General features: G+C 64.1%; 55 protein-coding genes (2 of these 55 only partly in view). 19 read left to right on the forward strand and 36 right to left on the reverse strand.

The genetic code is table 11. The features are described from left to right. The 3 genes in view from JFU57_RS10920 to cbiE are tightly spaced (at most 54 nt apart) and all read right to left on the reverse strand, a layout consistent with a single transcriptional unit that may run on beyond the window. Positions 1-577: the 5' portion of a cobalt-precorrin-6A reductase gene (locus tag JFU57_RS10920; protein WP_201129245.1), read on the reverse strand. 152 nt of this gene lie to the left of the window's left edge; only the first 577 of its 729 coding nucleotides appear in the window; the start codon lies at positions 575-577; the stop codon falls past the left edge of the window. After that, complete coding sequence (locus JFU57_RS10925) at positions 574-1,671, reverse strand: cobalt-precorrin-5B (C(1))-methyltransferase (RefSeq protein WP_078469617.1); 1,098 nt, start codon at positions 1,669-1,671, stop codon at positions 574-576. Before JFU57_RS10925 ends, JFU57_RS10920 begins: the two co-directional genes overlap by 4 nt. Positions 1,672-1,725: 54 nt before the next feature. After that, complete coding sequence (gene cbiE, locus JFU57_RS10930) at positions 1,726-2,931, reverse strand: precorrin-6y C5,15-methyltransferase (decarboxylating) subunit CbiE (protein WP_201129246.1); 1,206 nt, start codon at positions 2,929-2,931, stop codon at positions 1,726-1,728. 146 nt (positions 2,932-3,077) lie between these two features. Between cbiE and cobG the strand changes: the two genes are divergently transcribed. From cobG to cobJ, 4 genes are read left to right on the forward strand one after another with little or no spacing between them, the layout of a single operon-like run. Continuing rightward, on the forward strand, positions 3,078-4,379 hold the full coding sequence (gene cobG, locus JFU57_RS10935; RefSeq protein ID WP_201129248.1) for a precorrin-3B synthase: 1,302 nt from the start codon (positions 3,078-3,080) through the stop codon (positions 4,377-4,379). Then, positions 4,372-4,998 carry a precorrin-8X methylmutase gene (locus JFU57_RS10940; RefSeq protein WP_078469620.1) on the forward strand — a complete coding sequence of 209 codons (627 nt, stop codon included), beginning with the start codon at positions 4,372-4,374 and terminating at the stop codon, positions 4,996-4,998. Before cobG ends, JFU57_RS10940 begins: the two co-directional genes overlap by 8 nt. After that, positions 4,998-5,729, forward strand: coding sequence for a precorrin-2 C(20)-methyltransferase (locus JFU57_RS10945; protein ID WP_020299137.1), 732 nt, complete (start codon positions 4,998-5,000; stop codon positions 5,727-5,729). The genes JFU57_RS10940 and JFU57_RS10945 overlap by 1 nt, the downstream gene beginning before the upstream one ends. Continuing rightward, entirely contained in the window at positions 5,729-7,429 is a 1,701-nt protein-coding gene (gene cobJ / locus JFU57_RS10950) for a precorrin-3B C(17)-methyltransferase (protein WP_201129251.1), read from the forward strand. Before JFU57_RS10945 ends, cobJ begins: the two co-directional genes overlap by 1 nt. 335 nt (positions 7,430-7,764) lie before the next feature. On the opposite strand, the gene JFU57_RS10955 is transcribed toward cobJ, so the two are convergent. The 20 genes from JFU57_RS10955 to JFU57_RS11050 all read right to left on the reverse strand — a co-directional run bounded on the left by JFU57_RS10955 (position 7,765) and on the right by JFU57_RS11050 (position 30,488). Further along, positions 7,765-8,208, reverse strand: a complete 444-nt coding sequence (locus JFU57_RS10955; protein WP_201129253.1) for an SMI1/KNR4 family protein — start codon at positions 8,206-8,208, stop codon at positions 7,765-7,767. Further along, positions 8,205-8,750: a CPCC family cysteine-rich protein gene (locus JFU57_RS10960; protein WP_201129254.1), complete on the reverse strand. Its 546-nt coding sequence runs from the start codon at positions 8,748-8,750 to the stop codon at positions 8,205-8,207. Before JFU57_RS10960 ends, JFU57_RS10955 begins: the two co-directional genes overlap by 4 nt. A gap of 25 nt (positions 8,751-8,775) precedes the next feature. Then, complete coding sequence (locus JFU57_RS10965) at positions 8,776-9,747, reverse strand: tetratricopeptide repeat protein (RefSeq protein WP_342032565.1); 972 nt, start codon at positions 9,745-9,747, stop codon at positions 8,776-8,778. Positions 9,748-9,805: 58 nt separating this feature from the next. Then, positions 9,806-10,264, reverse strand: coding sequence for a hypothetical protein (locus tag JFU57_RS10970; RefSeq protein WP_201129256.1), 459 nt, complete (start codon positions 10,262-10,264; stop codon positions 9,806-9,808). A gap of 38 nt (positions 10,265-10,302) precedes the next feature. After that, positions 10,303-10,971: a hypothetical protein gene (locus tag JFU57_RS10975; RefSeq protein WP_201129257.1), complete on the reverse strand. Its 669-nt coding sequence runs from the start codon at positions 10,969-10,971 to the stop codon at positions 10,303-10,305. A gap of 3 nt (positions 10,972-10,974) precedes the next feature. After that, positions 10,975-11,871: a hypothetical protein gene (locus JFU57_RS10980; protein WP_201129258.1), complete on the reverse strand. Its 897-nt coding sequence runs from the start codon at positions 11,869-11,871 to the stop codon at positions 10,975-10,977. Between the two features lie 33 nt (positions 11,872-11,904). Beyond that, positions 11,905-12,501 (reverse strand): MarC family protein, encoded by a 597-nt coding sequence (locus tag JFU57_RS10985; RefSeq protein WP_020299145.1) that lies wholly within the window; start codon positions 12,499-12,501, stop codon positions 11,905-11,907. A gap of 63 nt (positions 12,502-12,564) precedes the next feature. After that, positions 12,565-15,354, reverse strand: coding sequence for a response regulator (locus JFU57_RS10990; RefSeq protein WP_201129259.1), 2,790 nt, complete (start codon positions 15,352-15,354; stop codon positions 12,565-12,567). 98 nt (positions 15,355-15,452) lie between these two features. Further along, the gene (gene purD / locus JFU57_RS10995) at positions 15,453-16,748 is read right to left on the reverse strand and encodes a phosphoribosylamine--glycine ligase (RefSeq protein WP_078469629.1); all 1,296 of its coding nucleotides are present in this window, start codon (positions 16,746-16,748) and stop codon (positions 15,453-15,455) included. Positions 16,749-16,937: 189 nt separating this feature from the next. Next, positions 16,938-18,545: a bifunctional phosphoribosylaminoimidazolecarboxamide formyltransferase/IMP cyclohydrolase gene (purH, locus tag JFU57_RS11000; RefSeq protein WP_201129260.1), complete on the reverse strand. Its 1,608-nt coding sequence runs from the start codon at positions 18,543-18,545 to the stop codon at positions 16,938-16,940. 81 nt (positions 18,546-18,626) lie between these two features. Beyond that, positions 18,627-18,947: a DNA-binding transcriptional regulator Fis gene (gene fis, locus JFU57_RS11005; RefSeq protein WP_003186237.1), complete on the reverse strand. Its 321-nt coding sequence runs from the start codon at positions 18,945-18,947 to the stop codon at positions 18,627-18,629. Then, positions 18,944-19,957 carry a tRNA dihydrouridine synthase DusB gene (gene dusB, locus JFU57_RS11010; RefSeq protein ID WP_020299149.1) on the reverse strand — a complete coding sequence of 338 codons (1,014 nt, stop codon included), beginning with the start codon at positions 19,955-19,957 and terminating at the stop codon, positions 18,944-18,946. The genes fis and dusB overlap by 4 nt, the downstream gene beginning before the upstream one ends. 194 nt (positions 19,958-20,151) lie before the next feature. Next, positions 20,152-21,393 (reverse strand): DUF3426 domain-containing protein, encoded by a 1,242-nt coding sequence (locus tag JFU57_RS11015; RefSeq protein ID WP_201129262.1) that lies wholly within the window; start codon positions 21,391-21,393, stop codon positions 20,152-20,154. A gap of 30 nt (positions 21,394-21,423) precedes the next feature. Next, the gene (prmA, locus tag JFU57_RS11020) at positions 21,424-22,302 is read right to left on the reverse strand and encodes a 50S ribosomal protein L11 methyltransferase (protein ID WP_078469632.1); all 879 of its coding nucleotides are present in this window, start codon (positions 22,300-22,302) and stop codon (positions 21,424-21,426) included. A 201-nt stretch (positions 22,303-22,503) separates the two neighbouring features. Then, a complete protein-coding gene (gene accC / locus JFU57_RS11025) occupies positions 22,504-23,865 on the reverse strand; it encodes an acetyl-CoA carboxylase biotin carboxylase subunit (protein ID WP_020299152.1) in 1,362 nt (453 codons plus the stop codon). Positions 23,866-23,882: 17 nt separating this feature from the next. Continuing rightward, positions 23,883-24,338: an acetyl-CoA carboxylase biotin carboxyl carrier protein gene (accB, locus tag JFU57_RS11030; protein ID WP_201129264.1), complete on the reverse strand. Its 456-nt coding sequence runs from the start codon at positions 24,336-24,338 to the stop codon at positions 23,883-23,885. A 24-nt stretch (positions 24,339-24,362) separates the two neighbouring features. Beyond that, positions 24,363-24,818: a type II 3-dehydroquinate dehydratase gene (aroQ, locus tag JFU57_RS11035; RefSeq protein WP_020299154.1), complete on the reverse strand. Its 456-nt coding sequence runs from the start codon at positions 24,816-24,818 to the stop codon at positions 24,363-24,365. Between the two features lie 144 nt (positions 24,819-24,962). Continuing rightward, positions 24,963-26,702 carry a protein-disulfide reductase DsbD gene (locus JFU57_RS11040; protein ID WP_201132097.1) on the reverse strand — a complete coding sequence of 580 codons (1,740 nt, stop codon included), beginning with the start codon at positions 26,700-26,702 and terminating at the stop codon, positions 24,963-24,965. Between the two features lie 106 nt (positions 26,703-26,808). Continuing rightward, positions 26,809-28,770, reverse strand: coding sequence for a methyl-accepting chemotaxis protein (locus JFU57_RS11045; RefSeq protein ID WP_078469634.1), 1,962 nt, complete (start codon positions 28,768-28,770; stop codon positions 26,809-26,811). Between the two features lie 53 nt (positions 28,771-28,823). Beyond that, positions 28,824-30,488: a response regulator gene (locus JFU57_RS11050; protein WP_078469635.1), complete on the reverse strand. Its 1,665-nt coding sequence runs from the start codon at positions 30,486-30,488 to the stop codon at positions 28,824-28,826. 281 nt (positions 30,489-30,769) lie between these two features. Here JFU57_RS11050 and JFU57_RS11055 point away from each other — a divergent pair, with 281 nt between their 5' ends. The 5 genes from JFU57_RS11055 (at position 30,770) to JFU57_RS11075 (ending at position 36,116) form a co-directional block, all read left to right on the forward strand. After that, on the forward strand, positions 30,770-31,837 hold the full coding sequence (locus tag JFU57_RS11055) for a DUF2333 family protein (RefSeq protein WP_020299158.1): 1,068 nt from the start codon (positions 30,770-30,772) through the stop codon (positions 31,835-31,837). A 3-nt stretch (positions 31,838-31,840) separates the two neighbouring features. Next, positions 31,841-32,377 (forward strand): NUDIX hydrolase, encoded by a 537-nt coding sequence (locus JFU57_RS11060; RefSeq protein ID WP_020299159.1) that lies wholly within the window; start codon positions 31,841-31,843, stop codon positions 32,375-32,377. Positions 32,378-32,574: 197 nt separating this feature from the next. Further along, positions 32,575-32,946 (forward strand): translation initiation factor Sui1, encoded by a 372-nt coding sequence (locus JFU57_RS11065; protein ID WP_020299160.1) that lies wholly within the window; start codon positions 32,575-32,577, stop codon positions 32,944-32,946. A gap of 223 nt (positions 32,947-33,169) precedes the next feature. Further along, positions 33,170-35,083, forward strand: a complete 1,914-nt coding sequence (gene speA, locus JFU57_RS11070; RefSeq protein WP_020299161.1) for an arginine decarboxylase — start codon at positions 33,170-33,172, stop codon at positions 35,081-35,083. Between the two features lie 157 nt (positions 35,084-35,240). Further along, positions 35,241-36,116, forward strand: a complete 876-nt coding sequence (locus tag JFU57_RS11075) for an alpha/beta hydrolase (RefSeq protein ID WP_201129266.1) — start codon at positions 35,241-35,243, stop codon at positions 36,114-36,116. Here JFU57_RS11075 and JFU57_RS11080 read toward each other — a convergent pair. Further along, a complete protein-coding gene (locus JFU57_RS11080) occupies positions 36,110-37,456 on the reverse strand; it encodes an MATE family efflux transporter (protein ID WP_201129268.1) in 1,347 nt (448 codons plus the stop codon). The genes JFU57_RS11075 and JFU57_RS11080 overlap by 7 nt on opposite strands. Before the next feature lie 95 nt (positions 37,457-37,551). Beyond that, positions 37,552-37,845, reverse strand: a complete 294-nt coding sequence (locus JFU57_RS11085) for a hypothetical protein (RefSeq protein WP_020299164.1) — start codon at positions 37,843-37,845, stop codon at positions 37,552-37,554. A gap of 204 nt (positions 37,846-38,049) precedes the next feature. On the opposite strand from JFU57_RS11085, the gene JFU57_RS11090 reads away from it, so the two are divergent. From JFU57_RS11090 to JFU57_RS11110, 5 genes are all read left to right on the forward strand, one after another. Then, positions 38,050-38,352 carry a MazG-like family protein gene (locus tag JFU57_RS11090; RefSeq protein ID WP_078469638.1) on the forward strand — a complete coding sequence of 101 codons (303 nt, stop codon included), beginning with the start codon at positions 38,050-38,052 and terminating at the stop codon, positions 38,350-38,352. Continuing rightward, positions 38,352-39,101, forward strand: coding sequence for a methyltransferase (locus JFU57_RS11095; RefSeq protein WP_078469639.1), 750 nt, complete (start codon positions 38,352-38,354; stop codon positions 39,099-39,101). The genes JFU57_RS11090 and JFU57_RS11095 overlap by 1 nt, the downstream gene beginning before the upstream one ends. Before the next feature lie 11 nt (positions 39,102-39,112). Then, positions 39,113-39,721 (forward strand): DUF4136 domain-containing protein, encoded by a 609-nt coding sequence (locus JFU57_RS11100; RefSeq protein ID WP_078469640.1) that lies wholly within the window; start codon positions 39,113-39,115, stop codon positions 39,719-39,721. A 41-nt stretch (positions 39,722-39,762) separates the two neighbouring features. Continuing rightward, entirely contained in the window at positions 39,763-40,320 is a 558-nt protein-coding gene (locus JFU57_RS11105) for a DUF4136 domain-containing protein (protein ID WP_201129269.1), read from the forward strand. Between the two features lie 97 nt (positions 40,321-40,417). Beyond that, positions 40,418-42,448: a pilus assembly protein TadG-related protein gene (locus JFU57_RS11110; protein WP_078469642.1), complete on the forward strand. Its 2,031-nt coding sequence runs from the start codon at positions 40,418-40,420 to the stop codon at positions 42,446-42,448. Here JFU57_RS11110 and JFU57_RS11115 read toward each other — a convergent pair. Both JFU57_RS11115 and JFU57_RS11120 read right to left on the reverse strand, forming a co-directional pair. Then, positions 42,433-45,189 (reverse strand): ATP-binding protein, encoded by a 2,757-nt coding sequence (locus JFU57_RS11115; RefSeq protein ID WP_201129270.1) that lies wholly within the window; start codon positions 45,187-45,189, stop codon positions 42,433-42,435. The genes JFU57_RS11110 and JFU57_RS11115 overlap by 16 nt on opposite strands. Continuing rightward, on the reverse strand, positions 45,186-45,623 hold the full coding sequence (locus JFU57_RS11120; protein WP_078469644.1) for a TadE/TadG family type IV pilus assembly protein: 438 nt from the start codon (positions 45,621-45,623) through the stop codon (positions 45,186-45,188). Before JFU57_RS11120 ends, JFU57_RS11115 begins: the two co-directional genes overlap by 4 nt. A 76-nt stretch (positions 45,624-45,699) precedes the next feature. Between JFU57_RS11120 and JFU57_RS11125 the strand changes: the two genes are divergently transcribed. After that, on the forward strand, positions 45,700-46,170 hold the full coding sequence (locus JFU57_RS11125; protein ID WP_020299172.1) for a prepilin peptidase: 471 nt from the start codon (positions 45,700-45,702) through the stop codon (positions 46,168-46,170). A 113-nt stretch (positions 46,171-46,283) separates the two neighbouring features. After that, the gene (locus JFU57_RS11130) at positions 46,284-47,084 is read left to right on the forward strand and encodes a response regulator transcription factor (RefSeq protein ID WP_207202177.1); all 801 of its coding nucleotides are present in this window, start codon (positions 46,284-46,286) and stop codon (positions 47,082-47,084) included. Positions 47,085-47,139: 55 nt separating this feature from the next. Here the strand turns inward: JFU57_RS11130 and JFU57_RS11135 are convergent, their stop codons facing one another. From JFU57_RS11135 to cpaB, 8 genes are read right to left on the reverse strand one after another with little or no spacing between them, the layout of a single operon-like run. Continuing rightward, complete coding sequence (locus JFU57_RS11135) at positions 47,140-47,406, reverse strand: DUF3613 domain-containing protein (RefSeq protein WP_020299174.1); 267 nt, start codon at positions 47,404-47,406, stop codon at positions 47,140-47,142. 18 nt (positions 47,407-47,424) lie between these two features. Then, complete coding sequence (locus JFU57_RS11140) at positions 47,425-48,144, reverse strand: tetratricopeptide repeat protein (protein ID WP_201129272.1); 720 nt, start codon at positions 48,142-48,144, stop codon at positions 47,425-47,427. 10 nt (positions 48,145-48,154) lie between these two features. Then, on the reverse strand, positions 48,155-49,039 hold the full coding sequence (locus JFU57_RS11145; RefSeq protein WP_201129273.1) for a type II secretion system F family protein: 885 nt from the start codon (positions 49,037-49,039) through the stop codon (positions 48,155-48,157). 1 nt (position 49,040) lies between these two features. Further along, positions 49,041-49,922, reverse strand: coding sequence for a type II secretion system F family protein (locus JFU57_RS11150; RefSeq protein ID WP_078469648.1), 882 nt, complete (start codon positions 49,920-49,922; stop codon positions 49,041-49,043). Between the two features lie 14 nt (positions 49,923-49,936). Then, entirely contained in the window at positions 49,937-51,211 is a 1,275-nt protein-coding gene (locus JFU57_RS11155; RefSeq protein ID WP_201129274.1) for a CpaF family protein, read from the reverse strand. Beyond that, positions 51,208-52,398 (reverse strand): pilus assembly protein, encoded by a 1,191-nt coding sequence (locus tag JFU57_RS11160; RefSeq protein ID WP_078469650.1) that lies wholly within the window; start codon positions 52,396-52,398, stop codon positions 51,208-51,210. The genes JFU57_RS11155 and JFU57_RS11160 overlap by 4 nt, the downstream gene beginning before the upstream one ends. Continuing rightward, positions 52,395-53,639 carry a type II and III secretion system protein family protein gene (locus JFU57_RS11165; protein WP_078469651.1) on the reverse strand — a complete coding sequence of 415 codons (1,245 nt, stop codon included), beginning with the start codon at positions 53,637-53,639 and terminating at the stop codon, positions 52,395-52,397. Before JFU57_RS11165 ends, JFU57_RS11160 begins: the two co-directional genes overlap by 4 nt. A gap of 18 nt (positions 53,640-53,657) precedes the next feature. After that, entirely contained in the window at positions 53,658-54,596 is a 939-nt protein-coding gene (gene cpaB / locus JFU57_RS11170; protein WP_201129276.1) for a Flp pilus assembly protein CpaB, read from the reverse strand. 336 nt (positions 54,597-54,932) lie between these two features. Between cpaB and JFU57_RS11175 the strand changes: the two genes are divergently transcribed. From JFU57_RS11175 to JFU57_RS11185, 3 genes are all read left to right on the forward strand, one after another. After that, complete coding sequence (locus JFU57_RS11175; RefSeq protein ID WP_078469653.1) at positions 54,933-55,139, forward strand: Flp family type IVb pilin; 207 nt, start codon at positions 54,933-54,935, stop codon at positions 55,137-55,139. 79 nt (positions 55,140-55,218) lie between these two features. After that, entirely contained in the window at positions 55,219-55,428 is a 210-nt protein-coding gene (locus JFU57_RS11180; RefSeq protein WP_078469698.1) for a Flp family type IVb pilin, read from the forward strand. A 56-nt stretch (positions 55,429-55,484) separates the two neighbouring features. Next, positions 55,485-55,901: a response regulator gene (locus tag JFU57_RS11185; protein WP_043230252.1), complete on the forward strand. Its 417-nt coding sequence runs from the start codon at positions 55,485-55,487 to the stop codon at positions 55,899-55,901. A 182-nt stretch (positions 55,902-56,083) separates the two neighbouring features. On the opposite strand, the gene JFU57_RS11190 is transcribed toward JFU57_RS11185, so the two are convergent. Then, positions 56,084-56,124 carry the end of a ShlB/FhaC/HecB family hemolysin secretion/activation protein gene (locus tag JFU57_RS11190; RefSeq protein WP_078469654.1) on the reverse strand. It continues 1,627 nt past the right edge of the window, so the window shows 41 of its 1,668 coding nt (coding positions 1,628-1,668); the start codon falls outside the window, past its right edge — the gene reads right to left on this strand; it ends in the stop codon at positions 56,084-56,086.

Here is a 56,124-nt window from a genome sequence, read left to right on the forward strand (position 1 = left end):
CGCTGTTTTTGCTGATCAGCACATCGATTCGGCGTTGCTCGAACAGCTCGCGCTCGGCGTCCAGGTGGAACGGTCCACGGGCGCCTATGACCTCGCAGCGCGAGTTGCCGGGGTAGATGTCGAGGGCGCGCAGGGTCCAGAACTGCCCTTCGGGGATCTCATCCAGATGCTGCAAGGGTTCGCGGCCCAGGGTAAACAGCGGGCGCTGGAAAGGGCGCAGGGCCTCGACCAACTCGTCCCAGTCAGTGACTTCCCGCCAGTCGTCTGCAGGCTGCGGTTGCCAGGCCGGACGGCGCAGGGCCCAGCATGGAATGGCGCTGTGGCGCGCGGCCTGGACCGCGTTGTGGCTGATTTGCGCGGCGTAGGGGTGAGTGGCGTCCAGCAGCAGGTCGATGCCTTGTTCCTGGATAAACCGTGCCAGCCCTTCGGCGCCACCGTAGCCGCCGACCCGCACCTGGCAGTCGAGGTCGGTGGGCACCCGGCCGACCCCGGCCAGGCTGTAGATGTGCGCCGGGCCCAGGGTGCGGGCGATGGCCAGGGCTTCGGTCACGCCGCCCAACAGCAAAATACGTTTCATTGGAAGGCTCCGGCCCGGCCGACAATGCCGCCCTGGCGATCAATGGCAAACACCTCGACCTGCACCTGGGTCGGCACCACGCTGCGGGCAAACGCCAGGGCGTGCTGGCACACCGCGTCACCCAGGGCGATACCGGCGGCGCTGGCCAGGGCCAAGGCCTGCTGGCTGGTGTTGGCCTCGATGATGGCCTGTTGCAAGGCCCCGTCGGCGCCAATGGCCGCCGCCCAGGCCGCCAGTTGCGGCAGGTCGATGCTTGAATGGCGGCTGTGCAGGTCCATGTGCCCGGCGGCCAGTTTGCTGATCTTGCCGAAGCCGCCGCACAGGCTGAGTTTATCCACAGGCACTTTGCGCAGGTGCTTGAGCACCGCGCCGACAAAATCGCCCATCTCGATCAGGGCGATTTCCGGCAGGTCGTAGACCCGGCGCATAGTGTCTTCACTGGCGTTGCCGGTGCAGGCGGCGATGTGCTGGTAGCCGTTATGGGTGGCGACATCGATGCCCTGGTGGATCGAGGCGATATAGGCCGCGCAGGAGAACGGCCGCACGATGCCGCTGGTGCCGAGGATCGACAGCCCCCCGAGAATGCCCAGGCGTGGGTTCATGGTCTTCAGGGCCAGGGCCTCGCCGCCCTCGACATTCACCGTGACCTCGAAGCCGCCGCCGTAGCGTTGTTCCAGCGCCAACTGGCTCAGGTGATCGCTGATCATCTTGCGCGGCACCGGGTTGATCGCCGGTTCGCCGACCCCCAGCACCAGCCCCGGGCGAGTCACGGTGCCCACGCCGTTGCCGGCGATAAAGCGGATCCCCGGCTCCGGGGCCAGGCGCACCCGGGAGTAGAGCAGGGCTCCGTGGGTCACGTCGGGGTCGTCGCCGGCGTCCTTGATGGTGCCGGCCTCGGCGCCGTCGGCATTGAGGCGGCAGAACTCCAGGCGCATCTGCACCTGCTTGCCCTTGGGCAGGGTGATCTGCACCGCATCGGCGTCCACGCCACTGAGCAGCAGACGCGCAGCCGCGAGGCTGGTGGCCGTGGCGCAGCTGCCGGTGGTCAGGCCACTGCGCAGGGGCGCGGGCTGTTCGGCGGTTTCGTCACGCATCGAGCGCTCCCGGCTGTGGCCGGACGCAGGCTGTTGCGCGTGGGGAATGCTGGCTCATAGCGGTTTGCCGAGGTCGAGCAGGGTGATCGGCAGTGCCTGGCGCCAGGTGTCGAAGTCGCCCAGGGGTTGGGCCTGGGCGATGTGGATGCGGGTCAACTCGCCGCCATGGCGTTCGCGCCAGGCCATCAGGGTCATTTCGCTTTGCAGGGTCACGGCATTGGCGATCAGCCGGCCGCCGGGCTTGAGCTGCTCCCAGCAGGTTTGCAGCACACCCTCGCGGGTAACGCCACCGCCGATGAAAATCGCATCCGGGCGCTCCAGCCCGGCCAGGACCTGGGGCGCGCTGCCGCGAATCAGTTGCAGGCCGGGCACGCCCAGGGCGTCACGGTTGTGTTCGATCAGTTGCTGGCGCCCGGCATCGGCCTCGATGGCCAGGGCCCGGCAGCTGGGGTGGGCGCGCATCCACTCGATACCGATCGAGCCGCTGCCGGCGCCCACGTCCCACAGCAGTTCGCCGGGCACCGGTGCCAGGCGGGCGAGGGTAATGGCGCGGACATCGCGTTTGGTCAGTTGCCCGTCATGGGCAAAGGCGTCGTCGGGCAGCCCGGCCAAGCGTGACAGGCGCGGCGTGCCGGGTTCGGCGAGGCATTCGATGGCCAGCAGATTGAGGTCGGCGTGGGGCGTATCGTTCCACTGGTTGGCGATGCCGTCGATCCGCCGTTCGGCCTCGCCTCCCAGGTGCTCGAAGACGCTGACGCGGCTGGGGCCAAAGCCCCGTTCGCGCAATAAGCGAGCAACCGCCGCCGGGCTCTGGCCGTCGTTGCTCAACACCAGCAGGCGCACGCCGCTGAACAGCTGGGCACTGAGGGTGGCCACCGGGCGTGCCACCACCGACAGGGTCACCAGCTCTTGCAACGGCCAGCCCAGGCGGGCAGCGGCCAGGGAGTAGGAAGAGGGCGCGGGCAGCACCTGCATTTCGCCCTCGGCCACCTGGCGCGCCAGGCTGGCGCCGACGCCGAACAGCATCGGGTCGCCGCTGGCCAGCACGCACACTGCGTCGCCGCGCCGGCCGAGCACCGGCTCCAGGGAAAACGGGCTGGGCCACAGCTGGCGTTCGCCACGGATGCACACCGGCAATAAATCCAGTTGCCGCTGGCCGCCCACAATCCGCGAAGCACCCATCAGGGCCCGACGGGCGTTTTTGCCCAGTCCCTTGAAGCCGTCTTCACCGATTCCCACTACCGTCAGCCAGGGCGACATCTATATTCCTCAAAAGCAAAGCGCTTGAAACTGGAAGATCCGACGGGCAGGCTTTTCATGCCTTCGGACAAAGCAGGCATAATACCGCGCCTTCGCCCGCTAAGCGCCTTTCCCACCAGCCGGTTGCCCCTTTGAATCAACGCCCGATGTCCACTGCCTTACGCCCCTCGGCCTGCCCGGGGTTGCTGCGTATTGTCCCGGCGCTGGATGGCGGGATCTGCCGCATCAAGCTGGCCGGCGGCGCCATCAGCGCGGCCCAGGCCGTGGCCGTGGCCCAGGCGGCCGAGCGCTATGCCGGCGGGGTGATCGAGGCCACCAACCGCGCCAACCTGCAAATCCGCGGCATTGGCGAGCAACAGTCGGCGCTGATCGCCGAACTGCTGGCCGCCGGCCTCGGTCCCAGCACCGCCGCCGGCGACGATGTACGCAACCTGATGCTCAGCCCGACGGCCGGTATCGACCCGCAGATGCTGATCGACACCCGTCCGCTGGCCGCGCAGATACTCGGCACCTTGCAAAACCACCCGCGCTTCCACCAACTGTCGGCCAAGTTCGCCGTGCAGCTGGACGGCGGCGAAGCCCTGGCCATGCTCGACCATCACCACGACCTGTGGCTCTCGGCGTTCGCCGGGGTCGATGGCCCGTGCCTGGCGTTCGGCCTGGCCGGCTGCCCGGTGGACCCGCCCCTGGGCGCGGTGGCGCTGGAGTATGGGCACCGATTGCTGGCGGCGGTGCTGGAGCTGTTTCTTGACCTGGCGCGTCCGGAGCAGACGCGCATGCGCCATCTGCTGGCCGACTATTCGGCGGCCGAGTTACTGGCGCGCCTGGACCTGCCGCTGCTCGAAATCGAGGCCTGGGCTCGCCCGACGACCCCAACCGGTTTGCACATCGGCAGTCACCCCCAGGTCGGCGGCGGACGGGTGTATGTCGGCGCGGTGACCCCACTGGGCCGGCTCGACCCCACTATGTTGCGGGGCGCCGCCCGACTGGCCAGTGAATGGGGGGATGGCAATCTGCGTTTCAGCCCCTGGCAGAGCCTGTTGCTGCCCAATGTCCGGGCCGAAGATGGGCCCGAGGTCTGTCGGCGCCTGGAGCAACTGGGGCTGCTGTGTTCGGCGGACCGAGCCCTGGCACACCTGGTGGCCTGCACCGGTTCCAGCGGCTGTGGCAAGGGCCTGTCCGATACCAAGGGCGACGCCCTGCAACTGGCCGCACTGCTGCAACGCCATGCCCGGACCCTGGAGGTGCACCTGTCCGGTTGCCCTCGTTCCTGCGCCTGCGCCCATGTTGCGCCGGCCACTTTGCTGGCCGTCGGCCCCGGCCGCTACGACCTCTATTTACGCGATGCAGGGCAGCCGGGTTTCGGCGCCCTGCACGCACGCAACCTTTCTATTGAAGCGGCAGGCGCATTGCTCGACGCCCGCCCACGGAGCAACCTTGATGCTTGATTACATCCGCGACGGTCAGGAGATCTATCGCAACTCCTTCGCCATTATTCGCGCGGAGGCTCGGCTCGACCGAATTCCGGCCGACCTGGAAAAACTCGCGGTGCGGGTGATCCACGCCTGCGGCATGGTCGACGCCATCGACGGCCTGGAGTTTTCCGAGGGCGCCGGCAAGGCCGGGCGTGATGCCCTGGCCGCTGGCGCGCCGATTCTGTGTGATGCGCGGATGGTTTCCGAGGGCGTGACCCGTGCTCGGCTGCCGGCCAACAATCAGGTGATCTGCACCCTGCGCGACGACAGCGTGCCGGAGCTGGCCCGCGAGCTGGGCAACACCCGTTCGGCGGCAGCCCTGGAGCTGTGGCGCCCGCACCTGGAGGGCAGTGTGGTGGTGATCGGCAATGCCCCCACCGCTTTGTTCTACCTGTTGGAAATGCTCGACGCCGGGGCCCCGAAACCGGCGCTGATCCTCGGCTTCCCGGTGGGTTTTGTCGGCGCTGCCGAGTCCAAGGCGATGCTCGCTGCCGACAGCCGGGGCGTGCCCTTTGTCATCATGCAGGGCCGCCTGGGCGGTAGCGCCATGGCCGCCGCAGCGGTCAATGCCCTGGCCACGGAGGTCGAATAATGCAGCAACCTGGACGTTTGATCGGCCTTGGCGTGGGCCCCGGTGACCCGGAACTGATTACCGTCAAAGCCCTGCGCCTGCTGCGTGAAGCGCCGGTGGTGGCGTATTTCGTGGCCAAGGGCAAAAAGGGCAACGCCTTCGGCATCATCGAAGCCCACCTGCAATCGGCCCAGACCCTGATGCCCCTGGTGTACCCGGTGACCACCGAAGTGCTGGAGGCGCCGCTGTCCTACGAGCAGGTGATCAGCGATTTCTACGACAGCGCCGCCCAGGACCTGGCCCTGCACCTGGATGCCGGGCGCGACGTGGCGGTGATCTGCGAGGGCGACCCGTTCTTCTACGGCTCCTACATGTACCTGCACGACCGTCTGGCCGAGCGCTACCAGGCCGAAGTGGTGCCGGGCGTGTGCTCGATGCTGGGTGGGGCCTCGGTACTGGGGGCGCCGCTGGTGTACCGCAACCAGAGCCTGTCGGTGCTTTCCGGCGTGCTGCCCCATGACGAGCTCAAGCGGCGCCTGGCCGATGCCGATGCGGCGGTGGTGATGAAACTGGGACGCAACTTCCCCAAGGTGCGCCAGGTCCTGGAAGAACTGGGTCTGGCGGAGCGTGCGCTGTACGTCGAGCGCGCGACCATGGCCAACCAGAAAATCGTGCCCCTGGATGAGGTGGTGCCGATGTCGTCGCCGTACTTCTCGCTGATCATCGTTCCCGGCGAAAGGTGGCAAGGTTGATGGCCCGTTCAACACCGGCCATCGTCATCCTCGGCCAGGGCAGCCTCGCGACCGCCCGCAGAATCCAGCAGCTGTACCCGGACGCGCTGATCCACGGCCTGGCCGAACGGGTGGAAGGTGCGGACCGTCCGTACCAGGATTTCGGCGCGACCCTGCGTCAGTTGTATCAACAGGACACGCCGATCATTGCCCTGTGTGCGGCCGGTATCGTGATCCGCACCCTGGCCCCGCTGCTGCTGGAAAAAGGCGCCGAGCCGCCGGTGCTGGCCGTCGCCGAAGACGGCAGCGCCGTGGTGCCGCTGCTCGGTGGCCTGGGCGGGGTCAATGTGCTGGCGCGGGAAATCGCCGCCGGACTGGGCGTGGCAGCGGCCATCACTACCAGCGGCGAACTGCGTTTTGGCACCTGCCTGCTGAACCCGCCCAGCGGCTATGCCCTGGGGGACCTGGAGCTGGGCAAACGCTTTGTTTCCGACCTGCTGGGCGGTGAAAGCGTGCGCATCGAAGGTGCCGCGCCGTGGCTCGCCGAGGCCCGGTTGCCCGAAGATCAGCAAGCGCGCCTGAGCATTCATGTGGGCTCGGCCGAGCGCGAGCCGGCGGCCAATGAACTGCTGATCTACCCGCGCTGTGTGCTGGTGGCGTGCAGCAGCCAGGGGCATGAAGACCTGGCGCTGCAGATTCGCCAGGCGCTGCACCAGGCCCGAATCGCCGTGCAGTCCGTGGCCTGCCTGCTGGCCGCGGACAGCGACATGGCCTGCCCGTCCTTGCGCGAGGCGGCCCTTGAACTGGGCGTGCCCCTGCGTTTTGCCCCAGCGGCAGAGAGTGTCAGTGCGCTGGCACAAAATGCGGTGCCGCAACTGTTGCCGCCGCTGGCCGTTGGCGCTGGGATTGCCATCGCCGTCGCCAACCAGCCGCTGGACCCCGAGCAGATCGGCCGTCCTCGCGGGCGGCTGGCGGTGATCGGCCTGGGCCCGGGTGCGGCCGAGTTGATGGTGCCGGCGGTGAAGGCCGAACTGGCGCGAGCCAATGACATTCTCGGCTACGAAACCTATGTGCGCATGGCCGGGCCGTTCCGTGCCGATCAGGTCATGCACTGCACCGACAACCGCGAAGAAATGCAGCGCGCCCGCCACGCTTTCGAACTGGCAGCCCAGGGCCGCTCAGTGGTGGTGGTGTCGTCCGGCGACCCGGGTGTGTTTGCCATGGCGGCGGCGGTGCTGGAGGCGCTGCACGAGTCTGCGGACCCGGCCTGGCACAACGTCGAGCTTGAAATGCTGCCGGGGGTTTCAGCCTCCCTGGCTACCGCCGCCCAGGCGGGAGCGCCGTTGGGGCATGACTTCTGCGTGCTGTCGCTGTCGGACAACCTCAAGCCGTGGGCGATCATTGAGAAACGCCTGGACCTGGCGTGCGAGGCCGATCTGGCATTGGCCTTCTACAACCCGATCTCCCGTTCGCGACCCTGGCAATTGGGGCGAGCGCTGGAGATCGTGCGCGAGCACCGGACCCCGCAAACGCCGGTGGTGCTGGGGCGCGATATTGGCCGGCCGGGCCAGACTCTGCGCGTCATCACCCTGGGCGAATTGACGCCGGAGCAGGTGGATATGCGGACCATGGTGTTGGTGGGATCGTCGACGACCTGCACCTTCCCCAAGGCAGGGGGCGGCGAGTGGGTCTATACGCCGCGTTGGTATAAAAGCAGCTGAAAGCTACACGCTAAAAGCGGCTACAGGTGCCCCCCCGTGGCGAGGGAGCTTGCTCCCGCTCGGCTGCGCAGCAGCCGTAAACCCTGCCGGCCGGTTCTGCCTGAATGCAGGCGGTGCCTGTTTTGGGGCCGCTTCGCGCTGGAGCGCCAGCCCGGCCCAGCGGGAGCAAGCTCCCTCGCCACAGAGAGGTGCCCGGCCAACGTCTTGATTGCCCAGTGTCCGGGGTAGGGGCGATCAGGATTTGATTCACGTCGTCAGCGTGGCCCATTTGCATTGGCGTATCGCAAGCTGACGGACCCTGAGTAGAACCGGCCGCTCATTCCAGGGCGGCGGTTTTAGTCTTCCTCTGCTTCGGCCGTCAGCAGCCAGGTGATGAATTCAAAAAAACCGCTCCATCTGGCCGGGATACGGCCGGCGGTGAAGTCTTCCCAGTGGGCCAGGTCGAAGTCCCAGACGCCGCCGCTGTCTTTGTCCAGCAGGTAGCCGCCTTCGCCTTGCAGCGAGGTGAAGGCGATGAAGTTCTGCGGCAGCTCCCACACCTCGTGAATGAACTCGGTGCCCATGAGGATTTGTTCGGTGGGCTCGGCGATGTCGGAAATCATTTCGTAGCTGGCCAGGCTTTCGAAGTCGCCGGGGTGGCAGGCCAGGTAGATCTGGGCGAATTCGCTGTCGAGGGCGATGCCCAGTCGGTTCAGCGCCTGGGTCGCCCTGGCGATATCGGTGCGGGGGCGGTGGTCGGGTTGGGCTTCGATCAGGGCAGCCAGTTGCGCAGGGATCATGGGTGGGCCTCAAGGGTTCGCGGCCATTTGTCCAGGGCCAGCTCTCCCTGGTGGCGGGCGAAGTGGTCCCGGGCCTGGGCCAGGGTCATGTGGTTCGGCCCGCTGTACACATCCGGTGCCTGGCTGCCGTCATCTTCCCAATGGCACAGGTCGCAGATTTCATACTCGGCCCGTGCGCCCAGGGTCAGGTAACCGCAGCAGGGGCAGGCCAGCAATGGCTCGACGGGCCCCTCGACCCGATGCTCTGCGCCCCCGGCTTCTGCCAGGCAGCGGCTCAGGTAGCCGTTGGTGACGCCGTGGTATTGCGCGCGCAGGGCGAGCAGCAGTAATGGGTCGTAGCACCGGTCTTGCGCATCTGCGGGTGGCTCGGAGTGGTCGAACATCAGCTGGCGCAGTGTGGGCGGCAGCCCGGCAAACTCGGGATGCTCGTCAGCCAGGCCCCACCAGTCCAGCAGCAGCTCGGCGCGGGCGCACGGGTCGAGGGTCAGCAGGCGCTGCCGGCTCAGGCGGTCGATGGCGACGGGGCGGGTCAGGGTGGACATGGCGGCGGGTGCTCCGGGCCGGGGTTCAGTAGCCATAGATCGGGTCGCAGTAGGACAGTGGCGGGTGGGTTTTTTCCCAGCCCTTGGCAAATGCCAGGCCTTGCTCGATTTGCGCCGGGGTCATCTTCGCAGCGATTTCATCCAGGGTCAGCTTGGCTTCCCGGGGCGAGTTGCCACCGCCTTCCAGGTGGGCCACCAGGTACGTCAGGCCGTAGGCCTTGACCAGGTCATGGGGATGGCCGAAGCGGTTGGGCTGGTCGGACAATTCGCTGGCATAGGTGGCCACCGAGTCGATGTGTCCACCCTCGGCGGCCTGTTCGAGCCAGTGGCCGATTTCCCGGGTGTCGCCGTTGTTGTCGTACAGCAGGCTGGCATACAGGAACATGCCCTTGGGGTTGCCGCCCTCGGCCGAGGCCTTGTACCACTTGCGGGCAGCCATTTCGCCCAGGGCGGGAATCAGGTACCAGCCACCGCCATCCTTGTAGATCCCCGCCAGCCACTCCTGCGCGCGGCTGTCCCCGGCCTCGGCGGCCATTTGCAGCCAGCCCAGGTCATGGCGCGTGATAAACAGCACGGTCATGGCCTCGGTATCGCCCTGTTGTGCGCGGGCATAGGCCTGCTCGGTGGCAACCTTGCGCCATTGCATGTCGTTTTCGCCATCGCAGTCGCCCAGGTATTTGCAAAAGTCATCGGCGTTACCCAGGCGCAGCATGGCGTACAGATGGCCTTGGCGCGCCGCCGCTTCATACCATTTGCGGGCGTCTGGCGTGCTGTAGCGGTTGCTCAGGCGCAGGGCCTCGCCCAGGTAGTACTGGGCTTGTGCATCACCGGCTTCGGCGGCGGTTTGGAGCAGCGGCTGCGAGTCGTACCAGTCACTTTGCTTGTACAGGGCAATGCCCTTGTCGCGGGCGTTTTGCTGCGCGGGAGTCAGTTGGGCCAGGGCCGGCCCGGACAGGGCGAGGGTCAGCAGGAGGGTGCTTGTCAGAAACTTGATCAAACGCGGTTCTTCCATGGGACGGTGTGTTTATTGCCTGGAGCGTGAGCCGGCCGCGCTTTCAGTCGTTGGGCCAGGCCAGGGTCAATTGGTCGGGGCGGTCGACAGGGATCCGGGCGATGACGCCGCAGGTGGAGTGGGCATGCACCGACCCCTCGCGGATTTCAATCCGGCTGAAGGGGTTGGTGTCACGCAAGACCAGCAACCAGATCAGCCGACCCGATTCCTTGTCCTGCAACGCCACAAAACCATCGCCACCATAGGCGGCGCATTCACCGCCCCTGGCCTGAAACGGCTGCGGGCCGTCGGCTGCGGTGCCCAGGGTCGCCAGGCAATCGCAGGTTTCCTGGGCACGGTAATCCAGGGCCGGCAGCCACACCTTGTTGGTCAGGTGCGGGTGTTGATCAGGCAGGTCGAACAGGCAGTAAAAGCCATTGCCCAGGGTCAGGCTGTTTTCCCGAGGGTAGGCTTCATCCCGCCACTGTTCCTGGATAAAAGCCATGTCGGCGCTGTAAGGCATTGAGGTTCCTTGATCCATCAGGAGAGGCATGGGCTGCTCTATAGGCTCGGCACCAGCAAGAAGCCGGAGTAGTAGGCGCAGTGCCCGGGGTAGCCGGGGCGTGCATCGCAGGGCTTGAGGCAACCCTGGGCGCCGCCGGGGAAGCGCGCCGCCACCGACATGGCAAAGCCGTAGGTCGGGGTGGTCACCGCAAAGCTGTTATCGCACGCGGCCTTGGTGGTGTAGGTGAAGGTCATGGCCTCGCGCCGGCCGTTGTGGGCAAAGGCCACCTCGAAGCTGTTGAGGCTTTTCCAGCCGGACAGTGGCAGCACCACAAAGCGATAACGGGTGCTGTCCAGGCGCTGGCCCATGACCCGCAGCGAACGGGTCGAGGAATCGGTCTTGGGCGACGGGTAGGGCAAGGCCAGCAGCGCCCGAGGGTCGCCGAGCACACCCAACTCGAAGCCGATGCCCTTCTGGTAGAACGGAATTTCGATGTTCGGGTAACCCTCGATCTTCACGTAGCGGCTGGGCGCGTAAGGCCCCGAGGTGTCGGGCTTGTAGTCCGGCGCCTGGGCAAAGGTCACCTCAAGCTCCAGCACCGCGTCGGCGGCCTTGGCGTCTTCGCTGCGAATATCGCTGGGCTGCTCGCTGCTGTGGCTGACGCAGCCGGCCAGCAGTACGCAGCAGGTGAGGTGCAGCAGGCGTTGCAATAGGCAAGTCGGCATCACTCAGTGCTCCGTCTTGAGAGGGCTGGAGGTCAGGCCCAGGCCCTTGAGTTGCCAGGTCCCTTGTACCTGCTGCCAGCTGAATTGCCGGCCCACCCACTCCACTTCGAGGGCGCGTTGCAGGCGCCTCTGGTCGATGCGCCGGCCTTCGTCCAGGGCTTTGCGGGCGCGGGCGCTGGCTTCTTCGTACAGCGGCCAGAGTTGGCTCAGGTTCAGCTCCTTGCTGATCGGCAGTTGGGCGTAGACGCCTTTCTCCGTCGAGCTGAGCAGCAAGCCCTCCTTGGCCAGGAACGCCGCGCTGCGGTTATCCGGCGCCACCGAGACCAGCATCCCGTAGTGGGAAAACCCCCAGCCCGGCAGGCGCTCGTCAAACCACAGGACCTGTCCGGTCGAGGGCACAAAGGCCCGTGCGCCCTCGGGAAACAGCAACAGGTCGCTGCGCCCGGCTTGGGCCTGGCCCCAGTCGGGTTCGTCGCGGCTTTTCACCGGGCTGAGGATGCGCGCCAGGGGCGTGTCGTTCTGCACCGCGATCACCACCGTGCCGACGCCCATCCATTCAATGGTGGTCGCCAGCAGCACCGGCTGGCCATTCTGGATCGCGCCGGTGGGGCGCACATCGGTGATCTGCCAGGCGTTCAGCGGCCGATAGGGCCGGCCCTTGTAGGTGATTTCCAGGGTGCTGATGGACGACTTGCCGCGAAACACCTGGAAGTCGCCAAACTGCTCGCTGTAGCCGCTGAGGTAATCGAGCTTGGTCTTGGCGGCGGGTTGTGCCGGGTCGGCGGCGAAGCCCGGCGCCGCCATCAGCATCAGCAGGCAGGCCGCCAGCAGCGATCGTGGCCGCGTCACAAAGGGCTGGCGCGTCGAGGTGGAGTCCTTGCTGCGAGGTCTCTGAAGCATGTGCATTCCATTGCCTGTGATTGCATGAGGGCGCTATGGCACCAGGTAGCCGCGAACCCCGGTGAAGATGATCTGCGCCGCCAGGGCGCACACGAACAGCCCCATCAGCCGGCTGACGATCTGCAAGCCTTGCTCACCGAGAATGCGTTCGATGCGGTTTGACAGGTAGAGCACCACGCCGACGGTAAAGCTGGCCAGGGCGATGCTGAGGATGGCGGTGAGTTTGTCGTCCCAGTGCGGCTGGCTGACCCCCATCACCAGCAGCGCACCGATGGTGCCGGGGCCTACGGTCAGGGGGATGGTCAGCGGGACGATGGTCACGTCCTGTTGCACGTTGTCGGTCTGCACCGCGGACTTGCCCTGGGCCATGCCCAGCGCCGAGATGAACAGCACGCTGCCGGCGCCGATGCGAAAGGCGTCGACGGTAATCCCGAACACACTGAAGATCACGCGTCCGAACAGGTACAGCAGCACGCTGGAGACTAGGGTCGCCAGGGCCACCTTCCAGGCCAGGCGCCGCCGCTCCTTGCTGGAGTAACCACGGGTCAGGCTGATAAAGCAGGACAGGACGAAGAAGGGGCTATAGAGCACCAGCATCTTCAGGTAAACGCTGAACAGCACGTGGAGCATGGTGGAAGCTCGCAGCGAAGGAGGGCGAGCGCGAGTTTAACAGGCGCCGCGCAGTCTGTCGGCTCAGCTGGCAGGCTCGGCGCTGCGATTGTGCTGGTCGCGCTGGGCGACCCAGTGCTCGATCAGTTCGCGCAATTGCGAGAGCTCCACCGGCTTGGCCATGTGCCCATCCATGCCGGCCTGGCGCGCGCGTTCCTTGTGTTCGGCAAGGATGTGCGCCGTGAGGGCCACCACCGGGGTGCGTACCCGTTGGTTGCCGACTTCCCAGGCACGCAGTTGCTGGGTGGCCGAGAAACCGTCGAGGACCGGCATCTCGCAATCCATCAACACCAGGTCGTAGCGCTGGGCTTTCATCGCCTGCAGGGCTTCTTCGCCATTGCTGGCGGTGTCCGGCTGCAGGTTGAGCTTGCCCAGCATGCCGCGGATGACCTTGGTCGAGATGCTGTTGTCTTCGGCCACCAGGATGCGGAAGTCGCTGGGCACGGTGATGGGCGTCGCGGCTGGCGCCGTGGTGTTGCCCGGCAGGTAGTGCGGGGTAACCAGGCCTTTGTTGCGCTGGGTCAGCTCGTCGGCCAGGGTGGTCTTGAGGGTGTAGCCGGCCACCGGTTTGGCGAGGATGCGCTTGATCCCGGCATTGCGTGCGATGACCTTGCTTGGCGCGTTGCTGATGCCGGTGAGCATGATCAGCAGGATGTCGTGGTTCAGGCTCGGGTCTTCCTTGATCTTGGCCGCCAATTGCATGCCGGTCATGCCTGGCATGTTCTGGTCGAGCAGGACCACATCGAAGTAATCGCGCAGGTGGGCCTTGGTTCGCAGCAGGGCCAGGGCTTCCTTGCCCGACGGCACGGCACTGACGTTCAGGCCCCAGGCGCTGCATTGCTGCACCAGGACTTTGCGGCAGGTGTCGTTGTCGTCCACCACCAGCACCCGCGCGCCTTGCAGCGGGCCGTCGAGGTCCGAGGTCGGGTGTTCCAGGCGTTCCGGGTCCAGGGGCAGGGTCAGCCACAGGGTGCTGCCCTGGTTGGCGCTGCTCTTGATGCCGAATTCGCCGTGCATCAGCAGCACCAGTTGCCGCGCGATCACCAGCCCCAGGTTGCCCCCCAGGCGGGTCGCGGCGAGGAAGTTCTTGCTGTGCAGTTCCGAGTGCAGCAGGGCGTCGCGCTCTTCGGCGTCCATCGGCTGGCCGCTGTCCTGCACGGCGATGCGCAGGCGCGGCTTGCTGCTGCGCTCATCGAGGGCGACCACGATCAGCACTTCGCCTTCGTCGGTTTTCTTCAGGGCGTTTTCCAGCAGGCTGAGCAGGGCCTGGCGCAGGCGGGTCGGGTCACCGCTGATCACCCGTGGCACTTGCGGCTGGATAAAACTGATCAGCTCGACATTCTGCTGTTCGGCCTTGGCGCGGAAGATGCTCAGGCAGTCTTCGATCAGCGCATTGAGGTCGAACTGCACGTCGTCCAGCTCGATCTGCCCGGACTCCAGCTTGGTGATGTCGAGGATCTCGTTGATCAGGGTCAGCAGCTCGTTGCCGGCGCTGTGGATGGTCTGCACGTAGTCGCGCTGCTTGACCGACAACGGCGTGCCCAGCAGCAGCTCGGTCATGCCCAGCACACCGTTCATGGGGGTGCGGATTTCATGGCTGATCTTGGCCAGGAACTCGGCCTTGGCGTTGACCTCGGCATTGCTCGCGGCCAGGTCGCGGCTGACGCTGAAGCGGTTCTCGGTGATGCTGCGCTGGCGCTCGCCGAGGGCGACGCTCATCAACAGGCCGCTGATGCAGATCACGCTGAGCAGGGTGATGATCAAACCCTGTGGCGCCACCAGGGTCAGGCCGAGCAGGGCCGGGAGAATCACCAGGGTGCCGAGGTTGAAGATCACCATGGCCGCGACGAACAGCCGCGCCGGGCGGTAGCCCTTGTGCCAGTGGTAACCGCCCACCAGCAACATGCTCAGGCCGGCCAGCGCCACCAGGGCGTAGGTGATGATGTTCAGCGGCAGGGTGTTGACGAACAACAGCAGCAGCCCGCAGAGGATAATCAGCAGAATGTCGCCCAGCAGCAGCTTGTTCAGCGGGTGCGGGCCCAGTGGGGCGAAGTAGCGGTAGGCGAACATCAGCCCGCAGGGGGCGGTCAGCAGCAGCGCCAGGTAAGCCCCCGGGGTTTGCAGCGCCTGCCAGTTCGGCAACCAGGGGCCGGCCAGGTTCAGCAGCATCAGCAGGCTCAGGGACAGCAGTACCTCACAGGCGGCGAGCCACAGGCTGCTGCGGGAGCGGGTGTAGGCATAACGGGTGAGGTTATGCAGGATCAGCATCGCCATGCAGCCGAACAGGACGCCGTAGATCAGGGTCTGGCTCTGGTTGGCCGCGGCCATGACTGCCGTTTGCAGGGTGATGTAGGGGCGCAATTGATGGTCGGAAACCAGGCGCAGGTAGACGTCGAGGGTTTTCTCGTTCTGCGGCAACGGCAACATGAAGTCGTTGCTGGGCAGGGTTTTTTCGGTCTGGGGCTGATGGGTGCCGGTGTTCACTTGCTCGATCAGGCGGTCGCCGTCGAACACATACAGATTCAGCTGCGACAGGTCGGGAGCGAAGATGCGCAGCAGTTGTTCGTGCTGATCGGGATGCAGTTTGAAGCGTACCCAGAGCGCGCCGTCGGGTTCGGCAGCGGTCAGCTTGTCGAGTTCGATCGGGCTGAATTGCGTGGCGTAGCGTTGGGAGCGGATGTCACTGAGCTGCAAGCTGGCCTGTTCATCGAGCAATACCGCCCAGCCACTGCCTTGAGCGGCCAGGGCCGTGTTCAAGCAGAGCAGGGTCAGCAGTGTAGCGATGAAGCCTGTGGCAATCCTGAGCCAGCGCACGGCGAAATCCCTTCGTAGGTTGATGCCAGGTTGTAACTATGCGCGGGGGCACGCCGCTACGGCAAGGGCAGGGACCCTTGCCGAGCGATAGGGCCGCCTTATTGCTGTTCTTCGCCACGCTCGCGGGCAATGGCACGGTAGCCGATGTCCTTGCGGTAGAAGCAGCCTGGCCAGTCGATCTTGGCGGCCAGTTTGTACGCTTGTTGCTGGGCGGCGTCGACACTGTTGCCCAGGGCCGTGGCGCACAGCACGCGACCGCCGGCGGTCACCACCTGGCCGTCCTTGAGCGCAGTACCGGCGTGGAACACTTTGCCTTCCAGGCTGGCGGCGGCGTCCAGGCCGGTGATGGCTGCGCCTTTGGCGTAGTCACCCGGGTAGCCACCGGCCGCGAGCACGATGCCCACGCTCGGACGTGGATCCCATTGAGCTTCGACCTTGTCCAGGGCCTGGGCCAGGGCGGCTTCCACCAGCAACACCAGGCTCGACTGCAGACGCAGCATCACCGGTTGGGTTTCCGGGTCGCCGAAGCGGCAGTTGAACTCGATGACTTTCGGATTGCCGGCCTTGTCGATCATCAAGCCGGCGTACAGGAAGCCGGTGTAGACGTTGCCTTCGTCGGCCATGCCGCGCACGGTCGGCCAGATCACCAGGTCCATCACCCGCTGGTGCACTTGGGCCGTGACCACTGGCGCCGGGGAGTAGGCACCCATGCCGCCGGTGTTCGGCCCGGTGTCGGCGTCGCCGACGCGCTTGTGGTCCTGGCTGGTGGCCATGGGCAGCACGTTCTTGCCGTCGACCATGACGATGAAGCTGGCTTCCTCGCCGTCGAGGAATTCTTCGATCACCACCCGCGAACCGGCTTCGCCGAAGGCATTGCCGGCCAGCATGTCGCGTACCGCGTCTTCGGCTTCGCCCAGGGTCATGGCGACGATCACGCCTTTACCGGCGGCCAGGCCGTCGGCCTTGATCACGATCGGTGCGCCTTTTTCACGCAGATAAGCCAGGGCCGGCTCGATCTCGGTGAAGTTCTGGTAGTCGGCAGTCGGGATCTTGTGGCGGGCCAGGAAGTCCTTGGTGAAGGCTTTCGAACCTTCGAGCTGCGCGGCACCGGCGGTCGGGCCGAAGCAATCCAGGCCACGGCTGCGGAACAGGTCGACCACACCGGCCACCAGCGGCACTTCCGGGCCGACGATGGTCAGGGACACATTCTTCTCAGCGAAATCGGCCAACTGCTCCAGGGCCAGCACGTCGATGGCGACGTTCTCGCACTTGGCTTCAATGGCGGTGCCGGCGTTGCCCGGTGCCACGAATACTTTCTGGACGCGTGGGTCCTGAGCGACTTTCCAGGCCAGGGCGTGTTCACGACCGCCGCTACCGATGATCAGTACATTCATTTCAAAAACCTCGGATGACGCTAATTCTGTTTTAGAACCTAAAGCGCTTCACGCCGTAGGAGGCTGCAATGACACCGCTAGATGCAAGGCGGAGCCCACCTCGATGAGCGGAGTTGCCTGTTGGCAACGAGCATCATCGGGGTGGGCTCCAACGCAGCAGATGCCGGTGTCAGTGCGACCGTTGTCGTATCAGTGACGGAAGTGGCGCATGCCGGTGAATACCATGGCAATGCCGGCTTCGTCGGCTGCGGCAATCACTTCGCTGTCGCGCATCGAACCGCCTGGCTGGATCACGGCGGTGATGCCGACCTTGGCTGCGTTGTCCAGGCCGTCGCGGAACGGGAAGAACGCGTCGGAAGCCATCACCGAACCCGCGACCTGCAAACCGGCGTGCTCAGCCTTGATCGCGGCGATGCGCGCCGAGTTCACGCGGCTCATCTGGCCGGCGCCGACACCGATGGTCTGGCGGTTCTTGGCGTAGACGATGGCGTTGGATTTAACGTACTTGGCCACTTTCCAGGCGAAGATCAGGTCGTTGATTTCCTGTTCGGTCGGGGCGCGCTTGGTCACCACCTTCAGGTCCTGGCTGCCGATCATGCCGATGTCGCGGCTCTGTACCAGCAGGCCGCCATTGACGCGCTTGTAGTCCCAGGCAGCGGCACGTTCAGCCGACCATTCGCCGCAGGCCAGCAGGCGCACGTTGGCTTTGGCAGCGACGATGGCGCGGGCTTCTTCGCTGACGCTCGGGGCGATGATCACTTCGACGAACTGACGCTCGACGATGGCCTTGGCGGTCTCGGCGTCCAACTCACGGTTGAAGGCAATGATGCCGCCGAAGGCCGATTCGGTATCGGTGGCGTAGGCCAGTTCGTAGGCCTGGCGAATGCCGCCTTCGGCGTCCGGGCTCACGGCCACGCCGCACGGGTTGGCGTGCTTGACGATGACGCAGGCCGGCTTGACGAAGCTCTTCACGCATTCCAGCGCGGCGTCGGTGTCGGCCACGTTGTTGTACGACAGCTCTTTGCCTTGCAGCTGGGTGGCGGTGGCGATGCCGACTTCGGCAGGCTTGGCTTCCACGTAGAACGCCGCGCTCTGGTGCGGGTTCTCGCCGTAGCGCATTTCCTGGGCCTTGACGAACTGGCTGTTGAAGGTCCGCGGGAACTGGCTGCGGCCGGAAGTCGACAGGGTTTCAGCCGCCTGGTTCACGGTGCCCATGTAGTTGGCAATCATGCCGTCGTAGGCGGCGGTGTGTTCGAAGGCCTTGAGCATCAGGTCGAAACGCTGGGCGTAGGTCAGACCCCCGGCTTTCAGGCCTTCCAGGACACTGGCGTAATCGCTGGCGTTGACCACGATGGCCACGTCTTTGTGGTTCTTGGCCGCCGAGCGAACCATGGTCGGGCCGCCGATATCGATGTTCTCGATGGCCGTCGGCAGGTCGCAGCCTGGCTTGTTGATGGTGGCTTCGAACGGGTAGAGGTTGACCGCGACCAGGTCGATCGGCTTGATCCCGTGTTCGCTCATGATGGCGTCGTCGATGCCGCGACGGCCGAGGATGCCGCCGTGGATTTTCGGGTGCAGGGTCTTGACCCGACCGTCCATCATTTCCGCGAAGCCGGTGTAATCCGCGACTTCCACTGCGGCCACGCCGTTGTCGCGCAGCAGCTTGAAGGTCCCGCCGGTGGAGAGGATCTCGACGCCCAGGGCTTCCAGCTCCTTGGCGAATTCGAGGATCCCGGTCTTGTCGGAAACACTGATCAAGGCGCGGCGGATCGGCAGGCGGGTGGTCTGGTCGGTCATCTCAATTTCCATCAAAAGCAAAGGAGTCAGCAAAAAAGGCGACCGGTTTTACGCGGGCGCCTTTCTGGTTTGATTGAATGCTTACAGCAAATCGTATTGTTTGAGCTTCTTGCGCAGGGTGCCGCGGTTCAAGCCCAGCAGCTCGCTGGCCTTGGTCTGATTGCCCTTGACGTAGTTCATCACGCTTTCGAGCAACGGGGCCTCGACTTCGGAGAGCACCAGGTTGTACACGTCCGTGACGGCAGCGCCCTCAAGGTGGGCGAAATAATTGTGCAGCGCCTTTTCGACACTCCCGCGAAGGGTCTGGCCTTCTTCGCTCGGCGTATTGAGGTGCTGTTTCAAATTCACGTTGTCGCTCACGGGTGTTGTTCCACTCACTAAAGTCTCGGTCATCATCGTCATGCGGCCACCCCTTCTCCGTCCCCTGTCACCAGGCTCTTGTAACGCTCGGCAAAGAACTCACGAACGTTGGCGCACTGTGCTTCCGTATCTTCCAAACGATTGAAGTGGGCGCGAAACTCCCTGGCGCCCGGCAGGGTTGCGAGATACCAGCCGACATGCTTTCGAGCAATGCGTACGCCCATGACATCTCCATAGAAGGCATGCAGCGCGGCCAGGTGCTCTAGCAGAATACGTTCCACTTCAAACAGCTCCGGTGCCGGAAGAATTTCGCCGGTACGCAGAAAGTGCTCGATTTCACGAAAAATCCATGGCCGCCCCTGGGCGGCCCGGCCGATCAACAGCCCGTCGGCTCCGGTGGCATGCAACACCTGCCGGGCCTTTTCGGGTGAGTCGATATCGCCGTTGGCGAAGACCGGAATCGACACCGCCTGCTTGATCGCGGCAATGGTGTCGTACTCGGCTTCACCGGTGTACAGGTCGGCGCGGGTCCGCCCATGGACCGCCAAAGCCGTAATGCCTGCCTGTTCGGCGATCTTCGCCACCGTCAGGCCGTTCTTGTTCGCCCGGTCCCAGCCGGTGCGGATCTTCAGGGTGACCGGCACATCGACCGCAGCCACCACGGCCTGCAGGATCTCGGTCACCAGCTCTTCATCTTTCAACAGTGCGGAACCGGCGGCCTTGTTGCAGACCTTCTTGGCCGGACAGCCCATGTTGATATCAATAATCTGTGCGCCCAGCTCGACGTTGGCCCGGGCTGCATCCGCCAGCATCTGCGCATCACCACCGGCGATCTGTACCGAGCGCGGCTCGGGATCACCTTCGTGAATCATGCGCATCCGCGATTTGCGGGTGTTCCACAAACTCATGTCGCTGGTGACCATTTCCGAGACTACAAGCCCTGCGCCCAAACGCTTGCAAAGCTGACGAAAGGGCTGGTCGGTGACACCCGCCATGGGGGCGAGAATCAAGCCGTTGTGCAATGTATATGGGCCGATGCGTACCGCCGACATAGGACTTCCCTGTTGTGGGGCCGGATCATGAGAGTTCGAAAAAGGGTTGGCATGATACCCGCTCTCGATGACTGGTTAAAGGCTGAATTGGATAAAATCTGAACAGTTATTCCTTTATCGCCAGCGGTTTGGTCGGCCTGGGCTATCGGAAAACTGCCGTCAAAAGTGTGCCGCCTGTGCGGCCAGTGACCGGATCACTCGGGAGAGTGGAAGCTCAGACTGTAGTTCACGGCCTTGGGGCCCGGATCAAGAATGTCCAGGGCGATGTGGATTGGCGTCTGCGGTGGCATTTCCGACAGGCCTTCGAGCTCGCCGTTGAGGTACTCGCCGGGCTTGAAGCGTCGACTGGCGATCAGTTGCCCATTGAGGTCGGCGAAGCGCAGTTCCAGCAGGGGGAACGGCTGGGAGAACGGCGCGCGGTTATAGATGATGGCGTCCACCACCAGCGCGCCGCTGAAATCCGGATGGCTGCGGACCACCAGGTTGCTGCTCTTGATTCGGGCGATATCGACCTTGGACGGCACGGTGCAGCCCATTTCCGGGCACAGTTGCTGGAACCAGGGGCGGTACTGGTCCTGACGCGCCAGTTCGTCGAAGTGATAGGCAATGTACTGCCCGGCCAGGGCCGCGGTGGCCAGCAGGATCAACAGGCTCCACAGCAGGCGCCGGCCCCAGGGCGAGCGACGCTTTTGCCAGTCGAGGTGAATCGGGTCGTCGACCAGGTCCAGCAGCACGTCGTCCTGGACGCCGGGCTCGCTGCGGCCGCGCTTTTGCTTGCCGTTGACGGGCACCTCGACGTCGTCCTCGTCGCGCTCGGCGGCGATCGGCGCGGTTGGATGCGCAGCTGGTTCGAGGTCGTTGTCGTGCTCGATGTGGCGTGTGTTGGGTTCGTCTTCGAGGTCGGCCAAGTTGAATGACAGCGAAGGCTCGGTGCGTCCGGGTTTCTGCGGCTCGGCGGTCGGGGCCGGGTGCTCTTGCGCCTTGCTGCTGGTATCGAGCTCGTCGCGCTCGCCGGCGGTGGCGCTGAACAGGCTGTCGGGCCAGTGTTCGTCTTCGGCGTCCGGTTGATCGCGGCGGGCGCTCAGCGACTCTTCGCGGTGGCCGCGGTCCTGGCCGAAGGCCTTGGCGGGCTGGATTTCCCGTTGTTCGAGTTTGGCCAGTTCCTCATCGAGGTCCAGGTGATCCAGGTCGAGTTCGCTGGCCGACCATTGCTTCTGGCTGATGGCGCGCTGCGCGGGAGGGGCGACGGGCGCCGCCGGTGCCGGAGTGGCCGCGGCGTCCCGGTTGGCGCGTTGTTCCAGCAGTTGGCGCGCCGCGTTGAACACCTGCAGGCACGAGCCGCAGCGCACCACGCCACGGGCCACGCTCAACTGGGCGTGGCTGACGCGGAAGCTGGTCTGGCAATGCGGGCACTGGGTGACAAAACTGTCGGTCATGCGGCCATCCGGATTATGCAGGCGGCCATTCTAGCGCCGACGGCCGCTGATGCGCACCCAGCCATCGCGATTGGCGATGGGGTCCAGGTCGAAGTCCTGGGCATAGGCCGCGGCGACTTCTTCGCCCTGTTCCGCCAGGATCCCCGACAGTGCCAGGCGACCGCCGGGCTTGACCAGGCTCGACAGCTGCGGGGCCAGGGAGACCAGGGGGCCGGCGAGGATATTGGCCACCAGTACATCGGCCTGGACCTGGGGCAGATCCTGCGGCAAGTACAGCGGGAACAGCGCTTCGGCGATATTGTTGCGCCCGGCGTTATCGCGGGAGGCTTCCAGGGCCTGGACGTCGATGTCGGTGCCGACGGCTTCCTTGGCGCCCAGCAGCAGGGCGGCGATGGCCAGGATCCCCGAGCCGCAGCCGAAGTCGAGCACGTTGCAGTCCTTGAGGTCCTGGCCATCCAGCCATTCCAGGCACAGTGCGGTGGTCGGGTGGGTGCCGGTGCCGAACGCCAGGCCCGGGTCCAGCAACAGGTTGACCGCGTCCGGCTCCGGCGCGGCGTGCCAGCTCGGGACGATCCACAGGCGCTGGCCGAAACGCATGGGCTGGAAATTGTCCATCCAGCTGCGCTCCCAATCCTGGTCCTCGATCACTTCGCTGTGGTGCTCGGGCAGCGGGCTGCCGGTCAGCAGCTCGAGGTGGGCCAGTACGCTGGCCGGATCGGCGCCGTCTTCGAACAGGGCCAGCAGGTGGGTGTGGGACCACAGCGGGGTGGTGTTGAGTTCGGGTTCGAAGATCGGCTGATCCTCGGCGTCCATGAAGGTGACCGAGACGGCACCGACTTCAAGAAAAGCGTCTTCATAGGTTTCGGCTTGTTCTGGGCTGATGGCGAGACGGACTTGCAGCCAAGGCATGGCGGGCACCTTTGAAAATATGTGTTGTGCAGCCTAGCGGGCCGCGAGAAGCGCGCAAGTTTACGCGAGCCAGGACCGGGTTGCACAGGATATCCCGGTGGCGACGGAGCGTGCCCTTCGCCACGGCGGCGGAGGTCATGCCTGTGTTTCAGAAACAACAAAGCCGCTCGAAAGCGGCTTTGTCGGTGTGGCGTGTGCCGATCAGTGTTGCTCGGCCAGCTTGTGCTCCAGGTAGTGAATGTTCACTCCCCCTTTGCAGAAGCCTTCGTCACGGGTCAGGTCGCGGTGCAGCGGGATGTTGGTCTTGATCCCGTCGACGACGATTTCGTCCAGCGCATTGCGCATGCGCGCCATGGCTTCGTCACGGGTCGCCCCGTAAGTGATCAGCTTGCCGATCAACGAATCGTAGTTCGGTGGAACCGCATAACCGCTGTACAGGTGCGAATCGACACGTACGCCATTGCCGCCCGGAGCATGGAAATGCTTGACCGTGCCTGGGCTTGGCATAAAGGTTTTCGGGTCTTCGGCGTTGATCCGGCATTCCAGCGCGTGACCGCGGATGACCACGTCATCCTGGGTGAACGACAGCTTGTTGCCGGCGGCGATGCTCAGCATCTCCTTGACGATGTCGATGCCGGTGACCATTTCCGATACCGGGTGCTCTACCTGGACACGAGTGTTCATCTCGATGAAGTAGAAGCTGCCGTTCTCGTAGAGGAACTCGAACGTGCCGGCACCACGGTAGCCGATGTCGATGCACGCCTTGACGCAGCGGGCGAAGACTTCCTGGCGCGCTTTCTCGTCGATGCCCGGTGCCGGTGCTTCTTCGAGAACCTTCTGGTGACGACGTTGCAGCGAGCAATCGCGGTCGCCCAGGTGGATGGCGTGGCCCTGGCCATCGGAAAGCACCTGGACTTCCACGTGACGTGGGTTGGTCAGGAATTTTTCCAGATAGACCATCGGGTTGCCGAACGCTGCGCCCGCTTCGGAGCGAGTCAGCTTGGCCGAGGAGATCAGGTCTTCTTCTTTGTGCACCACACGCATGCCGCGACCACCGCCGCCGCCAGCGGCCTTGATGATCACCGGGTAGCCGACTTCACGGCCGATGCGCAACGCGGTTTCTTCGTCTTCGGGCAGTGGGCCGTCGGAGCCTGGAACGGTCGGTACGCCGGCAGCGATCATGGCGTGCTTGGCCGAAACCTTGTCGCCCATCAGGCGGATGGTTTCAGCTTTCGGGCCGATGAAGGCGAAGCCGGAGTTTTCCACCTGTTCGGCGAAGTCGGCGTTTTCCGCGAGGAAACCGTAGCCTGGGTGAATCGCCGTGGCGCCGGTGACTTCTGCTGCCGCGATGATGGCCGGGATGTGCAGGTAAGACTGTGCAGCTTGCGCCGGACCGATGCAGACGGATTCGTCTGCCAGGCCCAGGTGCATCAGCTCTTTGTCCGCCTTGGAGTAAACGGCGACGGTCTTGATTCCCATTTCCTTGCAAGCGCGCAGGATCCGCAGTGCAATTTCACCGCGGTTGGCAATCAGGACTTTTTCCAACTTCGCAGGGGTCGGCATCAAAGGCACTCCGCGGCTCAAACGATGGTGAACAGCGGTTGGTCGTACTCAACCGGCTGGCCGTCTTCGACGAGGATGGACTCGATCACACCGCTGGTTTCAGCTTCGATGTGGTTCATCATCTTCATGGCTTCAACGATGCACAGGGTGTCGCCTTTCTTCACGCTCTGGCCAACTTCAACGAAGGACGGCGAGGACGGGGAAGACTTGCGATAGAAAGTGCCAACCATTGGCGAACGGGCAACGGTGCCGTTCAGCACTGGGGCTGCGGGTGCGGCTGGCGCAGCAGCGGCCGGAGCAGCGGCTGGAGCGGCAACCGGAGCGGCCATTGGAGCCGGTGCGTAGTATTGCTGGGCTGGAGTCTTGCTGTGGCGGCTGATGCGTACGGACTCTTCGCCTTCCTTGATCTCCAGCTCGTCGATGCCGGACTCTTCCAGCAGTTCGATCAGTTTCTTAACTTTACGGATATCCATGAATCATCAACTCCCAAGGGTCGGTCAGGGGCGTTTAGCTTGTTGTTCAAGCTGCTCTAGTGCGGCCTCCAGGGCCAGTCGGTAACCGCTGGCGCCAAGGCCGCAGATCACTCCCACCGCAACGTCGGAGAAGTAGGAGTGATGGCGGAATGGTTCGCGTTTGTGCACGTTGGACAAATGCACTTCGATGAATGGGATGCTCACCGCCAGCAGCGCGTCACGTAATGCGACGCTTGTATGCGTAAAAGCTGCTGGATTGATCAAAATGAAGTCCACGCCTTCACCACGGGCAGCATGGATCCGGTCGATCAATTCATACTCGGCGTTGCTTTGCAGGTAGAGCAAATGGTGCCCGGCATCACGGGCCCGCTGTTCCAGGTCTTGATTGATCTGGGCCAGGGTCACTGCACCGTAGACGCCCGGTTCACGGGTGCCGAGCAGGTTCAGGTTGGGTCCGTGCAGAACCAGTAGGGTCGCCATCTGCTGTTCCTTGTTGTCGCGCCGTTATTAGAGTGAGCAGTGCCCAGAACTGCGCGACTATGCCGCAAAGCGTTTATGACTGTCCAGTTCTCTGCAATAGCCAGCACGATGACCGATGTTTGCGCAAAATATGTGACTGGGTGTTTAAATCCGGTCATTCGCTTTGGCGACACGTTCGGCGAAGTCCGCCGCGTTGATTTCACCAATCACCCTGACTTCTGCACGTTCGGCGCCATCTTTGCCAAAAAACAGCAAGGCCGGTGGCCCGAACAATTGGTAGCGATCGAGCAGGGCGCGTTGCTCGGCATTGCTGGCGGTCATGTCGAAGCGGATCAGGCGATAGCCCTTGAGCCGGTCGACCACCTGGCTGTCGTTCAGCACCTGGTGCTCGATGACTTTGCAGCTGATGCACCAGTCGGCGTACCAGTCGAGCAGCAGCGGCTGGCGCGCCGCCTTGGCCTCGGCCAGTGCCTGCTCCAACGCGGCCGGCGTATCGATGGTTTGCCAGGCGCCGTTCGACGCCTGGGTGGCCACCGCAGGCGTGCCGCCGGTAAGAGGGCGCAGCGGGTCGGTTTGACCGCTGAGCGCGCCATACCAGCAGGCCAGTGCATAAAACAGCAGGAACAGACCCAGCAATTGCGCCAGGCGCTGGCGGGGCGCCTTGTAGATAAACTCCAGCGCGCCGAGGAACAGCCCGACGCCCGCCGCCAGCGCGCCCACCAGCAGCAAGGTAATCTGCCCCGGCAATACCCGGCTCAGCAGGCCGATGGCAAGGCCCAGCAGGAGCACGCCAATCGCGTTTTTCACGTAAATCAGCCATGAGCCGCTTTTCGGCAGCCAGGCCGCGCCGCCCGTGGCCACCACTACCAGCGGCAGGCCCATGCCCAGGCCCAGGGCGAACAGTTTCAATGCCCCGCCCAGGGCATCGCCGCTGGCGCTTATATACAGCAGGGCGCCGGCCAGTGGCGCGGATACGCAGGGCGATACCAGCAGGCTGGAAACCACTCCCAGAACCGCTGCGCCCCACAGCGACCCGCCTTGGGTACGCCCGGCAATGTGTTCCAGGCGGTTGCTGATAAAGCGCGGCAGCTTGAGTTCGAACACGTCGAACATCGCCAGGGCGAACAGCGCGAAGAACAGCGCGAAAGGCCCCAGCACCCAGGCCGATTGCAGGCGCGCCTGCAAGTTCAGTTGTGCGCCGAACATCCCCATCAGAGCGCCGAGCAGGGCAAAGCAGGCGGCCATCGGCAGCACGTAGGCCACCGAGAGGGTGAAACCGCGCCAGCCACCCACCTGGCCACGCAACACCACCCCGGACAGAATCGGCAGCATCGGCAGGACACAGGGGGTAAAGGTCAGCCCGATGCCGGCGAGCAGGAACACCGCCAGTTCGCGCCAGCTCCAGTGTGTTGCAGGGCTGCCCGTCGGATCGATCTGCAGGCGTTCGGTTTCCGGTGGATAACACAGGCCCTTGTCGGCGCAGCCCTGGTAGGTGACGGCCAGGGTAAAGGCCCGTGGGTCGTTGGCCGTGCGTGGCAGCTCGACGTCGAGAATGCCGTGATAGACCTCGACATCGCCGAAGTACTCATCGTGTTTCTGCTCGCCTGCGGGCAACTGCGCCGCGCCGAGGCCGATATCGGCCGGCTCGCTGCGGAACTGAAAGCGGTGGCGGTAGAGGTAATAACCTTCGGTGGCGACGAAGCGCAGCTTGATCGACTCGGGCGTGCTCTGCACCAGGCTCAATTGGAAGGCTTGGCGTACCGGCAGGAAGTCGGCGCTGTTATTGACCGCGCCCAGGGTCGAGCTGGGACGTGAATCCAGCAGCCCGGCGGCGGTTGCCGGCAGGGCGAGCATTAGCAGCATCAGGCAGAGCAGGCGGCGCATGGCGATCTCGCGAATCGAAAGTGTGCGCATGATAACGGACGCCGGCCTTCATGGCCGCTGTGGCGTGCCAGGAGCCGCAGCCTGGTGGCAGCGGCTACGGGGTGGGTCACACGCGAAAGGCCTGCACGGCGGTGTGCAACTGACCGCCCAGGGTCAGCAGGGTGGCGCCTTGTTCGCGGCCTTCGCCGATGCGCAGCAGGTTGTCGCCGCCCAGTTGGTGGATGCGCTCGCTGTGATCGCGGATCTCGCTGACGGCGCCGCTTTGCTGGGCAGTGACGTCGGCGATGCGCACGGCGGTATCGGAGATGGTCTGGATCGCGCCGACGATCTTGTCCAGCGCGCCATCGGCGGCCTGGGCCTGATTGGCCGTGGCTTCGGCGTGTTCGACCTGGGCGCGCATGCCTTCCACCGATTGCCGGGCGGCGGTCTGCAGGCCGGCGATCAGGGTCTGGATCTCGGCGGTGGCGCCCGCGGTACGTTGCGCCAGGGAGCGCACTTCCTCGGCCACCACGGCAAAACCACGGCCCATTTCCCCGGCCCGAGCCGCTTCGATGGCCGCGTTAAGGGCCAGCAGGTTGGTCTGGTCGGCGATCGAGCGGATCACCGTCAGTACGCCGCCGATGGTCGCCGACTCTTCAGCCAGGTGCTCGATCATCTGTGCGTTGCCTTGCACTTCATCCACCAGTGCGTGGAGCCCGGTCAGGCTCAGGCCAATCACTTTCTGCCCGTGCTCCACGGCGAGCCCGGCGCTGCGGCTGGCGTCGGCGGCCTGGCTGGCATCGCCGGCTACCTGCTGAATGGTGGCTTCCAGTTCGCCCAGGGCATCGCGGATCTGCGCGGTATCACCCGCCTGGCGTTGCGCGCCGCTGTGCAAGCCGCTGCTCAACTCGGCCAGGGCTCGGCTGCTGCCGGCGACCTGCTCGGCGTTCTGGCGAATGGTACCCACCAGGTCCACCAGATAGGCCCGCAGGCGATTCAATGACTCCTCGATCGCATGCAACTCACGGTTGGTCTTGCCCAGGTGGATGCCCTGGCTGAAGTCGCCCTCGGCCCAGGTCGACAGCGCCGGGGCCAGGTTGGTCAGGACCCGCGCCAGCTTGCGTTGCAGGGTGTCGATCACCAATGCGATCAATAGGATCAGGCCGATCATCAGGCCTTGCATCAGCCGCACTTCGCCCTGGATCTGCCCGTGCTGGGCGCGCACCGCCGGCTCCAGCCCGGCGATGGCCTGTTGCACGGTGGCGATTTTCAGGTGGGTGGCGGCGCTGAGGTCGGCGCGTTTCTGGATCTGTTCGCGGGTGCGGTTCAACTCGGCCGGGTAGCGGGTGAGCAGGCTGTTGAGTTCCCGCTTGAGGCCGACGCCGGTGTCTTCGGCGACGGCTTTCACGCTGTTGTCCAGGCCCATCAGGGCGGCGAAGTCATCGGTGTTGGATTCACTGCTGCTGGTCACGCCCAGCAACGGCAGGGCCTCCAGGCGCTCGGCCTGGCTGCGGATGTTGTTCACCTCGCGCTCGACATCGGCGGCCAGCTCGCTGCGTCCGCTGCTCACCAGTTTGTCTCGGGCCAGGGACAGCTTGCCCAGGTGCTGCGCGGCGCTCAGCAGCAGCGGCAGGTAGGCACGGGCGTTGGCGCTGTCGGTGCTGCTGGCGTATTGGCTGAGCTGTTCAAGGTTGGCCCCCAGCTCTCGTTCGGCCTGCAGCAACAGGGCCTGCGGGTCGCCGGCCAGCTTGCCAGCGGCCAGCAGATCACTCTTGCTGAACTGGTCGAGGCTGGCCAGGCTCGGGCGCAGGCTTTGCGCCAGCTCCGGGGGCAATTGGCCAAGCTCGTTCTGCAGGGTTTCGATGGCCTGGCTGGCGCTGCTCAGGCGCAGGGCGTCGCCGCTGGCCAGGTAGTCCTCGATATTGCGCGCCACGTCGCTCTGGAACTGCTGGGACAGGCCCAGGTAATGCTCCATCAGCAGATAGGGGCGCTCCAGGGCCCGCTGCGACCACCACAGGGTCGCGCCCAGGGCCAGGCACACGGCAACGAGTAACAGGGTATTGAGATTGGTCAGCAGCTTCAGGCGCATCGGGGCTCTACCAACGACTTGAATGGTAAGCGCCTGAATTTATTGCGTTTGTGTTACAGGGTTATGACCGAATCGGCCGATTCGGTGGAAAAGATAGCACTTTGATGTCGCGCTGCCTGGACCCGGTTGCGGCCGCTGTTCTTGGCGCGGTAGAGCGCTTCATCGGCCTGGCTGGCCATCATCAGGCTGTCGGAATCTTCGCGCAGTTCCACCACCCCGGCGCTGAAGGTGCACCACAGGTCCTGGGGCTGTGCGGGGTAGTGGATTTCGGCGAAGCGCTGGCGGATTTCGTCCAGCACCTTGCAGGCCGATTCGACGTCGGTGTCGGGCATGACGATGGCGAATTCTTCACCGCCGTAACGGCCGATAAAGTCGGTCTTGCGCAGGCGTTGCTTGAGAAACAGCGCCAGGCTCTTGATCACCCGGTCGCCCATGGGGTGGCCGTGGCTGTCATTGACCCGCTTGAAGTGGTCGATATCGAGCATGGCAAAGCTCAGCGGCTTGCTTTCGCGGCGGGCGCGGAAGCTGCAGTCTTCGAGCAGTTGCAGGATATGGGTGTGGTTGTACAGCCCGGTCAGGCTGTCGCGGACCATCCGTGCTTTGAGGTTGCGTGCCCGTGCCGCGCGGTTGCGCACGGTAGTGATCAGGTGGCGCGGCTTGATCGGCTTGGTCAGGAAGTCGTCGCCGCCTTCGCTCATGGCGTCGAGTTGCTTGTCCAGGTCGTCTTCGGCCGACAGGTAGATGATCGGCACGCTGACATAACGGTCGTTATGGCGGATCACCTTGGCCAGCTCGGTGCCGGTACAGGCCGGCATGTACATGTCGAGGATGATCAGGTCCGGCTGGAAATCCGCCAGCTCGGCCATGGCCTGGATCGGTTCGATCAGGGTGCGGGTGACAATTCCGGCGCTGTTGAGCAGGCGCTCGGTGTGCATGGCCTGGGCCCGCGAGTCGTCGATGATCAGCACCTTATAGGGCTCGTACTGGGCGACGCAGGTCAGGACTTCGATTTTCTCCAGCAGGCTCGAGGCTTCCAGGGTTCCGGTGAGGAACTCCTGGCCACCGGCACGCACCGCCGCGAGGCGGGTCGGGGTGTCGGTTTCGTGGAGGCTGAAAAACAGCAGCGGCAGTTTGTGTTCCAGGCCTTCCTGGGCTTCGGCCGCCAGTTTCAGGCCTTGGCCGGCGCCGCTGAAGTCGACGTCGATGACGATCGCCGCCGGCAGGCGCTCGACCATGGAGGCGCGAAACGCATCGACGCTGTCCAGGGACTGGGCACTGAGACCGAAGAACTCCAACTGCTTGGCCAGGCGTTCGGCGCGATCGTGGTCTTGCAGCATCACGTAGATCGGCTTGCGCAGGGGCGGCAGGAAGGTTTGTTCCAGTTGGTCGCCGTGGCGCAGGCCGGTGCGCGACAGGCGTTGCATCAAGCGGTTGAGGTCAGTGATCAGGCCACTGCTCAGGCGTCCGCGATTGGCATCCACGGCGCTCAGCGAATCGCTGATGCTGCGGGCCAATTGGCTGTGTTCGGGTTGTTCGAAACGTTCGGCGAAACGCAGCAGGCGCAGGTTGGCCTCACTGAGTTCGGACATGTCGGCGGTGGACCATTCGCTGCGTTGCAGGCGTTGCCATATCTCAAGAATCTGACGTGCCTGATGAATTACCCGCTGGGCAAAGTGGTGCTTGAGGCGCTCACGGCTGGGGTCTTCTGGCTCGGTCATATCCTGACTACTAGTTAGGCTGCATGCTGAGGTCGACTGGTGGCTCTATGCTAGCACCTCTTTTCAATCCTATGAGTGTCGTACGTCAATAATCTGCAATGCGACCTGATTCATTTCGCGACCGACTGGTCGCATAGGCTGTGGGCTGTGCTTCATTTATAGTGGCGCGTCGATCTGCGGCGGTGCTCCGGGTCACGGGCGATTAATCCGCTCGGTGCCCGGCACGATGGAGTAGGGTTGTGGTCGAACCGATGAACTCAAGTGATTGAAAGGATATAGCCATGCTGGACTGGAAGAATCGCGCAGGCAGCGCGCCGGATCGTGCTGCCGAACCCAAGTCGGCGACACGCAGCTATTTCGGTGGCCTGCTGTTCAGCCGCGCCCTGGCCACCCTGGTGGGGCTCTACCTGCTGGTGACCATTGCCCTGGGCTGGTATTGGAGCCAGGAGCCGGCACTGTTTCCGGTGCAGCAGAATGCCCAGATCGCCGCCGAGAAAGAAGGCAAGCAGATGGTCATCGGCTACACCACGGTGGAAACCCTGAAGACCGTGGCCGGGACCCTGCTGGACAAACCGGGTGGCTATATTTCCAACGACCGTTTTCCGCCGGGCCTGTGGATGGACAACATGCCGAGCTGGGAGTACGGCGTGCTGGTCCAGGTCCGCGACCTGACTCGCGCCCTGCGCAAGGATTTCGCCCGCTCGCAGTCGCAGTCCGCTGAAGATGCCGACCTGGCCAAGGCCGAGCCGCGCTTCAACTTCGACAACAAGAGCTGGGTGCTGCCGTCCAGCGAATCGGAATATCAGGATGGCATCAATTCCCTGAGCCGCTACCAGGCTCGGTTGTCCGATCCAAACCAGAAGGGCGCGCTGTTCTATGCCCGCGCCGACAACCTCAACAACTGGCTGGGCGACGTCGGCACCCGCCTGGGTTCGCTGTCCCAGCGTCTGTCGGCCAGCGTTGGCCGGGTCAAGCTCAATACGTCGCTGAAAACCGAAGCGCCGGCCGTGGGCCAGGTGCCGCAGGTCGATGAAGAAGTGGTCGAGACCCCGTGGATGCAGATCGACAACGTGTTCTACGAAGCCCGTGGCCAGGCCTGGGCGCTGTCGCACCTGCTGCGCGCCATTGAAGTCGATTTCGCCGACGTGCTGGCGAAGAAGAACGCCACCGTCAGCGTGCGTCAGATCATTCGTGAACTGGAGGCTTCGCAGGAGCCCGTATGGAGCCCGATGATCCTCAACGGCAGCGGTTTCGGGGTATTGGCCAACCACTCGCTGGTCATGGCCAACTATATTTCCCGCGCCAACGCCGCAGTCATCGACCTGCGTCAACTGCTGAACCAGGGCTGATTCATGTCCGCCTCCCACGACGAGGCCGCGCACCGTGCGGCCTCGGATGCAGAACATATCGCCTGGGTCGACGGTGAAGACCAATTGCTCGGGGCCATGGTCCGCTCGCAGTTGCGCGAGCGCGGGCTGATCGGCCGTGGCACCTATATCCTGCTGTTCAACTCTGCCGGTGAGCTGTGCGTGCACCGCCGTACCCTGAGCAAGGCCATCTACCCGGGTTACTGGGACGTGGCGGCAGGGGGCATGGTGCTCGCCACCGAAACCTACGCCGAGTCGGCGGCCCGTGAACTGGAAGAAGAGCTGGGGGTGGGCGGCGTCGAGCTGACCGCCCATGACCACTTTTACTTCGAGGACACCGGCAACCGCCTCTGGTGCTCGGCGTTCTCCGCGGTGTGGGACGGTCCCCTGCGCCTGCAGCCCGAAGAGGTGCTGGAAGCGCGGTTTCTGCCGATCGATGTGGTGCTGCAGGAAATCCAGGAAAAGCCCTATTGCCCGGACTCTCTGGCGGCCCTGCAACGCTATCTGGCCCGACGTCGTTAAAGTTGCATAAATTGACGCTGATTGGCTCTTAGCAACGGGGCTTTTTGCCGTTACACTGCGCGACTTTTCAAGCTGAACCGGCGGTGCTTTTATCGGCGCCCCGGTTCAGTAGCGCTGCCCCTGCCTGAGTGGGGCTTCGCGGTCGATGGCACGGCCTTGTGCTTCGACCAGTCTTTGTCCTCCCAAGAGGATTGCCGGTGGCCAAAAAAGCCGCATCCTTCGCCGCCCTTGGTGGCCTGGTATTTTCCACCGACGCAGGTCGACATTGCCCGGACTGTAGCCAGCCGGTGGCAGCCTGCATCTGCAAACAAACCGCTATCCCGGCCGGCGACGGCATTGCTCGCGTGCGTCGCGAAAGCAAGGGGCGTGGCGGCAAGACGGTGACCACCATCACCGGCGTGCCCCTGGCCGAAGACGCGCTCAAGGATCTGGCAACGAGCTTGAAGAAGCGTTGCGGCACCGGTGGCGCGTTGAAAGACGGCGTGATCGAGATCCAGGGTGATCATGTCGAGCTACTCTTGGCCGAGCTGATCAAACACGGTTTCAAAGCGAAGAAGTCCGGCGGCTAGCAGCCTCTGTGAAAACCACCCCCTCGACTTGATGCAGCCGGTTCATAGCGGCTCGTGCGTCGTCTCCATGGTTTTCACAGAGCCTGTTCATGACCGGTTTCTAAACTCGGCACGGCAACTGAGGTCTACCCCCTCGTTGCAGGCTAATCGTCATTTTCATTCTTTAGACTGCGCCAGCCTTCGATAGGGGTGGCGCTCTATGACTTCTTTATAGGGGACTTCGATGTCCGTACGACGCACACGCAAAGACGATGGCAGCCAATGGACAGTTGCGGACAGCCGCAGTGTTTATGGGATTCGCCATTGGGGGGCCGGGTATTTCGCGATCAATGACGCCGGTCGCGTCGAAGTTCGTCCGAACGGTCCGAACAGCTCGCCCATCGACCTCTACGAGCAAGTCGACGAGCTGCGCAAAAGCGGCCTGTCCTTGCCGCTGCTGGTGCGCTTCCCGGATATCCTGCAGGACCGCGTGCGCCAACTGACCGGTGCCTTCGACTCGAACATCGAGCGCCTGGAATACCAGAGCAAATACACCGCGTTGTACCCGATCAAGGTCAACCAGCAGGAAGCGGTGATCGAAAACATCATCGCCACCCAGGACGTCTCGATCGGCCTGGAAGCCGGTTCCAAGCCCGAGCTGCTGGCGGTCCTGGCCCTGGCACCGAAGGGCGGCACCATCGTCTGCAACGGTTACAAGGACCGTGAGTTCATCCGCCTCGCGCTGATGGGCCAGAAGCTGGGCCACAACGTATTTATCGTGATCGAGAAAGAATCCGAAGTCGGCCTGGTGATCGAAGAAGCCGCCAACCTCAAGGTCAAGCCACAGGTTGGCCTGCGAGTGCGCCTGTCGTCCCTGGCATCGAGCAAATGGGCCGACACCGGTGGCGAGAAGTCCAAGTTCGGTTTGTCGGCGGCGCAGCTGCTGTCGGTGGTCGAGCGCTTCCGCGCGGCCGGCCTGGACCAGGGCATCCGTTTGCTGCACTTCCACATGGGTTCGCAGATCGCCAACCTGGCGGACTACCAGCACGGCTTCAAGGAAGCAATCCGCTACTACGGCGAGTTGCGCAACCTCGGCCTGCCGGTGGATCACATCGACGTCGGCGGCGGCCTGGGCGTGGACTACGACGGCACTCACTCGCGCAACGCCAGCTCGATCAACTACGACATGGACGACTACGCTGGCGTGGTGGTGGGCATGCTCAAGGAATTCTGCGATGCGCAGAACCTGCCGCACCCGAACATCTTCTCCGAAAGCGGCCGCTCGCTGACCGCGCACCACGCCATGCTGGTGGTGCAGGTGACCGACGTCGAGAAACACAACGACGACGTACCGCTGATCGAAAACAAGGAAAGCCTGCCGGAAACCGTGCAATGGCTGGTGGACTTGCTGGGCCCGACCGATATCGAGATGGTCACCGAGACCTACTGGCGCGCGACCCACTACATGAGTGACGTTGCGGCCCAGTACGCCGACGGCAAGCTGACCCTGGCGGAAAAAGCCCTGGCCGAGCAGTGCTATTTCGCCGTGTGCCGCCGCCTGCACAACTCGCTGAAAGCCCGCCAGCGTTCCCACCGTCAGGTGCTGGACGAGCTCAACGACAAGCTGGCCGACAAGTACATCTGCAACTTCTCGGTGTTCCAGAGCCTGCCCGACACCTGGGCCATCGGCCAGGTGCTGCCGATCCTGCCGCTGCACCGCCTCGACGAAGAGCCGCTGCGCCGTGCGGTGCTGCAAGACCTGACCTGCGACTCCGACGGCAAGATCAAGCAGTACGTCGACGAGCAGAGCATCGAGACCAGCCTGCCGGTGCACGCCCTGAAAGAAGGCGAGGATTACCTGCTGGGGATTTTCCTGGTGGGCGCCTATCAGGAAATTCTTGGCGACATGCACAACCTGTTCGGCGACACGGACTCGGTGAATATCTATCAGAAGGCCGACGGCTCGGTGTACAGCGCGGGTATCGAAACCCACGACACCATCGAAGATATGCTGCGCTACGTGCACTTGTCGCCCGAAGAGCTGATGACCCACTACCGGGACAAATGCGCCAGCGCCAAGATCAGCGCCTCGGAGCGCACCCAGTTCCTCGACGCCCTGCGTCTGGGCCTGACCCGCTCGTCGTACCTGTCGAGCTGATAAAGCCCTTACACGGCTGAACGATCGCGGTCTTTGCCGGTTCCTACCTTGTAGGTGCCGGCGCAGACCGCGATTTTTTTTGCCTGTGCATCCCTGCACGCCAGCTAGCCTGCTGCATAGGGCCTGGCGCCCGAACCACCGAACCTGGGGTAGCGCGATGTCGAATAAACGGATACGGGTGTGGGTGCTGGCGGTCAGTGGGGTGCTGATGGCGATACTCAGTGGGTGCTCGCCGCTCAAGGTGCTCAATGCCCTGACCCCCAGCAGTTCGTTCAGCAAAGTCAGTGGGATTGCCTATGGCAGCGATCCGCGGCAGAAGCTCGACATCTATCAGCCCAAATCAGCAGTGCCGAATGCCCCGGTGGTGGTGTTTTTCTACGGTGGCAGCTGGAACAGCGGCTCGCGCGAAGACTACGGTTTTGTCGGCGAGGCCCTGGCCTCACGGGGCATGGTGGTGGTGCTGGCCGACTATCGCCTGTACCCGCAAGTGCGTTACCCGGCATTTTTGCAGGACGGGGCGCAAGCGGTGGCCTGGACCTACCGGCATATTGCCGACTACGGCGCCGACCCGGCGCGCCTGTATCTGATGGGCCACAGCTCCGGTGCCTACAACGCGGCGATGCTGGCCCTGGACCCGAGCCTGTTGGCGGCGCAGGGCCTGAGCCCGGCGCTGATCAAGGGCTGGATCGGCCTCGCGGGCCCCTATGACTTTTTGCCGATCGCCAACCAGGACGTGCGCCCGGTGTTCTTCTACCCGGATTCACCGCCCGACTCGCAGCCCATCAACCATGTCAGCCGTGGGGCGCCGCCAGCGCTGTTGATGGCGTCCAGCAAGGACTCCCTGGTCAACCCGCAACGTAACACCGGCGGCCTGGCCAATACGTTGCGCCGGGCCGGGGTGCCGGTGCAGGAGTTCTACTTCTCCAGAACCAATCACGGCACCCTGGTGGCGGCGCTGTCGCGGCCCTTGCGCGGCCTGGCGCCGGTGCTCGACCGAGTGACCGAATTCGTCGGCGCCACGCCCGCTCAGTGAGCCTTGGCGAACCAGCCGTCGGTTTTCTCCAAGTGCCAGGCAAAGGCCGCCAGGGTCAGGCTGCGCAGGGCCATGAACAGCAAAAAGGTCAGCCACAGGCCGTGGTTGCCGAAACCGCTCAGGGCCCAGGCGAAGGGCAGCAGCATCAACACGCTGAGCAGCATGCCGTTGCGCATCTCACGGGCGCGGGTGGCACCGATGAACAGGCCGTCGAGCAGGTAGCTCCAGACCGCGATCAGCGGCAGGGCAGCGAGGTAGGGCAGGTAGATAAAGGCGGTCTGGCGCACCTCGGGGATGTTGGTCTGCATCTCGACAAACAGATGGCCGGCCAGCAGGAACAGCGCGGCAAACCCCAGGCTGGCCAGCAGCGACCAGCCGCAGGCGACCACCAGTGAGCGGCGCAGGGCGCGTCTATCATGGGCGCCGATGGCGTGGCCGCACAGGGCTTCCACCGCATGGGCCAGGCCATCCAGGGCATGGGCGGTGAGCAGCAACCCGTTAAGCAGCAGGGCATTGGCCGCCACCGTGGCATCCCCCAGGCGTGCACCCTGGACCGTGATCAGGAAAAACACCGATTGCAGAGCCAGGCTGCGAATGAAGATATCGCGATTGACCGCCAGCAGCGGGCGCCAGCTCTGCCAGCGGCGCAGCGCCTGCCAGGCGATCTGTCCCGGGTAGGCGCGCAGGGCCGGGCGGGTCATGGCCAGGCCGATCAGTGCCCCGGTCCACTCGGCGATCACCGAAGCCCGCGCCGAGCCGACCACACCCCAATCCAGGCCCAGCACGAACCACAGGTTGAGGGCGATGTTCACCAGGTTGGTGCTCAGCAGAATCGCCAGCGGCGCCCGGGCATTCTGGGTCCCGAGGAACCAGCCCACCAGGGCGAAACTGGCCAGGGCCGCTGGCAACCCGAGTAGCCGGGTGTGGAAAAAGGCGCGGGTCATCTGGTCGAGTTCCGCCGAGGGCTGCATCAGCTGCAGGGCCATGCCGCTCAGGGGAACACCGATCATCCCCAAAAGCAGCGCCAGACCCATGGCCAGCAACAGGCCTTGCAGCAGAATCTGCCGCAGCGCGGCGCCGTCGCCACGCCCGGCGGCCTGGGCGGCAAAGCCGGTGGCCCCCATGCGCAAAAAGCCCATGGCCCAGGCGAGGAAGGTATAGAGGCTGGCGCCGACGGCCACCGCGCCCAACTGGTGGGCGTGGGGCAGGTGGCCGATCACGGTGCTGTCGACCAGGGCCACCAGGGGCACGGAGATATTCGAGAGAATCATCGGCGCAGCCAGCGCCCAGACCCGCCGGTGGGTCGGGCGGTGGCGCCAGTCGTTAATCAGGGGGGGCATGCAGGCTCCTTGCGAGAGCGGGCATTGTAGCCGCAGCGCACCTTGTCGCGGCGGCCGGAGGGCATTTTACCGGTAGGCGCGGCTCAGGCCGTGGCTCAGTGGACGACCCAGCTCAACAGCCACAGGCCGAGCATCAGCCAGATGATGCCCATGATGATCGAGGCCCGCATAAAGGCCCGCACGGCCGAGTACAACAGCATCAGGCCGATGATCAGCGCGGCGATGCTGATGATCGAGGTGTCCATGCCCAGGGTCCGCGACAGCCCGTCGACGAAGTTGCCGCCGGCGTGGGTCAGGGCGTTGAACAATCCGCTGAGGCCATCGACGATAAAACGGATGACCGAGCCCAGGGCCTGGCCGAGCCATTCGAAAAAGCTTTCTACCTGCATGGGGGTGTCCTGATCAGTGAGCGGCGTACTTGCCGGGTCTGTGCCTTGGGCCGTTGGATCGTCTGCCGAGTTCCCTTCAAGCATAGAACCGCTGGCGCGTGAGAGCTGCCGGGCATTCTGTAGCAGGCGTCGGCCCGGCGATAGTGCGCGGTGCTTGCGTCCCATGGCCATCCCCCCGAAGCTATACGCCTTCAGGAGACCCCGATGAACCTAGACGAACTGACCCAACGCCTGCACGCCATTCGCGACCGTAATGACTGGCGGCAATTTCACAGCCCGAAGAACCTGGCCATGGCCGCCAGCGTGGAGATGGCCGAGCTGGTGGAAATCTTCCAATGGCTGAGCGAAGACCAGTCCCGCCAACTGCCTGCCGACAAGCTGGCCCATGCCGGCCAGGAAGTCGGCGACATCGTGCTGTATCTATTGCTGCTGTGCAGCGAGCTGGGGTTGGACATGGAACAGGTGGTTCGCAGCAAGCTGGCGGACAGCGAACGGCGGTTCAGCTGATGAGCGACCGTCATTTCGATCAGTTGGCGACCCGTTTCGCCGAAAAAATCTACGGCGGTGCCAAGGGCGCGATTCGCCTTGCGGTGCTGCAGGCGGATCTCGCCGAGGTGCTGCCGGATCGCCCATTGCGGGTGCTGGATATCGGCGCCGGGCTGGGGCATATGTCGCTGTGGCTGGCCGAGCGTGGGCATCAGGTAACCCTGGCCGAACCCGCAGCACCGATGCTTGAAGGGGCGCGCCAACGTTTCGCCGATGCCGGGCAGGTGGCGACCTTTATCCAGGCGCCGTGGCAGGAGCTGCTGGGCCAGCTCACCGAACCCTACGACCTGGTGCTGTGCCATGCCGTGCTCGAATGGCTGGCCGAGCCCCACGCGATCCTACCGGTGCTGCATCAACTGACGGCCCGCGATGGCTGGTTGTCGCTGGCCTTCTATAACCGCGATGCCTTGATTTACCGCAACCTGCTCAAGGGCCACTTTCGCAAGATGCGCAGCAACGACATGGCCGGCGAGAAGCAGAGCCTGACCCCGCAGCGGCCCCTTGATCCGCGCGAACTGGCGGCGCAACTTGAGGGCCTGTGGACGGTCGAAACCCAGAGCGGGGTCCGGGTGTTCCACGATTACATGCCGGTGGAGTTCCAGGCCCGTGCCGAGCTGGTGGATTTACTGGAAATGGAACTGGCTCACCGTCGTCACCCAGGCTTTGCCGGGCTTGGGCGTTATCTGCACTGGATGTGTCGTCCGGTTTAACGGAGCGCAAAATGAACCGCCGTCTTGCTCTGATCCTGTTGTGCACCGGGCTTGCCGCCTGCCAGGGCAGCAATCCTTACGTCGCCAGCTCCACGCCGATACCGCCGGCGCCGCCGCAAGCGGCCACCACCTTCGACCGCAGCGCCTACCCGGCGCCGCAACGTGACTACGGACGCTACCGCAATTGGGCCTGGCTCAACGGGCGCCTGCCCAGCGGTTCGGCCTGGGCCGACTCGGCGCAGGTGGCCGAAGCGGTCAGCAATGCCCTGGATCAGCGCGGCTTGCGCCCCGTGCATGACAACCGGCCGGCCGACCTGTGGGTGAGTGCCGACCTGCATCTGGAGAAGCGCCTGCGCCAGGAGCGAGACGACTACGGTTACGGCGGCTATGGCGGTTATAACCGGTACGGCAACGGTTACGGGATGTACGGCAGCGTGCCGGTGGTGCGCACCTACGAGGTGGAAGTGGTCGTGGTGCGGGTCAACTTGTTCGACGGCGGCAGCGGGCAGCCGGTGTGGAGCGCCAGCGCCGAGACCAGTAGCCGCGGCAGCTTGAGCGAACGTGCCGATGCGTTGCGCAAGGCTGTGGAAAAGGCCATGCAGGCGTATCCTCCCAGCTAGTGGCAACTGTTCAGGTCCCTGTCTTGAGCCGGAGAAAAATCATGTTCCGTCGTCTCGCTTTACTGGTCGCTGCCGGGCTGCTCAGTGCTTGTGCCGCCAACCAGATCAACCATGACTTCGACGCCAGTCGCGACTTTGGCGCCTACCGCAACTGGAGCTGGAAAGAGCCCGGCCTGCAGTACCGGCCCGATGACCCGCGAATCAAGAGTGACCTCACCGAGCAGCGCATCCGCCAGTCGGTGGCCGATCAACTGGACCAGCGTGGCCTGCGTCCGGCCGCAGCGGGCACCCGGCCTGACCTGAATGTGCAGGCCTACCTGATCGTCGAAGACCGCCAGCAGCAAGTCACCACCAATTATGGCGGCGGTTGGGGTGGGCCCTGGAATGGCTACTGGGGCGGGCCGATGTACAACGAGACGCGCAATATCACCTACAAGGTGGCGACCATCCAGATCGACCTGCTCGATGGCAAGGACGGCAAGCTGGTATGGCGCGGCAGCGACGAGCAGATGCTCAGCAGCACGCCGAACCCGGCTGACCGCAGCACCGCAGTGCGTGCCACCGTGGCCCGCATCCTGAGCAACTACCCACCCCGCTAAGCCTTCCCACCCGCCCGCAGGCACCGCCAGTCGCCTGCGTCGGCCCCTTGCCTGCGCGCTGTCGCGGGCTTGACTACACTGCTGAACATCCAGGGAGATGGCACCCGGCATCGCGCCGGTAAAGGAGTGCTCCGTGTATCGGTGTGTGCAGTTTTCCGGGCCGGGCCACCAACGTGGCGCCATCGGCCTGATAGCGGCGGTGACCTTGGGTCTGGCGCTGCTGTTCATGTTGCTGGTGATCGACAGCGGTCGGCTGTACATGGAGCAGCGCAAGCTGCAACGGGTCGCCGACAACGCCGCGCTGGAAGCCGTGAGCCGCGGCGGCACCTGCCTGTCCGGGCTGACGGCTGCCGCCTACGCCGGGCAAAGCGCGGTACGCAACGGCTTTGTCGTCGACGCCGATACCACCCTGGTGACCACCTGTGGCTCGCTGGTGACCGGTGCCAACAACCTGCGTACCTACACGGTGGATGCCACTCAGTCTTCGGCGGTCCGGGTGATTGCCAGCGACGCGGTTTCCACCAGTGTCGCCGCCGGCATCGGCGCGCTGTTTTCCGGCGGTCCGGCCAGCTTCAATACCCGGCTCACCGCCACCGCTGTGGCGGCTGTACCCACCCCGTCCGTGGCGCAGTTGACCATCCGCAGCACGCTGGCGACGATCGACAGCACCAAGTCGAGTCTGCTCAATCCAATTGTCGGCGGGCTGTTGGGCGGCAGTGTGAGTGTCACGGCTGCGGGCTGGACCGGCTTGCTCAACACCAACATCAACCTGCTCAGTTACCTCAACCAACTGGCGATCAACCTCAATGTGGCCGCCGGCAACTACACCCAGTTGCTCAACACCACGGTGACCGTTACCCAGTTGATCCAGGCGGCAGCCACTGTGGTTCAGGCCAATGGCGCGACGGCCGATGTGATGACCGCCCTGGGCAACCTGCAACTGGCGGCGGCCAATGCCACACCGGTCAAGCTCGGTGATCTGCTCAATCTGCAGACCGGCCTGCCCACGACTGCGCTAAATGCCAACTTGCAGTTGTTTCAACTGGTGCAGGCGATGGTGCAGTTGTCCAACAGCAAAAGCGCGGTGGCGGCGACCCTGCCGATCAGCGTGCTTGGGCTGGCGAATGTCACGGTGCGGGTCAAGGTCATCGAGCCGCCGCAATTGTCGGCCATAGGCGATCCCAAGCTGGCCAAGGCCAACCCCTTGGGAGCCAACCAGATTTACGTGCGCACCGCCCAGGTACGAACCTTGGTCTCGGTGAACGTGACCGGGCTGGCCGGAGTCACCGGGATTGCCAATGCCCTGCTGGGATTGGTGGGCAACCTGACCCCGACCATCAACAGTCTGTTGAGCCTGAACCTGGCGGCGACCATCAACTCGGTGGGTTGCCTGTTGGGGGCCGGTTGCCAGCAGATCGACCCGGAGCTGCTGCCATCGCCGGAAGTCGACATCGCCCTGGATGCCGGCGGTGGCGTGGCCTATGTCACTGACTACAGCTGCCCGACGGGCACGGTCGGAACAAAGAGTCTGACCGCACATACCATTACCTCGCTGGCTGATCTGAAGGTCGGCAAGATTGACCCGACCAATGCCTTCTCCTCATCGGCCGAGCCCACGGTGACGCCGGTGGCAGTGATCGACCTGGGGATCTGGACCTGTCACAAAATCCTCGGCATCGGTACCTGTGGTCCGGCGCGCACGGCATTTGCCGCGGGAGGGCTGGGCCTTATGGTGCAGAGCAGCGTGGCGCAGACCACTCAGGACTTGGTGTACTCCAGCGGTACGCCGTTCCCGACACCGCCCAACGTCAATCTGGCGCCGACTTACCAGACTGCGGCGCCAAGTACCAATATCGTCGGCAGCCTGGCGGCCACCCTGGCGGGGATCAACCTGGTGACCTACCAACCGGTGGGCGCCAACCCCCTGGGCTCGGTCGTCGCCGGTGTGGGCGGTCTGGTCAACGGTGTCACCAGCCTGCTGATGCCGTTGATCACCTCGGTGCTGAGCCCGTTGCTCGACCCCGTGCTGAACAACCTGTTGTCGAGCCTGGGGATCAACCTGATGGATGTCGAGGTCGGCGCCAACCTGACCTGTGGCCAGACGGGCAAGGCTTACCTGGTGATCTGATCGGCCTGGATTATTGGCAGTTCGATGCAGAAGCGCGCGCCTTCAGTACCGTTCTCGACGCTGAGGTAGCCGCCCATGTTTTCCACGATGCCATAGCTCACCGATAGCCCGAGCCCCGTGCCCACGCCCACCGGCTTGGTGGTGAAAAACGGTTCGAAGATCCGCTCCAGCAGGCGTGGGTCGATACCGCCGCCATTGTCCTCGACCCACAGCCGTACCTTGTGCGTATCACGCTCGGCGTGCAGGGCGATCCAGGGCTGGAAGTCCGGCTGTTTCTCGCGCTTGCCCAGCAACGCATCCCGGGCGTTGACCATCAGGTTGATCAGTACCTGCTCCAGCTGATCGGCATAGCCCTGGACCTGCACCTCGAAACCGAAGTCGCTGATGCGCAGTTCCACACCTTTGCCGCGCATCGCTTCGGCCAGCAACGACAGCGTGCCGTCCACCGCCTGTGCCGGGTTGAAGGGCTGCTGTTCGATCTCCGAGCGCCGGCCGAACACCCGCATATGGTCCACCACCCGCGCGGCCCGTTGGACCTGGGCGTCGATGCGCTTTAGCTTGTCCTGCAGGTAGTCGACCTGCACATCACCGTTACCCAGGCGCTTGAGGACATTGACGATGGCCATGCTCATCACGTTCAGCGGCTGGTTGATCTCGTGGGCGAGGCCGGTGGCCATTTCACCGAGGGTGGCCATCTTCGCGCTCTGCATCAGTTGCAGTTGGGAGCGGCGTACTTCGGTGTTGTCGCGGCCCACGGCCTGGACCTCCAGCAGCCGGCCCTGGGCATCGAACACGCCGCGGTCCGACCAGACCCACCAGGCATGTTCGCGACCCGGCAGTTGCAGGCTGATTTCCGCGGTACTCACCGGTACGTCGGGGCTGAGCCGGCCGATACGCTGCACAAAGGCCTCCCGTTGCTCGTCCGACAGCCACTGTCCGAGGTTGCTGCCGGGCAGTTCGGCGGGCGCGTACTCCAGGTACGCCGCCAGGGGCCGGTTGCCGAAGGTCAGGGTCAGGTCGGGCTGGTAGCGGCAGATCATCGCTGGCGAATCTTCCACCAGGATTCGGTAGCGCTCCTCGCTCTGCCTGACCAACTCGGCGCTCTGGGTCGCCTCGGTGACGTCCAGCCACAGCCCGACCGCTTCGGTCGGCAGGCCCAGGTCGTCGCGCAGCAATTTGGCTTCGTCCAGCAGCCAGTGGTAGTGGCCCTGGCTGTCGCGCAGGCGATAGCGGCTGCGCACCGCGCCTTCACGCAGCAGTTGTCGGGTGCGCTGGAAATACAGCTCGCGATCATCCGGGTGCAGGCGCTCCGGCAGCGAGTCGTTCTGGCAGTCAGCCAGAGTCCAGCCCAGCAGGGGCTGCAGGCTGTCGCTGAAAAAACTGGGTTGCAGGGCGCCTTCGACATAGCGCTGTACATAAATCACCGCTGGCGAACTGGCGATCAGGTTGTTCAAGCGGGCGCAGGCAGCCGCGGCCTGCTGCTCCTGGTTCTTGATATCGCTGATGTCGAGCATGAACCCCACCAGTCGCTGGTTTTCACCCACCCCCAGGGCCTGGCCCTGGACCCGGTACCAGATCGCCGGCAGGCTCGGATCCGGGCGAAGCAGGCGCACGCACAACAGCAGCGGCTTGCCCTGTTCGAGGTCGCGCAAGCGGCTGCCCAGTTCCTGGCGATCGGCCGGGTGCACCTGTTGCAGCCAGTCTTCCAAAGGCAGGCGCGTGGTGTCGGTGTCCAGTTGCAGGCTGGCCGTCAGTTGCGGCGCCAACTGCACTTCGGCGCTATGTGGGTACAGCTCCCACCAGCCGGTGCCGAGCAGATCCTGCAAGGCTTCGAGCCGCTCCAGGTGCTGATGGTGGCGTTGTTCCCGCAGGCGCCCGAGCAAGGGGCCGGCCAGGGCTGCAGCCAGCATCAGCCAGTCGCGATCACTCAACTGCGGTGCCAGATGCTGCACCGGATACGGCGCGCACAGCAGCCAGGCGGCCAGGCCGTGGTCGTCACGGTAGGGCACCAGGAAACCCTCGTGATGGCCGAAGGCGCTGATCAGCCGTGGGTGCTCGCTGAGGCCATGGATCGGGTTCAGGTGCAGCGGGGCATTGCCGCTCAAACTGTCCAGGCTGGTGCCCAGTACCTGGCCGACGTGCCAGAGCTCGGGGGCATCATGGGCGGCGTAATAGCCGTGGATCTGCCAACGCTGGTCCTGCTCGTCGAGCAGGGCCAGGGCGATACAGGGAACGCGCCAGCGCTGGGCCAGGCTCTGCAGTTGCTCGTTCAGCACCTCGGGCAGGCGCGCCATGCTGCACAGGCGCAACTGTTCGCCGATGTGCGCCGCCAACTGCTGACAGTGTTCGCGGATTCGCGCCTGCTCGCGCTCTTCAAGCAAGTCGCCGATATCCAGCAATTGCAGGATCCAGCCCTCGGCCAAGGGTTGGACCCAGCCACGCAAATGCAGGGCCTGGCCCCCCAGGCGCTCGAAGTCCAGGTCCAGGGTCTGCCCGGTCCAGTCGGCCGGGCGGCCTTCGACACTGGTGCGGCTGTGGGGCAATAGAAATTCGCTCAGTAGCGGCGGCTGCTCGCTGGGCGCCTGTTGCCCCAGGGCATGGCGCAACGGGCCGGCCATATGCAGCACCCGGCCCTGGGCATCGAGTTGCAACTGCAAGCCGATAGCCTGAGGGACAACGAGAGGGGCAGGGGCCGCCTGGCGACCCAGGATGCGGTCGAACAGGGTGTCTCCTGAACTCAAAATTGCAGGCTCGACGAGGCGGTCAGGGTGGTTGGCAGGCTGGGAACGGTGCCTATCCCGGGCAGTACCAGAAACGGCACCACCTGGTTCAGTTTGCTGGTGGGGTAGTTCACGCTCACGGTCAGCACGCCGCCGCTGTACACCGAGCTGTAATCGGTGGCGGCGAAGTTGAAGGCCGATGGAATCCACGCCAGTTGGGTGGCGATCACCGAGTTGGCGAGGTTCTGCACGGTGGTGCCGTAGTTGGCGGTATTGGGGTCGACCGCCACCGCGCGCCGCACGGCTTCGGCAGTGGCCTCATTGAATGACTGCATCATCAGCAGCGGCAGGCTATAGCTGACCAGACCATAAAATACGGCAAAAAAGATCACGAACACCGCGGCGAATTCAATCGCCACGGCGCCTTTTTGCTTGCGGGGGAGGCTCGATTTCATGACTGCGTCTACCCTGACAATGGCTGCCTGATATTGAGCATAGGACCATTCCGCCAAAAGGGACGTTTTTTACCGGATGCCGTATTTCGTACTGTTTATCTGGCTGGCACTCTGCGCGGCGCAGGACATCCATCAGCGCCATATCGCCAACAGCCTGACCCTGGGGGCGGCGGCGTTGGCCCTGGTTTACCTGTTATGGACCGGCAGCACCTGGCTGGGGGCCAATGCGGCGCAGGGCGGCTGGGCGTTGCTGCTGGCCCTGGCGTTCACCTTGCCCGGTTACGCCATGTCGCGCATGGGCGCGGGGGATGTGAAGCTGCTGGCGGCGTTGGGGCTGGCGACCGATCATCTGTATCTTTTAGGCACCTTTATCGGTGCCGGGGTCAGCAGCCTGCTCTGGGTGTTGCTCGCGCCAAAAGTCTGGCCCCATATAAGTCAGAAACTTAGGTTGCGCCTGCAATATCTTGATCCAAAACAGTCAAAAAAATACGCCTTCGCGCCTTTCGTCCTGGTGGGAATGGTCTTGACTGTCCTCTGGATCCACTAGTCGCCGTGCCCTCTAGCGCTATGTACATAGTCGGAAAGTACGTCTAGGTTTAATTTGTGTATCGGCCCTTATTGCGGGCGGAACAGGAGCGGTCAGGCTCTGGCTGACCAGGCATGGAGTTACATGTGAACAAGCCTAGATTGCAGATGAAGGTGCTGGTCGTCGACGACCAACCGTTGATCGTCGAAGAGCTCTGCGAGTTTCTCGAGAGCAGTGGTTACCGATGTGTCCCCTGTGAATCAAGCCCCGAGGCCATCGAGCGTTTCAGCGAAGACGCTGAGATCTCCCTGGTGCTCTGCGATTTACATATGCCGGGCCTGGATGGCATTCAGCTGGTGCAGGAGCTGCAACGCATTGCCGGCAAACAACGGGTGTTCGAGGCCATCATGCTGACCGGCCGCGCCGAGAAGCAGGACGTGATCAAGGCCCTGCGCGCCGGGATCGCCGACTACTACCAGAAGCCAATCAATCTGGACGAATTGCTCGAAGGCCTGCAACGCCAGGAAGTGGCCCTGCAGGAACGGCAAAAAAACCTGCACCTGGGGCACTTGAACCAGAAGCTGCAATTTCTTTCCGAATCCATCGACGACCTCTACCAGGACCTCGACAAGGTGCGCCGCGCCCCGCAAACCGTACGCGGCGAGGACACGGAGGCGCTCAGCGATGCCGAGGCCATCGAGATGCCGGCCATTTTCCACCAACTGTCACCGCGTCAGCTGGATGTGGCGCGACTGGTGGGCAAGGGCCAGACCAACTATCAGATTGCCTGTGAGCTGGGCATCACTGAAAACACCGTGAAGCTGTATGTGTCCCAGGTGCTGCGCCTGACCCATATGCATAACCGCACCCAATTGGCCCTGGCGCTGTCTCCGAGCAATTCGGGGTTGCGCCAGCGCGGGGTGACCGCCCACTAGGCCGGACCACTGCCCAAGCCGGGCAGTGGCTAATTGACCGTTACCTGCCCGCCGCTTATTTGGTAGAAACCTTGCCGCCTGCATCCGGATCGTAGAAGTCCGGAATCTCGTAGCTGTATTTTTTCAGCCAGCGCTGCAGTGCCAACTCGCGTTCGGTGGGTGTGGCGGTCTGTGGGATCTGTGAAGCGACCTTGTTGCGATTCTGCAGCAGCAACCAGCCTTCGGTTTCCTGTTGCTGGGCCGAGGCCGGCCCCGGCTCTATGGCCTGGGCGGCTACGGGCAGCATCAGCAGGGCGATGCAGCAAAGAGTCTGCGGCTTCATCATGAGCACTCCTTTGGCTTACTTGATACTCGGTGACAACGGATCGTCGACCACAGCGACCTGGCCCTTGGCTGCCGAACTGCCGACCGGCGCCTTGAGTTTCTGCGCGCGCTCCTGGGCCTGGTTGAATTGCTCCGGGCTCAGGCCGGCGCGGCTGACCACCTCGGCCGCCTGTTTCCAGTTGTCCTGATAGATCAGCAGGGTCACCAGGTTGACCGCTGCCAGTGGGTCGTTCTGCTTGAGTTCGATGGCGGTGAGGAACTCGAAACGGGCGTCTTCAATACGCAGTTGATTGAGGTAGACCACGCCCAGGTCGTTGCGGATTTTTTCATTGGTCGGTGCCAGCAGCGCGGCGCGTTGCAGATGGGCCTGGGCCTGACCGTTATCGCCCCGGCCGGCGGCAATCTGCCCGAGGCCGTGCTCGGCGTCGGCCGCCAGGCAAGTGCCAAGCAGGCTGCGATACAGCGGCTCGGCTTCGCTGCGGCCCAGCAGCCGGTAGACCTTGGCCTTGCGCAGGCGTACTTCACTGAGGTTTTCCGGCAGGCTCTGCAGGTTGGCCAGGCTGGCGTGCAGCTTGCCTTCATTGGCCATGTCATCGGCCAGGCTCAGGGACAGCTCCTGATCGGGGCTGGGCTTGGCGCAACTGGTTGAGGACGTCAAAGCGGCCCAAGGCGTTTGTCCATTGGTGGCACAACCGCTGAGCAGCACCAGGCTAATCATGGCGAGTATGACTTTCATCAGGTTCCCTCTAGGAAGCAAAAGCCCGGGCGATGGCGGTGAATCCAGGCCCTGCCAATACGATCAGCAAGGCCGGGAATAGAAACAGCATCATCACCACCGACATCTTGGCCGACATTTTCGAGATGTATTCCTGCAGGCGCGTCAGGCGCCGATCGTCGAGCAACTGCTTGAGCGACTGCAGCGATTTCATCGCGCCGCCGCCCTGTTGAATCAATTGCTGGAGGATCACGCAGGTGTCGGTGAATTCATCGACCGCCAGCAGCACGGCGGTCTGGTTCAATTCGTGGCCCAGCTCCAGCCCGGAGTCGACCCGGGCCAGGATCAGGCGCAACTCGTGGGTCAATTGCGGCAGAAGTTTTTGCCCTTCGCTGGCCAGTACGCGCAACGCCTGCTCCACCGCCATGCCCGACTCAAAGAGGATGCGCAGCAGCGGGATAAAGGTGGAGACCTCGACCGCGATCAGTTTCTGCCGGCGCTTGGCCAGGTAGGCCAGGGCCCGCTTTGGAATCAGGTAGCCGGCACCCGCCGCCAGCAGCGGTGCCAGCCATTTGTTGTCGGCTTGGGGAAACAGCAGCTCCTGGACAAACAGCGCCACGCCCAGCACCAGTAGCGGCACGCCGACCTGGCAGGCGGCGAACAACGAGCGCTGGCTGGCGCGGCGCCAGCCCATGCGGTTGAGCAGGGTCAGGGTCTCGCTGTCGATGCTCACCGAGCGCTGGCCGAAGCGGCTGTCCCCCAGTATCCGCAGCCAACTGCTCAGGCGGTTGTCGCGGACCATATGGCCTTGCAGGCGCTGGGTCACCTGGCGTTCGCGCCGGCGTTGTTCCAGCAGGCTGTTGGCGACCAGCAACAGGGCGCCGAGAAACAGCAGGGCACTTGCCAGGAGGGCCATCTCAGATACTCCGCAACATGCGCCACAGCGCCAGGCAGCCGAAGGCTTGCAGGAGGATGGCGGTGATCAGCATGGTCCTGCCGCTGGGGTCGTTCCACATGCCGAGCATGTAGCCCGGGTTGGTGGCCATGAAGTACGCCACCAGCAGCAACGGCAAGGCGCCCAGGACCCAGGCGGTCATGCGGGTTTCACCGGTCAGTGCGCGCAGTTGCCGTGCGCCCTGGTCGCGCTCGCGAATCAGCTTGATCAGGTTTTCCAGCAGCTCGCTGGCGTTGCCGCCGTAACGGTGATTGACCTTGAGCCCGAGGGCGAACATGCGCAGTTCGTCCTGATCGTACAGCTCGGCAAAATCATGCAGCGCCTCCGGCAGGTTGACCCCCAGTTGCACGTTGCGCTCGACCCGGCCCATGGCGGTTTTCAGCGGCGGGCTGCTGGCGTCGATGCTGCCCAGTACCGCATCGGCCAGGGTGCGTCCGGATTTCAGGCTGCGTACGGTGTGGTCGAGCAACTGCGGCAACTGCTCGATCATGCGTTTGATCCGGCGCTTGTACAGCCAGGCGACGTAGGTGCGCAATGCCAGGGGCGGCAACAGCACCAGGCACAGTGCGCCGACCCAGCCCGCCGCTGCCAGGGCCAGCAGCACCGAGAGCGCCCACAGGGCCAGCCACAGCCCCAGGCGTTCGGTGGGGCGTCCCAGGCCGGCCCGCAGGAAGGCCCGTTCGAGGCCAGTCCAGGTGGTTTTCTCCGGCACCAGTTCCGGCTGTCCTTCGGCCAGGCGATTGAGCACCTTTTCGGTGTTGGTCTTGCGGATGCCGTTGTAGAACAGCCACAGCGAGAGGCCCAGGAGCACCAGGCAAATCAGGGCCAGCAAGGGACCGATCATGGGCTCGCTCCGCCTCAGTTAAGGCTCAGGTCATGTTCGCGACGCAGCTTGTCGCCCGCCGGGTTGATCGCCTCGCGCAGGAAACCGAAGCCGTTGCGTCGATCGAGTCGAAACAGGGTGTTGGTGACGTAAATGTCATCGCGCACACCCACCACCTCCACCACTTCACTGACACAGCGCCGGCCATCGGGCATGCGCGTCAGCTGAATCACCACATCCAGCGCGGCGCAGATCATCTGGCGCAGGGTACGTTCGGCGATCTGGCGCCCGGTCAGGCCCACCAGGGTTTCCAGGCGCAGCAAGGCGTCCTGGGCGGTGTTTGCGTGCACCGTACTCATGGAGCCGTCGTGGCCGGTGTTCATCGCGGTCAGTACGTCGAGCACTTCGACGCCGCGGATCTCACCGAGGATGATCCGGTCCGGGCGCATCCGCAGGGCGTTGCGGATCAGGTCGCTGGCTTTCACTTCGCCATGGCCTTCAGCATTGGGCGGACGGGTTTCCAGGCGCACCACATGGGGGTGGCCCAGTTGCAGTTCGGCCACGTCCTCGATGGTGACCAGGCGTTGGTGCGGGTTGATCAACTGGCTGAGGATGTTGAGCAGGGTGGTCTTGCCGGTCCCGGTCCCGCCGCTGATGAGGATGTTGCAGCGCTTGCTCACGGCCTCCTGGAAAAACTCGAAGATCGCCTGGTCGATGGTCTGCATGGCCACCAGATCGGCGCTCTTGAGCATGTCCTTGCGAAACTTCCGAATCGACAGGCAGGGCCCGTCGAGGGCGATCGGCGGGATGATGGCGTTGACCCGGCTGCCATCGGGCATGCGCGCATCCACCATCGGCGAGGACTCATCCAGGCGTCGACCGAGGGGCGCGAGGATCCGTTGCATCACCCGTTCGACATGGTGCGCGTCGATGAACCGCAGGTCGCTCTGGTGCAGCACGCCGTCGCGTTCGACGAACACCCGGTGCGGGCCGTTGACCAGGATCTCGGTGACGGCCGGGTCCCGAAGCAACACTTCCAGCGGGCCGAAGCCGGTCAGCTCATCGACGATCTCTTCGGCCAGGCGCTCCATTTCATAGCGGGAGATGGCTAAGTGCATGCGGGCGATGTACTCCGCCACCTTGTCGGTGACGAACTGCGAAAGGTTCTGCCGCGAGCCTTCCAGCAGGTTTTTTCCGGACTCTTCGATGGCGTCGATGATGTAGCGATGCAGGACCAGTTTCAGCCCTTCATGGTCGGTGTTGCCGACCGGGCCGCGCGATTGTGCGCCGAACAGTTTTTCTCCGTTCATTTGGTTCCTCGCATGCGGTTGAACCAGTTGGACTTGGGTTTGGCCAGGCCTTCGGAGCGCTTGGCCAGGCGTTCGCCAAGAACGCGCAGGGATTGGGTGAGGTTTTCCCGGGGGGCCATTTCAAACAGGGTGACTCCCTGGTTCTTGGCGTTCAGGCGCACCTCCGGGCTATGGGCCAGGGCTGCGATCACTTCCAGGCCGAAGGTCTTGCCCAGGGTGTCGGAGTCCGGGGCGACATTGCGCAGGTAGCGGTCCACCAGCAGCCGTGCATGGTCCAGTTTCATGCCTTTTTCGCGCCACAGATTGAGCACCGCCAGATTGCGCCGGCAGTCCAGGACGCTCTGGTCGGTGGACCACAGCAATTTGTCGCAATGGCTGACAAACGTGCGCAGGGCCTCGCTGTCGGGCTGCCCGGTGAGGTTCACCACAATGTGCTGGAAGTGCTGACGCAGAGCACTGAGCAGCATGTAGAGCTCGGCGGCGCTGGTGCGGTCGAGGGGCTCGTCATTGGCCGCATAGGCGAGAATCCGCAGGCCGGCCTCGGCGGTGGTAAAGGCGCTGTCGATCAAGGTCGAATCCAGACGGCGCAGATGGCGCAGGGCATCGCCGAAGTGGAACGAACTTTCCAGGCCCAACAGCGCCAAGCTGTCACCCGGAGGCAGGCCCAGGTCCAGCAGCAGGGTCTGCTGTCCGCTTTTTTGCACCACCAGCGCCAGATGGCTGGAGATCAGGGCGCCGTCGGTATCGCTCTTGGTGCCGTAGAGCACGGTCAGGCCGCCGAGCAGAGTGCTCGGCGCCACCGGGGGCAAGCGTTTGCTCAGGCGCCTGACCAGGCCGGCGACTTCGCTGGAGCGCGAGCCATAGGCGACGAAATCCCGTGCACCGGCGCGCATCGCATTGAGCACCAGTTGATTGTCCATGCCGTCGCCCAGCGCGACGATGGCCAGCATCGGCTTCGCCTCCAGGGCGCCCTCGATCAAGGCCGACTGGGCCACGACGTGCTCGCGGTCGAGGCCGATGAACACCAGGTTGGCGAACGTGACGTCGACCAGGGCCAGCAACTCGTCGAGGCTGCCGCCCCCGGCACTCACCACCTGGCCCAGGGGTGCGAGGGCGCCTTGCAGCCACTCCAGGTCGGTGTCGTTGCGGGTGATGGCAAGAAAGGTCTGGCTCAGGCTTTGGCTCATTGCGATAACCCACTGCGTTTATCGAAGTTACCGTTTTCCAGGAAGAACATGCGGTAGAAGTTCGGGTCGTAGTTGCGCAGGCGTTCGCCGGGCAGGGATGGCAGCCGGGCATCGGCCGCCAGCGGCTGCACCAGGTGCGGGGTGACGATCATCAGCAGCTCGCGTTCTTCGCGGCTGATGTTGGTGTCGCGAAAGAACGCACCCAGTACCGGTATATCGCCCAGGCCCGGGAATTTGTTGACCTGGGAGCTGTTGCGGGTGCTGATCAGGCCGCTGATGACGAAACTCTCGCCGTCGGCCAGGGAAATACTGGTGTCGGTGCGGCGTATGGTCAGCGCCGGAACCTGGGTACCGGCGATGGTCACGGCGTTGCTGTAGTCGAGCTCGCTGACTTCCGGGGCCACTTTCAGGCTGATGCGCTGGTTGTCGACGATGGTCGGGGTCAGGGTCAGGCGGATGCCGAACTCCTTGTATTCGATGGTGACGCTGTCGCTGCCGGCACTGGGTACCGGAATCGGAATCTCGCCCCCGGCCAGGAAGCTTGCACTCTGTCCGCTGAGGGCCACCAGGCTGGGGCGCGCCAGGGTGTAGGCAAAGCCGCTGCCCTCAAGGGCGTTGATCAGGGTCAGTACCCGGCCGTTGCCGAAACCGAGGTTGAAGCTGCCGTTGTCCAAAGGAATGTTGGTCCGCGCGCCACCGAAAGTGGGAGTGGTGCCGCCGGTATTGGGCGCGGTACCCGGGGCGCCGAACAGGAAGTTGCTACCACGGCCGAAGATCGAGGTGCTGGCTTCCTTGAGCTTGGTGCGGCTGACCTCGACAAAGCGGATATCGGTCTGGACCTGGCTCGGCAGCAGCGGGTCTTGCGAGGCCAGGGCCACGCGCCCGGTCATGTCGGTCGTCGCCCGGCCCTGGACAAACACCATGCTCTGGCGCGGGGTGCTGGCGCAGGCGGTCCAGACCATCAGGGTGGTGGCGCCCGGCGCCATGCCGGTCAGCAGGAACGCCTTGTCGCCGTTGGGGTGGACGTCGGCGATTTTCGGGTCGCCCACCGCCAGCCGGGTGATGGCTACCGGTGACTGCAGCTCCTGCTGCAGGCCTTCGCCGATTTGCAGTACGGCGGGTAACGGTGCCAGGCCGCCGCAGCCTGCGGTACTGGCGGCCAGCACTTGACCCATAGGCTGGCTGGCCAGCATCAGGGTCAGGAGTGCGGCTTGGGACATCAGCATGGAACGACTGCGCATGTGTGCATCCTTGCTCAATCAGGGAGTTTGTTGGGTGACCTGGTTACCGCGAATCACCTCGACCGCACGGCGGGTTCCGCCGCCATGCGTCGCCGGGCTCGCGGGGCCGCTGCCAAGGGCCAGTTGGGTGAACTGGAACAGGTTGCTGTTGGCAGCATCGATATTGGCCAGGGAGTCCTGATCCCCGGCCCAGTAGCGCGCCAGGCGCTGCTCCTCGCTGCTGCGCACGGCCAGGCGCAGGGTGCCGACCTGGGTGGCGAGCATCATCCGACTCAGCAGTTGTTCCGGCACTGCCAGCACCACCGTGCGTGCGGCCAGCCGCCGTTGGTCCTGCTTGATTCGTTCATCGACGCTCAGCGCCGGGGATGCCGGTTTGCCGTCGTTGGTCAGGCCCAGCTGGTCGCCTACGGCCAGTACCCGCATCGCCGGGACGGCAATCTGGGCCGATTGCTGGAGGTTGGTGGCGTCCTGGCGCAGGAACAGCAGCACATCGACGTAATCCCCGGGACTCAGTTGGCCAGCGGCGCCTATTACCTCGTCTACCGCGACTGCCAGGGCTCGTTCATTGGGGTGGATCATGCGGGCCAGGGCACCGCCGGTGGTGAAGCTTTCGTCGCTGAGCCAGGTGCCGCCGGCCAACTGGCGCCAGGGCGTGCGCCCGACGGCCTGGTCGATGCTGGTAAGGCTGCCGGGCGGCACTGTGCGCAGCCGCTCCAGGGTCAGGTCGGCAGCGCTGAGGGCGACAAACGGCGGCACATCATGGGCCAGGACCACCACCGGTTGGCGGGTCTGGTCCTCGGCCGTGGCGACGGTTTTTTCCACGGTACCAGGGGTGGCGGGCTGGGCGACCGGAGCCGGCGGCGGGGGCTGGCGGCTGACAACCAATCCCCAGTAACCGACGAACACCGCACCCAACAGCAGCAGCCCAGCCAGAATCATGGTGACGCGACTGTTCATATTAGGTTCTCCCTTTCCTGCTGCACTACTAAGCCTGCGCTTGCAAATGACTCAACATCGCAAATAAGGCAGCTATGAACATGCAACTATTTCGCTATTTGAAGGTAGCCCAGCTAGGACGAAACGCCATTACTCCTCTGAAAATAACTAACGAAAGTATGATGAGCGCCATTGAATCAAGGTTTTCTGGCGTCAACCTTCCAATTAATACTTAGTGATTAATCAGTTCTTACAGTTGTAGGTCGGCCGATTGTTGACAATGCTCTGGTTGCAAAGAAGGTCAATGTTGCAGCGCAGTAGTGTTATATCGGCGCCCTTGGCGCAAGGAGAAGTAAGATGATTCTTCAATATCTGATACTCAGAGCACGTCTTTTCTTCGACCGAACCGAAGGTGCCTCAGCGATCGAATATGCGATTGTGGTAGCGATGGTGGCGGTTGTCGTGGTGGCTTTCGTGACCCCAATGGGCGCACGGGTCCTGGCCATTTTCAACAACGTTCTGGTCGCCCTGGGAGGTACCGCGGTCACTCGTCCAACCCCATGACAGCCGCTCGTTGATCTTGATGATGTAATCAGCCGGGAGCATCGGGTTGCCGGCTGGTTGGTCGCTACGGGGTCTGTCCATGATTCTTGACTATCTTGTACTGCGCATGCGCCTTTGGCTGCTCTGCACCGAAGGCGCCTCTGCGATTGAGTATGCAATCGTGATCGCCATGGTCGCTGTGGTGGTATTGGTCTTCGTGACCCCTGTGGGCGACCGCGTTGTAGCGATATTCAACAACCTGCTGGTGGCTCTGCAAGGCACGGCGGTGACACGACCAACGGTGCCTTGAGGTCGATTGTTGCCTGCGATCAAGGTCTCCCAACATTCAGCGCCAAGGTGTTGCTCATGACTGCTTCATCGTCTCCACGCCAGCAGCTTCTCCTCGTGGACGACGAGGAGGATGCAGTGCTTGAACTGGCCGAGCTGCTGGAAGGCGAAGGCTTTTGCTGCTTCACCGCAACCTCGGTAAAACTCGCCCTGGCCCACCTCACGCGCCATCCGGATATCGCATTGGTCATCACCGACCTGCGCATGCCGGAGGAAAGCGGCCTGTCGTTGATCAGGCGCCTGCGCGAGCACACCTCGCGCCAGCACCTGCCGGTGATCGTCACGTCCGGGCACGCCGACATGGATGATGTCAGCGACCTGTTACGACTCCAGGTACTGGATCTGTTTCGCAAACCCATCTATCACGTGCGCCTGCTGGAAACCCTCGACAACTTGTTTCCCCAGCCTAAGTTGCACTTGGTGGGGCCTCACTAGATGCAGGTGATCCAATGGCTGGGTGTCGGCTAGTTGAGGACGAGCGGAAAAGTTTGTAAGCCTGTCGATACTTTCAAGTAGCAACAGGCTACTCAGGTTCCTGGGATAACCGTCTGCAACATATGAATGAATAACAACAAGACAACCCGCTTGGCGCGGGTTGTTTTTGTGGGGGTGTTCAACTAAAGCTGGTAACTGAAGCTCAAGGTGTAGCGCGGGCGCC

This window comes from Pseudomonas sp. TH07, assembly GCF_016651285.1.
GTDB lineage: Bacteria > Pseudomonadota > Gammaproteobacteria > Pseudomonadales > Pseudomonadaceae > Aquipseudomonas.

Coding starts and splice junctions, on each gene's coding strand:
- JFU57_RS10925 (WP_078469617.1), bottom strand. CDS start 1,671: ATGCGTGACGAAACCGCCGAACAGCCCGCGCCCCTGCGCAGTGGCCTG.
- cbiE (WP_201129246.1), bottom strand. CDS start 2,931: ATGTCGCCCTGGCTGACGGTAGTGGGAATCGGTGAAGACGGCTTCAAG.
- cobG (WP_201129248.1), top strand. CDS start 3,078: ATGTCCACTGCCTTACGCCCCTCGGCCTGCCCGGGGTTGCTGCGTATT.
- JFU57_RS10940 (WP_078469620.1), top strand. CDS start 4,372: ATGCTTGATTACATCCGCGACGGTCAGGAGATCTATCGCAACTCCTTC.
- JFU57_RS10945 (WP_020299137.1), top strand. CDS start 4,998: ATGCAGCAACCTGGACGTTTGATCGGCCTTGGCGTGGGCCCCGGTGAC.
- cobJ (WP_201129251.1), top strand. CDS start 5,729: ATGGCCCGTTCAACACCGGCCATCGTCATCCTCGGCCAGGGCAGCCTC.
- JFU57_RS10955 (WP_201129253.1), bottom strand. CDS start 8,208: ATGATCCCTGCGCAACTGGCTGCCCTGATCGAAGCCCAACCCGACCAC.
- JFU57_RS10960 (WP_201129254.1), bottom strand. CDS start 8,750: ATGTCCACCCTGACCCGCCCCGTCGCCATCGACCGCCTGAGCCGGCAG.
- JFU57_RS10970 (WP_201129256.1), bottom strand. CDS start 10,264: ATGCCTTACAGCGCCGACATGGCTTTTATCCAGGAACAGTGGCGGGAT.
- JFU57_RS10975 (WP_201129257.1), bottom strand. CDS start 10,971: ATGCCGACTTGCCTATTGCAACGCCTGCTGCACCTCACCTGCTGCGTA.
- JFU57_RS10980 (WP_201129258.1), bottom strand. CDS start 11,871: ATGCTTCAGAGACCTCGCAGCAAGGACTCCACCTCGACGCGCCAGCCC.
- JFU57_RS10985 (WP_020299145.1), bottom strand. CDS start 12,501: ATGCTCCACGTGCTGTTCAGCGTTTACCTGAAGATGCTGGTGCTCTAT.
- purD (WP_078469629.1), bottom strand. CDS start 16,748: ATGAATGTACTGATCATCGGTAGCGGCGGTCGTGAACACGCCCTGGCC.
- purH (WP_201129260.1), bottom strand. CDS start 18,545: ATGACCGACCAGACCACCCGCCTGCCGATCCGCCGCGCCTTGATCAGT.
- fis (WP_003186237.1), bottom strand. CDS start 18,947: ATGACGATGATGACCGAGACTTTAGTGAGTGGAACAACACCCGTGAGC.
- dusB (WP_020299149.1), bottom strand. CDS start 19,957: ATGTCGGCGGTACGCATCGGCCCATATACATTGCACAACGGCTTGATT.
- JFU57_RS11015 (WP_201129262.1), bottom strand. CDS start 21,393: ATGACCGACAGTTTTGTCACCCAGTGCCCGCATTGCCAGACCAGCTTC.
- prmA (WP_078469632.1), bottom strand. CDS start 22,302: ATGCCTTGGCTGCAAGTCCGTCTCGCCATCAGCCCAGAACAAGCCGAA.
- accC (WP_020299152.1), bottom strand. CDS start 23,865: ATGCCGACCCCTGCGAAGTTGGAAAAAGTCCTGATTGCCAACCGCGGT.
- accB (WP_201129264.1), bottom strand. CDS start 24,338: ATGGATATCCGTAAAGTTAAGAAACTGATCGAACTGCTGGAAGAGTCC.
- aroQ (WP_020299154.1), bottom strand. CDS start 24,818: ATGGCGACCCTACTGGTTCTGCACGGACCCAACCTGAACCTGCTCGGC.
- JFU57_RS11040 (WP_201132097.1), bottom strand. CDS start 26,702: ATGCGCCGCCTGCTCTGCCTGATGCTGCTAATGCTCGCCCTGCCGGCA.
- JFU57_RS11045 (WP_078469634.1), bottom strand. CDS start 28,770: ATGCGCCTGAAGCTGCTGACCAATCTCAATACCCTGTTACTCGTTGCC.
- JFU57_RS11050 (WP_078469635.1), bottom strand. CDS start 30,488: ATGACCGAGCCAGAAGACCCCAGCCGTGAGCGCCTCAAGCACCACTTT.
- JFU57_RS11055 (WP_020299158.1), top strand. CDS start 30,770: ATGCTGGACTGGAAGAATCGCGCAGGCAGCGCGCCGGATCGTGCTGCC.
- JFU57_RS11060 (WP_020299159.1), top strand. CDS start 31,841: ATGTCCGCCTCCCACGACGAGGCCGCGCACCGTGCGGCCTCGGATGCA.
- speA (WP_020299161.1), top strand. CDS start 33,170: ATGTCCGTACGACGCACACGCAAAGACGATGGCAGCCAATGGACAGTT.
- JFU57_RS11075 (WP_201129266.1), top strand. CDS start 35,241: ATGTCGAATAAACGGATACGGGTGTGGGTGCTGGCGGTCAGTGGGGTG.
- JFU57_RS11080 (WP_201129268.1), bottom strand. CDS start 37,456: ATGCCCCCCCTGATTAACGACTGGCGCCACCGCCCGACCCACCGGCGG.
- JFU57_RS11085 (WP_020299164.1), bottom strand. CDS start 37,845: ATGCAGGTAGAAAGCTTTTTCGAATGGCTCGGCCAGGCCCTGGGCTCG.
- JFU57_RS11090 (WP_078469638.1), top strand. CDS start 38,050: ATGAACCTAGACGAACTGACCCAACGCCTGCACGCCATTCGCGACCGT.
- JFU57_RS11095 (WP_078469639.1), top strand. CDS start 38,352: ATGAGCGACCGTCATTTCGATCAGTTGGCGACCCGTTTCGCCGAAAAA.
- JFU57_RS11100 (WP_078469640.1), top strand. CDS start 39,113: ATGAACCGCCGTCTTGCTCTGATCCTGTTGTGCACCGGGCTTGCCGCC.
- JFU57_RS11105 (WP_201129269.1), top strand. CDS start 39,763: ATGTTCCGTCGTCTCGCTTTACTGGTCGCTGCCGGGCTGCTCAGTGCT.
- JFU57_RS11110 (WP_078469642.1), top strand. CDS start 40,418: ATGGCACCCGGCATCGCGCCGGTAAAGGAGTGCTCCGTGTATCGGTGT.
- JFU57_RS11120 (WP_078469644.1), bottom strand. CDS start 45,623: ATGAAATCGAGCCTCCCCCGCAAGCAAAAAGGCGCCGTGGCGATTGAA.
- JFU57_RS11125 (WP_020299172.1), top strand. CDS start 45,700: ATGCCGTATTTCGTACTGTTTATCTGGCTGGCACTCTGCGCGGCGCAG.
- JFU57_RS11130 (WP_207202177.1), top strand. CDS start 46,284: ATGGAGTTACATGTGAACAAGCCTAGATTGCAGATGAAGGTGCTGGTC.
- JFU57_RS11135 (WP_020299174.1), bottom strand. CDS start 47,406: ATGAAGCCGCAGACTCTTTGCTGCATCGCCCTGCTGATGCTGCCCGTA.
- JFU57_RS11140 (WP_201129272.1), bottom strand. CDS start 48,144: ATGAAAGTCATACTCGCCATGATTAGCCTGGTGCTGCTCAGCGGTTGT.
- JFU57_RS11145 (WP_201129273.1), bottom strand. CDS start 49,039: ATGGCCCTCCTGGCAAGTGCCCTGCTGTTTCTCGGCGCCCTGTTGCTG.
- JFU57_RS11150 (WP_078469648.1), bottom strand. CDS start 49,922: ATGATCGGTCCCTTGCTGGCCCTGATTTGCCTGGTGCTCCTGGGCCTC.
- JFU57_RS11155 (WP_201129274.1), bottom strand. CDS start 51,211: ATGAACGGAGAAAAACTGTTCGGCGCACAATCGCGCGGCCCGGTCGGC.
- JFU57_RS11160 (WP_078469650.1), bottom strand. CDS start 52,398: ATGAGCCAAAGCCTGAGCCAGACCTTTCTTGCCATCACCCGCAACGAC.
- JFU57_RS11165 (WP_078469651.1), bottom strand. CDS start 53,639: ATGCGCAGTCGTTCCATGCTGATGTCCCAAGCCGCACTCCTGACCCTG.
- cpaB (WP_201129276.1), bottom strand. CDS start 54,596: ATGAACAGTCGCGTCACCATGATTCTGGCTGGGCTGCTGCTGTTGGGT.
- JFU57_RS11175 (WP_078469653.1), top strand. CDS start 54,933: ATGATTCTTCAATATCTGATACTCAGAGCACGTCTTTTCTTCGACCGA.
- JFU57_RS11180 (WP_078469698.1), top strand. CDS start 55,219: ATGATTCTTGACTATCTTGTACTGCGCATGCGCCTTTGGCTGCTCTGC.
- JFU57_RS11185 (WP_043230252.1), top strand. CDS start 55,485: ATGACTGCTTCATCGTCTCCACGCCAGCAGCTTCTCCTCGTGGACGAC.